This window comes from Enhydrobacter sp. (genome assembly GCF_030246845.1).
Classification (GTDB): domain Bacteria; phylum Pseudomonadota; class Alphaproteobacteria; order Reyranellales; family Reyranellaceae; genus Reyranella.
In genome coordinates, this window is the sequence record NZ_CP126889.1 from 2559848 (window position 1) to 2614361 (window position 54514).

The 54514-nt window shown below is 66.9% G+C and carries 58 protein-coding genes and 1 other RNA gene (2 of these 59 cut by a window edge); 37 read left to right on the plus strand and 22 right to left on the minus strand.

Annotated features, from left to right (window positions below):
* Both OJF58_RS12835 and OJF58_RS12840 read right to left on the minus strand, forming a co-directional pair.
* Window positions 1-310, minus strand: partial view of a transporter substrate-binding domain-containing protein gene (locus OJF58_RS12835; RefSeq protein ID WP_300784832.1) — the beginning only. The gene continues 1256 nt to the left of window position 1, outside the view; the window shows 310 of its 1566 coding nt (coding positions 1-310); its start codon is at window positions 308-310; its stop codon lies beyond the left edge, outside the window.
* Between the two features lie 101 nt (window positions 311-411).
* Complete coding sequence (locus OJF58_RS12840) at window positions 412-1539, minus strand: LLM class flavin-dependent oxidoreductase (RefSeq protein ID WP_300784833.1); 1128 nt, start codon at window positions 1537-1539, stop codon at window positions 412-414.
* Window positions 1540-1645: 106 nt separating this feature from the next.
* Here OJF58_RS12840 and OJF58_RS12845 point away from each other — a divergent pair, with 106 nt between their 5' ends.
* The 4 genes from OJF58_RS12845 to OJF58_RS12860 are packed head-to-tail and all read left to right on the plus strand — an operon-like array spanning window position 1646 to window position 5316.
* Window positions 1646-2263 carry an outer-membrane lipoprotein carrier protein LolA gene (locus OJF58_RS12845; protein WP_300784835.1) on the plus strand — a complete coding sequence of 206 codons (618 nt, stop codon included), beginning with the start codon at window positions 1646-1648 and terminating at the stop codon, window positions 2261-2263.
* Between the two features lie 43 nt (window positions 2264-2306).
* Window positions 2307-2840: a GNAT family N-acetyltransferase gene (locus tag OJF58_RS12850; protein ID WP_300784837.1), complete on the plus strand. Its 534-nt coding sequence runs from the start codon at window positions 2307-2309 to the stop codon at window positions 2838-2840.
* Window position 2841: 1 nt separating this feature from the next.
* A complete protein-coding gene (locus tag OJF58_RS12855; RefSeq protein WP_300784838.1) occupies window positions 2842-4377 on the plus strand; it encodes an AMP-binding protein in 1536 nt (511 codons plus the stop codon).
* Between the two features lie 3 nt (window positions 4378-4380).
* Window positions 4381-5316 (plus strand): DMT family transporter, encoded by a 936-nt coding sequence (locus OJF58_RS12860; protein WP_300784840.1) that lies wholly within the window; start codon window positions 4381-4383, stop codon window positions 5314-5316.
* Here the strand turns inward: OJF58_RS12860 and OJF58_RS12865 are convergent.
* Window positions 5288-5689, minus strand: coding sequence for a YkvA family protein (locus OJF58_RS12865; RefSeq protein WP_300784841.1), 402 nt, complete (start codon window positions 5687-5689; stop codon window positions 5288-5290). The two genes, OJF58_RS12860 and OJF58_RS12865, sit on opposite strands and share 29 nt — an antisense overlap.
* Window positions 5690-5719: 30 nt before the next feature.
* On the opposite strand from OJF58_RS12865, the gene OJF58_RS12870 reads away from it, so the two are divergent.
* From OJF58_RS12870 to OJF58_RS12910, 9 genes are all read left to right on the plus strand, one after another.
* Window positions 5720-6481 carry an SDR family NAD(P)-dependent oxidoreductase gene (locus OJF58_RS12870; RefSeq protein ID WP_300784844.1) on the plus strand — a complete coding sequence of 254 codons (762 nt, stop codon included), beginning with the start codon at window positions 5720-5722 and terminating at the stop codon, window positions 6479-6481.
* Between the two features lie 269 nt (window positions 6482-6750).
* Window positions 6751-7905 (plus strand): alpha/beta fold hydrolase, encoded by a 1155-nt coding sequence (locus OJF58_RS12875; RefSeq protein ID WP_300784846.1) that lies wholly within the window; start codon window positions 6751-6753, stop codon window positions 7903-7905.
* A 129-nt stretch (window positions 7906-8034) separates the two neighbouring features.
* Window positions 8035-8868: a sulfurtransferase/chromate resistance protein gene (locus OJF58_RS12880; RefSeq protein ID WP_300784848.1), complete on the plus strand. Its 834-nt coding sequence runs from the start codon at window positions 8035-8037 to the stop codon at window positions 8866-8868.
* 203 nt (window positions 8869-9071) lie between these two features.
* Complete coding sequence (locus tag OJF58_RS12885) at window positions 9072-9668, plus strand: Fe-Mn family superoxide dismutase (protein WP_300785260.1); 597 nt, start codon at window positions 9072-9074, stop codon at window positions 9666-9668.
* Window positions 9668-10855 (plus strand): chromate efflux transporter, encoded by a 1188-nt coding sequence (chrA, locus tag OJF58_RS12890; RefSeq protein ID WP_300784849.1) that lies wholly within the window; start codon window positions 9668-9670, stop codon window positions 10853-10855. The genes OJF58_RS12885 and chrA overlap by 1 nt, the downstream gene beginning before the upstream one ends.
* Window positions 10856-10866: 11 nt before the next feature.
* A complete protein-coding gene (locus OJF58_RS12895; protein WP_300784851.1) occupies window positions 10867-11844 on the plus strand; it encodes a hypothetical protein in 978 nt (325 codons plus the stop codon).
* A gap of 29 nt (window positions 11845-11873) precedes the next feature.
* Window positions 11874-12116, plus strand: a complete 243-nt coding sequence (locus tag OJF58_RS12900) for a DUF3297 family protein (RefSeq protein ID WP_300784853.1) — start codon at window positions 11874-11876, stop codon at window positions 12114-12116.
* Between the two features lie 10 nt (window positions 12117-12126).
* On the plus strand, window positions 12127-13134 hold the full coding sequence (dmeF, locus tag OJF58_RS12905) for a CDF family Co(II)/Ni(II) efflux transporter DmeF (RefSeq protein ID WP_300784854.1): 1008 nt from the start codon (window positions 12127-12129) through the stop codon (window positions 13132-13134).
* Between the two features lie 16 nt (window positions 13135-13150).
* Window positions 13151-13438, plus strand: coding sequence for a hypothetical protein (locus OJF58_RS12910; protein WP_300784856.1), 288 nt, complete (start codon window positions 13151-13153; stop codon window positions 13436-13438).
* A 65-nt stretch (window positions 13439-13503) separates the two neighbouring features.
* On the opposite strand, the gene OJF58_RS12915 is transcribed toward OJF58_RS12910, so the two are convergent.
* Complete coding sequence (locus tag OJF58_RS12915) at window positions 13504-13896, minus strand: hypothetical protein (protein WP_300784858.1); 393 nt, start codon at window positions 13894-13896, stop codon at window positions 13504-13506.
* 136 nt (window positions 13897-14032) lie between these two features.
* On the minus strand, window positions 14033-14368 hold the full coding sequence (locus OJF58_RS12920) for a 4a-hydroxytetrahydrobiopterin dehydratase (RefSeq protein ID WP_300784859.1): 336 nt from the start codon (window positions 14366-14368) through the stop codon (window positions 14033-14035).
* A gap of 48 nt (window positions 14369-14416) precedes the next feature.
* Between OJF58_RS12920 and OJF58_RS12925 the strand changes: the two genes are divergently transcribed.
* A complete protein-coding gene (locus tag OJF58_RS12925) occupies window positions 14417-15946 on the plus strand; it encodes an ABC transporter substrate-binding protein (RefSeq protein ID WP_300784861.1) in 1530 nt (509 codons plus the stop codon).
* A gap of 120 nt (window positions 15947-16066) precedes the next feature.
* Here OJF58_RS12925 and OJF58_RS12930 read toward each other — a convergent pair whose 3' ends face one another.
* Genes OJF58_RS12930 through OJF58_RS12945 form a run of 4 tightly spaced genes read right to left on the minus strand, consistent with a single transcriptional unit; the run spans window position 16067 to window position 19735 of the window.
* Complete coding sequence (locus OJF58_RS12930) at window positions 16067-16999, minus strand: oligopeptide/dipeptide ABC transporter ATP-binding protein (protein ID WP_300784862.1); 933 nt, start codon at window positions 16997-16999, stop codon at window positions 16067-16069.
* Window positions 16996-17949: an ABC transporter ATP-binding protein gene (locus OJF58_RS12935; protein ID WP_300784864.1), complete on the minus strand. Its 954-nt coding sequence runs from the start codon at window positions 17947-17949 to the stop codon at window positions 16996-16998. The genes OJF58_RS12930 and OJF58_RS12935 overlap by 4 nt, the downstream gene beginning before the upstream one ends.
* Window positions 17946-18791, minus strand: coding sequence for an ABC transporter permease (locus OJF58_RS12940; protein WP_300784865.1), 846 nt, complete (start codon window positions 18789-18791; stop codon window positions 17946-17948). The genes OJF58_RS12935 and OJF58_RS12940 overlap by 4 nt, the downstream gene beginning before the upstream one ends.
* Before the next feature lie 26 nt (window positions 18792-18817).
* Complete coding sequence (locus OJF58_RS12945) at window positions 18818-19735, minus strand: ABC transporter permease (protein ID WP_300784866.1); 918 nt, start codon at window positions 19733-19735, stop codon at window positions 18818-18820.
* Between the two features lie 134 nt (window positions 19736-19869).
* Here OJF58_RS12945 and OJF58_RS12950 point away from each other — a divergent pair, with 134 nt between their 5' ends.
* The 6 genes from OJF58_RS12950 to OJF58_RS12975 all read left to right on the plus strand — a co-directional run bounded on the left by OJF58_RS12950 (window position 19870) and on the right by OJF58_RS12975 (window position 25688).
* Window positions 19870-20325 carry a metallopeptidase family protein gene (locus OJF58_RS12950; protein ID WP_300784867.1) on the plus strand — a complete coding sequence of 152 codons (456 nt, stop codon included), beginning with the start codon at window positions 19870-19872 and terminating at the stop codon, window positions 20323-20325.
* A gap of 113 nt (window positions 20326-20438) precedes the next feature.
* Complete coding sequence (locus OJF58_RS12955) at window positions 20439-21197, plus strand: Crp/Fnr family transcriptional regulator (protein ID WP_300784869.1); 759 nt, start codon at window positions 20439-20441, stop codon at window positions 21195-21197.
* Window positions 21198-21392: 195 nt separating this feature from the next.
* Entirely contained in the window at window positions 21393-22748 is a 1356-nt protein-coding gene (locus OJF58_RS12960) for an extracellular solute-binding protein (protein WP_300784870.1), read from the plus strand.
* A gap of 126 nt (window positions 22749-22874) precedes the next feature.
* A complete protein-coding gene (locus OJF58_RS12965; protein ID WP_300784872.1) occupies window positions 22875-23912 on the plus strand; it encodes an ABC transporter ATP-binding protein in 1038 nt (345 codons plus the stop codon).
* Entirely contained in the window at window positions 23909-24841 is a 933-nt protein-coding gene (locus OJF58_RS12970) for a sugar ABC transporter permease (RefSeq protein WP_300784874.1), read from the plus strand. The genes OJF58_RS12965 and OJF58_RS12970 overlap by 4 nt, the downstream gene beginning before the upstream one ends.
* A gap of 1 nt (window position 24842) precedes the next feature.
* On the plus strand, window positions 24843-25688 hold the full coding sequence (locus tag OJF58_RS12975) for a carbohydrate ABC transporter permease (protein ID WP_300784875.1): 846 nt from the start codon (window positions 24843-24845) through the stop codon (window positions 25686-25688).
* Here the strand turns inward: OJF58_RS12975 and OJF58_RS12980 are convergent.
* Genes OJF58_RS12980 through OJF58_RS12995 form a run of 4 tightly spaced genes read right to left on the minus strand, consistent with a single transcriptional unit; the run spans window position 25681 to window position 27959 of the window.
* Entirely contained in the window at window positions 25681-26835 is a 1155-nt protein-coding gene (locus OJF58_RS12980; protein WP_300784876.1) for a DUF1254 domain-containing protein, read from the minus strand. The two genes, OJF58_RS12975 and OJF58_RS12980, sit on opposite strands and share 8 nt — an antisense overlap.
* Window positions 26832-27374 (minus strand): mismatch-specific DNA-glycosylase, encoded by a 543-nt coding sequence (locus OJF58_RS12985; RefSeq protein ID WP_300784878.1) that lies wholly within the window; start codon window positions 27372-27374, stop codon window positions 26832-26834. The genes OJF58_RS12980 and OJF58_RS12985 overlap by 4 nt, the downstream gene beginning before the upstream one ends.
* Before the next feature lie 7 nt (window positions 27375-27381).
* Complete coding sequence (locus OJF58_RS12990) at window positions 27382-27714, minus strand: type II toxin-antitoxin system PemK/MazF family toxin (RefSeq protein ID WP_300784880.1); 333 nt, start codon at window positions 27712-27714, stop codon at window positions 27382-27384.
* Window positions 27714-27959, minus strand: a complete 246-nt coding sequence (locus OJF58_RS12995; RefSeq protein WP_300784882.1) for an AbrB/MazE/SpoVT family DNA-binding domain-containing protein — start codon at window positions 27957-27959, stop codon at window positions 27714-27716. The genes OJF58_RS12990 and OJF58_RS12995 overlap by 1 nt, the downstream gene beginning before the upstream one ends.
* Before the next feature lie 163 nt (window positions 27960-28122).
* On the opposite strand from OJF58_RS12995, the gene OJF58_RS13000 reads away from it, so the two are divergent.
* Genes OJF58_RS13000 through OJF58_RS13015 form a run of 4 tightly spaced genes read left to right on the plus strand, consistent with a single transcriptional unit; the run spans window position 28123 to window position 32010 of the window.
* Window positions 28123-29280, plus strand: coding sequence for an acyl-CoA dehydrogenase family protein (locus OJF58_RS13000; RefSeq protein WP_300784884.1), 1158 nt, complete (start codon window positions 28123-28125; stop codon window positions 29278-29280).
* Window positions 29277-30416, plus strand: coding sequence for a CoA transferase (locus tag OJF58_RS13005; protein ID WP_300784886.1), 1140 nt, complete (start codon window positions 29277-29279; stop codon window positions 30414-30416). Before OJF58_RS13000 ends, OJF58_RS13005 begins: the two co-directional genes overlap by 4 nt.
* Entirely contained in the window at window positions 30413-31528 is a 1116-nt protein-coding gene (locus tag OJF58_RS13010) for a CoA transferase (RefSeq protein WP_300784888.1), read from the plus strand. Before OJF58_RS13005 ends, OJF58_RS13010 begins: the two co-directional genes overlap by 4 nt.
* Window positions 31525-32010: a low molecular weight protein-tyrosine-phosphatase gene (locus OJF58_RS13015; RefSeq protein ID WP_300784891.1), complete on the plus strand. Its 486-nt coding sequence runs from the start codon at window positions 31525-31527 to the stop codon at window positions 32008-32010. Before OJF58_RS13010 ends, OJF58_RS13015 begins: the two co-directional genes overlap by 4 nt.
* Here the strand turns inward: OJF58_RS13015 and OJF58_RS13020 are convergent.
* Entirely contained in the window at window positions 31982-34147 is a 2166-nt protein-coding gene (locus tag OJF58_RS13020; RefSeq protein WP_300784893.1) for a N,N-dimethylformamidase beta subunit family domain-containing protein, read from the minus strand. The two genes, OJF58_RS13015 and OJF58_RS13020, sit on opposite strands and share 29 nt — an antisense overlap.
* Window positions 34148-34201: 54 nt before the next feature.
* Between OJF58_RS13020 and OJF58_RS13025 the strand changes: the two genes are divergently transcribed.
* Genes OJF58_RS13025 through OJF58_RS13035 form a run of 3 tightly spaced genes read left to right on the plus strand, consistent with a single transcriptional unit; the run spans window position 34202 to window position 36404 of the window.
* Entirely contained in the window at window positions 34202-35191 is a 990-nt protein-coding gene (locus tag OJF58_RS13025) for a tripartite tricarboxylate transporter substrate binding protein (protein WP_300784894.1), read from the plus strand.
* Window positions 35188-36231, plus strand: coding sequence for a hypothetical protein (locus tag OJF58_RS13030; RefSeq protein ID WP_300784895.1), 1044 nt, complete (start codon window positions 35188-35190; stop codon window positions 36229-36231). The genes OJF58_RS13025 and OJF58_RS13030 overlap by 4 nt, the downstream gene beginning before the upstream one ends.
* A gap of 23 nt (window positions 36232-36254) precedes the next feature.
* Complete coding sequence (locus tag OJF58_RS13035) at window positions 36255-36404, plus strand: hypothetical protein (RefSeq protein WP_300784897.1); 150 nt, start codon at window positions 36255-36257, stop codon at window positions 36402-36404.
* A 177-nt stretch (window positions 36405-36581) separates the two neighbouring features.
* Here the strand turns inward: OJF58_RS13035 and thpR are convergent, their stop codons facing one another.
* Window positions 36582-37127 carry an RNA 2',3'-cyclic phosphodiesterase gene (thpR, locus tag OJF58_RS13040; protein ID WP_300784899.1) on the minus strand — a complete coding sequence of 182 codons (546 nt, stop codon included), beginning with the start codon at window positions 37125-37127 and terminating at the stop codon, window positions 36582-36584.
* A complete protein-coding gene (locus OJF58_RS13045; protein ID WP_300784901.1) occupies window positions 37093-37770 on the minus strand; it encodes an arylesterase in 678 nt (225 codons plus the stop codon). Before OJF58_RS13045 ends, thpR begins: the two co-directional genes overlap by 35 nt.
* A 66-nt stretch (window positions 37771-37836) precedes the next feature.
* Between OJF58_RS13045 and OJF58_RS13050 the strand changes: the two genes are divergently transcribed.
* The 5 genes from OJF58_RS13050 to OJF58_RS13070 all read left to right on the plus strand — a co-directional run bounded on the left by OJF58_RS13050 (window position 37837) and on the right by OJF58_RS13070 (window position 43740).
* Window positions 37837-38505 carry an ABC transporter ATP-binding protein gene (locus tag OJF58_RS13050; protein WP_300785262.1) on the plus strand — a complete coding sequence of 223 codons (669 nt, stop codon included), beginning with the start codon at window positions 37837-37839 and terminating at the stop codon, window positions 38503-38505.
* 10 nt (window positions 38506-38515) lie between these two features.
* The gene (locus OJF58_RS13055) at window positions 38516-41032 is read left to right on the plus strand and encodes an FtsX-like permease family protein (RefSeq protein WP_300784903.1); all 2517 of its coding nucleotides are present in this window, start codon (window positions 38516-38518) and stop codon (window positions 41030-41032) included.
* Window positions 41033-41163: 131 nt separating this feature from the next.
* A complete protein-coding gene (locus tag OJF58_RS13060) occupies window positions 41164-41928 on the plus strand; it encodes a Bax inhibitor-1/YccA family protein (RefSeq protein WP_300784905.1) in 765 nt (254 codons plus the stop codon).
* A 69-nt stretch (window positions 41929-41997) separates the two neighbouring features.
* On the plus strand, window positions 41998-43167 hold the full coding sequence (gene nhaA, locus OJF58_RS13065) for a Na+/H+ antiporter NhaA (RefSeq protein WP_300784907.1): 1170 nt from the start codon (window positions 41998-42000) through the stop codon (window positions 43165-43167).
* 87 nt (window positions 43168-43254) lie between these two features.
* On the plus strand, window positions 43255-43740 hold the full coding sequence (locus OJF58_RS13070; RefSeq protein ID WP_300784909.1) for a helix-turn-helix domain-containing protein: 486 nt from the start codon (window positions 43255-43257) through the stop codon (window positions 43738-43740).
* Here the strand turns inward: OJF58_RS13070 and OJF58_RS13075 are convergent.
* The gene (locus tag OJF58_RS13075; protein WP_300784911.1) at window positions 43737-43931 is read right to left on the minus strand and encodes a DUF4169 family protein; all 195 of its coding nucleotides are present in this window, start codon (window positions 43929-43931) and stop codon (window positions 43737-43739) included. The genes OJF58_RS13070 and OJF58_RS13075 overlap by 4 nt on opposite strands.
* Window positions 43932-44006: 75 nt before the next feature.
* Here OJF58_RS13075 and OJF58_RS13080 point away from each other — a divergent pair, with 75 nt between their 5' ends.
* Together OJF58_RS13080 and OJF58_RS13085 are read left to right on the plus strand one after the other, a co-directional pair.
* A complete protein-coding gene (locus OJF58_RS13080) occupies window positions 44007-47231 on the plus strand; it encodes an AsmA family protein (protein WP_300784913.1) in 3225 nt (1074 codons plus the stop codon).
* An 8-nt stretch (window positions 47232-47239) separates the two neighbouring features.
* Window positions 47240-48070, plus strand: coding sequence for a nitroreductase family protein (locus OJF58_RS13085; RefSeq protein WP_300784915.1), 831 nt, complete (start codon window positions 47240-47242; stop codon window positions 48068-48070).
* Here the strand turns inward: OJF58_RS13085 and OJF58_RS13090 are convergent.
* Window positions 48057-48275, minus strand: a complete 219-nt coding sequence (locus OJF58_RS13090) for a ribbon-helix-helix domain-containing protein (protein WP_300784917.1) — start codon at window positions 48273-48275, stop codon at window positions 48057-48059. The genes OJF58_RS13085 and OJF58_RS13090 overlap by 14 nt on opposite strands.
* Window positions 48276-48388: 113 nt before the next feature.
* Between OJF58_RS13090 and typA the strand changes: the two genes are divergently transcribed.
* Complete coding sequence (gene typA, locus OJF58_RS13095) at window positions 48389-50221, plus strand: translational GTPase TypA (protein WP_300784919.1); 1833 nt, start codon at window positions 48389-48391, stop codon at window positions 50219-50221.
* A gap of 134 nt (window positions 50222-50355) precedes the next feature.
* Here typA and OJF58_RS13100 read toward each other — a convergent pair whose 3' ends face one another.
* A complete protein-coding gene (locus tag OJF58_RS13100; RefSeq protein WP_300784921.1) occupies window positions 50356-51033 on the minus strand; it encodes a VOC family protein in 678 nt (225 codons plus the stop codon).
* Between the two features lie 140 nt (window positions 51034-51173).
* Between OJF58_RS13100 and OJF58_RS13105 the strand changes: the two genes are divergently transcribed.
* The gene (locus OJF58_RS13105) at window positions 51174-51719 is read left to right on the plus strand and encodes a hypothetical protein (protein WP_300784923.1); all 546 of its coding nucleotides are present in this window, start codon (window positions 51174-51176) and stop codon (window positions 51717-51719) included.
* Between the two features lie 19 nt (window positions 51720-51738).
* On the opposite strand, the gene OJF58_RS13110 is transcribed toward OJF58_RS13105, so the two are convergent.
* The 3 genes from OJF58_RS13110 to ssrA form a co-directional block, all read right to left on the minus strand.
* Window positions 51739-53355, minus strand: coding sequence for a fumarate hydratase (locus OJF58_RS13110; RefSeq protein WP_300784925.1), 1617 nt, complete (start codon window positions 53353-53355; stop codon window positions 51739-51741).
* Window positions 53356-53421: 66 nt separating this feature from the next.
* Window positions 53422-53982, minus strand: a complete 561-nt coding sequence (locus tag OJF58_RS13115; RefSeq protein ID WP_300784926.1) for a ClpXP protease specificity-enhancing factor SspB — start codon at window positions 53980-53982, stop codon at window positions 53422-53424.
* Between the two features lie 79 nt (window positions 53983-54061).
* Window positions 54062-54388: a transfer-messenger RNA gene (gene ssrA / locus OJF58_RS13120) on the minus strand.
* A 79-nt stretch (window positions 54389-54467) separates the two neighbouring features.
* Between ssrA and thyX the strand changes: the two genes are divergently transcribed.
* Window positions 54468-54514, plus strand: partial view of an FAD-dependent thymidylate synthase gene (thyX, locus tag OJF58_RS13125; RefSeq protein WP_300784927.1) — the start only. It continues 895 nt past the right edge of the window; only the first 47 of its 942 coding nucleotides appear in the window; the start codon lies at window positions 54468-54470; its stop codon lies beyond the right edge, outside the window.

Below are 54514 nucleotides of genomic sequence, written 5' to 3' on the forward strand. Positions count from 1 at the left end.
GGTCGTTCCAGCCGATCTCCGGCAAGGAGATCTCCACGCCCATGATGCGCGCGAGCGCTCGCTCGATTTCGACATCGAAGCCGGTCAGCACGGGAAGGCCGCGGCTGTAGTCCTGGTATTGATAGGGATCCCAGGGATACCAGCCGCCGCGAAGGCTATCCTTCTCGAGATACGCCGGGAGAGGGGCCTGCGCGGCGGCGCCGACCGCCATCGACAGCAGGGCGAGGAGGATCAGCGACGGCAACCGGGCCCGTCCCGCGACGCGCTCGCCGCGAGGCTCCGCCTTCCTCCGCAACCGCCGCTGGCTCACGACGCGTTCTTTCCCCGACCGGAACGGCAAATCCTGTCCGGGAACGGCGGTCGGAGCAAGTCGCGCTCAACCGGCCGCGGTGGCCATGGCGCATGCCGACGTCATTCAGCCGCGATGGCCAGTCGATGGTCGGGAAGCAGCTCCGACCGGTCGATCGGTGCGCCGGCATCGAACCTCTTGAGTTCGGGCATGACCGTGCGCGCGAACAGGCGCACGTTGCGGGCCGCCTCCTCATGCGGCATGCCGGCGTAGGAGAAGACCCCGACATAGCCCGAGTTCCTGGTCTGGCGATGGATCGCCATGATCTTGTCGTACGCCTGCTCGGGGGTGCCGTAGACCTGCAGGTCGGCGAAGAACTCGATCACCTTCCGGTCGCCGTAGACGGCGAGCTTCTCGTTCATCTTGGCGTAGTATTCGTAGCCGCGCTGGCTCTTCATGTGCTCGCCGGCGAACTGGTAGTGGTCGAGCACGCTGCGGTAGTAGCCGCCGATATATTTCATCGCCATCTCGCGCGCCCGCTCGGCGCTCTCGTCGACGAAAGTCCAGCCGGCCGAGATCGGCTGCGGCGCGCCGCAGCCGTTGATCTCGCGATAGAGCGTGCCGTACTCGACGAGCTCCTTCTCGACCTCGCGCCACGGCTTTTGCGGAATGATCAGGAGCCCCACGCCGAGCCGAGCCATGATGCGCGCGCTCTCCGGGCTCACGGCGGCAGCGTAGGTCCGGCCGCGGAATGACTTGAACGGCGCAGGGCGAATGGCCGCCGGCGGCTGCCGGTAGTGCCTGCCCTGGTATTCCATCACGCCGGTCTCGAGGCCCTTCAGGAGTGCCTCGCCATGCTCGACGAACATCTCCCGGCTGTCGCCCATGTCGAGGCGGAAGCCGTCGAACTCGACCTTGCCCGCGCCGCGACCCAGCCCCAGGATCATGCGGCCGCCCGACAGATGGTCGAGCATGGAGATCTGCTCGGCCACCCGCATCGGATCGTGCCAGGGCAGCACCACCACCATCGAGCCGAGCCGGATATCCTTCGTGCGGCCGGCCATGTACGACAGGAACTGCACCACGTCGGGGCACATCGTGTAGTCGGTGAAATGATGCTCCACCGACCAGATCGACTCGAAGCCCAGCGGCTCGGCCAGATCGGCGAGCGCAAGCTCGTTGAGATAGACCTGTCGATCCGAGATCGTGCGACCGGTGTTCTGGAAGACGGCGGCCATTCCGACGTGCATGGGCGTTCCTCGCGATTGCGGCGGCTATGGTAAACAGTGGTTCATGAACGTGGGAAGAGGGTGGCTCGTGCTTGAATCCGCCCCAATCGGCCGTCATATCCGGCCGATGCGTTCCGTCCTCGCGGGCCTGCTGGCCCTTCTCGCCTTGGTTCCCGTCGTCTCCAGCGCCCAGGCGCAGGTGGGCGTTCCGGAAATCGAGAACTACATCAACTCGATCCGCACGCTGGAGGCGCGCTTCGTGCAGAGCAACCCCAACGGCTCGATCCTGCAGGGCACGCTCTATGTCCGCCGCCCCGGCCGCATGCGCTTCCAGTACGATCCGCCGTCGCAGCTCAAGATCGTGGCCGACGGGACGCAGGTGACGATGTGGGACCCGGCCACGCACGACTTCGGCCAGTGGCCGATCGGCTGGACCGCGGCCTCGTTCCTGGTGAAGGAGCCGCTGAAGCTTTCCGGCGATCTCACCGTGCAGGCGCTGAACCGCAACGCCGACGGCCTGATCGAGGCCACGATCGTGCAGACGCGCAAGCCGCAGGAAGGCAAGGTGGTGGTCCGCTTTGCGGAAAATCCCATGACGTTGCGCGGCTGGTCGATCATCGACAATCGCGGCAACAAGGTCGACGTGGCGCTGACGCAGGTGCGGACCGGCGTGCAGCTCGCCGATTCGCTTTTCAGGTACGACGGCCCGGACGCCGGGCAGATTCTCAACGGCAATCGCCACTGACGCGCTATAACTCCGGCATGGACCGGCGTTGGGAAAGAGCGACGTGGGCAGTCTGATTGTGCGAGCCTCGACCGAGGCGGATGTGGCGCGTTGCGCGGAGATCTACCGTCATCACGTCTTGCATGGCACCGCCTCGTTCGAGGTCGAGCCGCCGGACCTCGCCGAGATGAAGCGCCGGCGGGCAGCCGTGCTCGACCTCGGCCTGCCTTATCTCGTGGCCGAACGCGCGGGCCGGGTCCTGGGCTATGCCTATGCAGGCAACTGGCGGCCGCGGCCCGCCTACAAGTTCTCGGTCGAGGACTCGATCTACATCGACAAGGATGCGGTGGGCCAAGGCGTCGGCCGGGCGCTCCTGCCGGTGCTGATCGAGCAATGCACCGCGCTCGGCAAGCGCCAGATGGTGGCGGTGATCGGCGATTCGGCCCAGACGCCGTCGATCCGTCTCCACGAGGCGTGCGGCTTCGAGATGGTCGGCACCCTGAAGAATATCGGCTTCAAGTTCGGCCGCTGGCTGGACAGCGTTCTGATGCAGCGGGCTCTGGGATCGGGCGACACGCCCGCGCCGGAAGGGAACTGACATGCGCCTGATCGACTATTTCGACCGCGGCGCCGACCTCTTCCCCCAGCGCCATTGCCTTCATGACGGCACGCGCGGCTGGACCTATGCCGAGGTGCGCGAGACGACGCATCGCATCGCCAACGCACTCCTGAAGGCGGGTCTTGCGCCCGGCGCCAAGGCTGCCGTGTACAGCCCCAATCACGCCATGGCCTATGCCGCCCTGATGGGTATCGTGCGCGCCGGCCTCATCTGGGCGCCGGTCAATGCGCGCAATGCAATCGAGGAGAACCTCTTCATCCTCGACAATAGCGACGTCGAGTTCCTGTTCTATCACTCGAGCTTCGCGGACTACGTGGCGCGCATCCGCGAGGCCTGCCCCGGCATCAGGACGTTCGTCTGCATCGACGATCCGGCATTCGCGGCATGGCTCGCCCGCTTCGAGCCGGCGGCGCCGGATCTCCCCGATGCGCCCGATGACGTCGCGATCCTGATCAGCTCGGGCGGCACGACCGGCAGGCCCAAGGGGGTGCAGATCACCAACCGGGCCATCGAGACGCTGAACGCGATCTTCTGGGCCTGCATGCCGGTGGAGGCGCCACCGGTTCACCTGATGGTGGCGCCGATGACCCATGCGGCGGGCGTCTGCTCCTTTCCGCTGCTGCCCTACGGCGGCACCAACATCTTCATGGGAACGTCCGATCCCGGGGCGATCCTCGCCGCGATCGAGAGGCACAAGGTCACGCATATCTATTTGCCGCCGACCCTGATCTACATTCTTCTCGCCCATCCCGACATCGGCAAATACGACTACAGCTCGCTGCGGAACCTCGTCTACGCTTCCGCGCCCATGTCGGTCGACAAGCTCGTCGAGGCGATGCGCGTGTTCGGGCCGGTGATGACCCAGACCTACGGTCAGGCCGAGGCGGCGATGATCTGCACCTTCCTCTCGCCAGGAGATCACGCCGAGGCGCTCGAGGGCAACAAGCGGCATCGGCTCGCAAGCTGCGGCAAGGCCACGCCCCTGATGCGTGTGGAGGTGATGGACGACGAGGGCCGCCTGCTGCCGCGCGGCGAGCGCGGCGAGATCGTGGTGCGCGGCGGCCTGGTGATGAAGGGCTACTACAAGAACCCGCAGGCGACGGCCGAGGTCTCGGCCTTCGGCTGGCACCATACGGGCGACATCGGCACGATCGACGAGGACGGCTTCGTCTACATTGTCGATCGCAAGAAGGACATGATCATCACGGGCGGCTTCAACGTCTTCCCGAGCGAGGTCGAGCAGGTGCTGTGGGGCCATCCCGCCGTGCAGGACTGCGCCGTGATCGGCGTGCCCGACGACAAGTGGGGCGAGGCGGTGAAGGCGGTGGTCGAGCTGAAACCCGGCGCGACGGTCGAGGCGGCGGAGCTGGTCGCTCTCGCCCGCGAGAAGCTGGGCGGCGTGAAGGCGCCCAAATCGGTCGACTTCGTCGCCGCCCTGCCGCGCAGTCCGGTCGGCAAGGTGCTGAAGAAGGATCTGCGCGCGACCTACTGGGCCGGCCGCGAACGGAAGATCTGAGACGTGAAGCTCGGGGCCGCCACCTTCAGACGCCTGCCGCCGAACGTGCAGGGGGCTCTGTGGCTGGTGAGCGGCGGATTCATCTTCACCACCAACGGCGCGATGATCCGCCTGCTCTCGGCCGAGATCGAGGGCGTGCAGACCGCCTTCTTCCGTGCCTTCTTCTCGGTCCTGCTGCTCGCGCCGATGATGCTGACCGGCCGCGTGCAGCCGTGGCGCAGCGAGCGCATCCAGGGCCATTTCTGGCGCACGTTCATGGGCACCGTCTCGATGGTGCTGGGCTTCTATGCCGTGTCGATGCTGCCGCTTGCCGACGCGACGGCGCTCGCCTTCTCGCAGCCGCTTTTCTCCGTCGTGCTCGCCGCCGCCGTGCTGCGCGAGAAGGTGCGCTGGCGACGCTGGAGCGCGACGATCATCGGCTTCGCGGGCGTGCTGGTGATGGCGCGGCCGGGCAGCGGCAGCCTGCAGCCGGGTGCGATCGTGGCGATCCTGAACGCGCTGGCGGTCGGCGTCTCGATCCTGCTGGTGCGGCGGCTCTCCGACACCGAGCCGCCGATCATGATCCTGACGCAGTTCGCCATCTTCTCGACGCTGCTGCTGGCGCTGCCCGCGATCTGGTTCTGGCGCTGGCCGTCGGCCTATGGCTGGGCCCTGGCGGTCGGGGTCTCGGTCACGGCCACGCTGGGCCAGTATTTCTGGGTGCAGGCCTTCGCCGTCGGCGAGATGTCGGCCGTGGCGCCCTTCGACTATCTCCGCCTGCCCTTCGCCGTGTTCGTCGGCTGGCTGGTCTGGGGCGAGATGCCGGTGATCTGGACCTATGTCGGCGCCTCGATCGTGATCGGCTCGGCGCTCTACATCGCCTACCGCGAGAGCCAGCTCGTGCGCGAGCGGCGCGCGACCGCGCGCGGGGCTATACCGGCGCCACGCTCTGCTCCTTGAGGAGCCAGGCCCGCGCCTTCTGCCGGTGCGTGTCGGTCATGTGCGCGGCGGCGGCCGTGACGGCCGCCAGCAGGACCGCCGCATCGTCGGAATAGCCGAGGCCGGCGATGAAGTCGGGAATGATGTCGAACGGCAGCACGAAATAGGCCAGCGCGCCGAACAGCGTGGCGCGGATCGGGAGCGGCGTCGCCGAATCGGTGGCGCAATAGAAGGCCGCGACCGCATCCTCCGTGAAGGGCACCTTGCCGAGCGTGCGGCGCGCCTTTCGCCAGAAGCTTTCGCGAACCCGCTTCTCGTCCCTTTCGAGTCGGATGAGGTCGGTCATGGAGCCAAGGTTGGCTTTCGCCGCCCGCTTGGCAAGGGGCGCGGCCATGCTAAAAGCGGCGAAACCAAGGAGGGCAGAATGAACGTGAAGGGGCAAGCCGCGATCGTCACCGGCGGCGCATCGGGCCTGGGCGGCGCCACGGCGTCGGCGCTGGCGGCGGCGGGCGCCAAGGTCGCGATCTTCGACGTGCAGGACGAGCTCGGCGAGAAGAAGGCCAAGGAGATCGGCGGTCTCTACGTCAAGACCAACGTGGCCGATGCGGCCAACACGGAGGCGTCGGTCAAGACGGTGGTCGAGAAGCTCGGTGCGCCGCGCGTCGTCGTGAACTGCGCCGGCATCGGCCGCGCCGCCCGCACCATCTCCAAGAGTGGTCCGCACGACCTCGGTATGTTCAGCCAGGTGATCCAGGTCAACCTGATCGGCACCTTCAACGTCATCCGCCTCGCCTCGTGGGCGATGAGCCAGGCCGAGCCGATGGAGGACGGCGAGCGGGGCGTCATCGTCAACACGGCGTCGGTGGCGGCCTTCGACGGCCAGATCGGCCAGGCGGCCTACTCGGCATCGAAGGGCGGCGTGGTCGGCATGACCCTGCCGATCGCGCGCGATCTTTCGAGCCTGGGCATCCGGGTCTGCACCATCGCGCCCGGCCTCTTCCTGACACCGATGATGATGGGGCTTTCGGCCGAGGCGCAGAAGAGTCTCGGCGCGCAGGTGCCGTTCCCGCCGCGGCTGGGCGATCCCAAGGAGTACGCGCAGCTCGCGATGCAGATCGTCGAGAATCGCATGCTGAACGGGGAGACCATTCGTCTCGACGGCGCGATCCGCATGGCGCCGAAGTGACCGCGTAGCACGCTCTGAGGGAGAGCGACTTCCCGCAAACAGGAGCTGCGACGCTCTCTCTCCTTGCCGGTCCCCCCTCCACGGAGTATCGAAGGTGAGTGCTGTGCGCCAGGCGCGCGGTGCGATCTGCCCCCTCACCAAGCCTCTCCCTTGCGCACGGGGCGAGGACCTTAAATTGCGCGACACGTCGTCAGCCATCTGGCCTGCCATTGGGCGGCGCTGCCCGCGCGGCCATCACATGGCGCGCCGCGTAGCAGAAGGGGGCCGACATGAACGAGCGCACCGATGGTCGTCATGAGACGACGTCCGGACCTTTCTTCGCGACCAATTTCTTCGTCTGGCCCTTCATCGCCGCGGCCGCGGCCGGCGATACGCTGGCAGCGCAGGCCGGCGAGATGGCTCGTGCCCTGAGCTGGTCGCCGCCGGCATCGCCTCGACCGGCGCGGCTCGATTGGTGTTCGCCGAACCGGGTGCGGCTCGAGCTGTCGACCATGGACCTGCGCGACTTCTCGACGGCCGAGGCGACACGGGAGGTCCCCGTCCTGGTCTGCGCGCCGTTCGCCCTGCACTGCGCCACCATCGCCGATCTGGCGCCGGGTCACAGCCTCGTCGAGACGCTGGCCCGCCATGGCTGCCGCCGCCTCTTCCTCACCGACTGGCGTTCGGCGACGGCGGAGATGCGGTTCCTGACCATCGACAGCTATCTGGCAGAGCTCAATGTCGCGATCGACGAGGTCGGGGCGCCGGTCGATCTGGTCGGCCTCTGCCAGGGCGGATGGATGGCGCTCGTCTATGCCGCGCGTTTTCCGAACAAGGTGCGCAAGCTGGTGCTGGCGGGCGCGCCCATCGACATCGCAGCCGCCGCATCGCGCCTCTCGGTGGCTGCCCAAAACCTGCCGTTGAGCGTGTTCGACCAACTCACGCGGCTGGGTGACGGCCGCCTGCAGGGCCGACATGCGCTCGAACTGTGGGAGCCGGCCCTGCAAAGCGACGAGGTGGCCGCAGCGTTGCAGGTTGCCCCCGGCGAACTGAGCCGCCGGCCGATGCTGCGGGATCGGTTCGCCCTCTGGTCGGCCTCGACTCTCGATCTGCCCGGCGCCTTCTATCATCAGTCGGTGCTGTGGCTGTTCAAGGAGAATCGCCTGGCTCAGGGCCGGTTCGTCGCCCTCGGACGCCAGATCGATCTGGGCGCGGTCCGCCATCCGCTCTTCCTGCTGGCCGCGCAGGGCGATCGGGTCGCGCCCACGGAACAGCTCATGGCGGTGCGACGGCTGGTCGGCACGAGGCCGCACGATATCGAAAGCGTGGTCGAGCCCGGCAATCACCTGAGCCTGTTCGTCGGTGCCATAACCCTGCGCGGCGCATGGAGCCGCGCCGCCCGTTGGCTTGCCGCGTCGTCGGCGGCGACCAGCCTCGCCGCCTGAGACGATCCCGCGACTGCTTGACTCCGATCCCCGTCGGTCCATTAATACGCACCGATGGGGATCGCGATCTCCCCATGAGGCGGCAGCCGAAGCATCGCGTCCTGTTTCTCTTTGAAAGGACGCTGCTCCATGCCTTCGACGAACGCGATTTCCGTTGACAAGCTTTCCCGTCTGATCGGCCGTCCCGACACGCCGGCCCTGATCGACGTGTGCACCGAAAAGGATTTCACCGCCAATCCGCATCTCGTCCCCGGCGCGGTGCGTCGGCCGTGGGACGCCGTGGCGGCCTGGGGGCCGGAATTTGTCGCCGCCGGCAAGCCAGCCGTGGTGATCTGCACCAGGGGACTGAAGCTCAGCCACGGCGTCGCCGCCTGGCTGCGCCACGAAGGCATTGCCGCCGATATTCTCGAAGGCGGCATCGTAAGCTGGCAGGCAGCGAAGCTGCCGGTGGTACGTGCCGACAAGCTGCCCAAGCGCGACGCGCGCGGCCGCACCGTCTGGGTGACGCGCTCGCGGCCCAAGGTCGACCGCATCGCCTGTCCGTGGCTGATCCGGCGCTTCGTCGATCCAGGTGCCGTGTTCCTGTTCGTGACCCCGTCGGAAGTGATGGATGTCGCCGATCGCTTCGGCGCCACGCCGTTCGATATCGACCGGCCCGACGTCTACTGGAGCCATCGCGGCCCCAGATGCACTTTCGACGTCATGCTCGAGGAGTTCGGGCTGGAGACCGAGCCGTTGAAGCATTTGGCCCTCATCGTGCGCGGCGCCGACACCGGCCGGCCCGAGCTGGCGCCCGAGTCGGCCGGTCTGCTGGCGGCCTCGCTCGGCCTGTCGCGCATGTTTCCGGACGACCTCGCCCAGCTCGAGGCCGGCATGACGCTCTACGATTCCTTCTACCGATGGTGCCGAGACGCCGTCGACGAAGGCCACGACTGGCCGCCGACCGCGCGCAAGAAGGCATAGGCGCGACTGCGTCTGGCCGCGCGCCCCGGCTTCCCCGGCTCGACCGCTCGACCGCTCGAATTCGATCATCTGGACAGGAGGAGTGCATGACATCGCAGGAAACGCGACGCGACCTGATCGGCACCGCCACCGTCGCCGCTGCAGCAGCGGCGCTGGCGTTGTCGTCGGCCGCAAGTGCGCAAACCGCGTCGGGAGCATCCAGGATGGAATACACGCCGAAGAAGCTGCCGTTCGATCCGGCGAAGGTGAATGGCTTCTCCGAAAAGCTTCTGGTGAGCCATTACGAGAACAACTACGGCGGTGCGGTGAAGCGGCTGAACGCCATCACCGCGCAGCTCGCCGGTCTCGACATGGCGACGGCACCCGTTTTCGTCGTGAACGGGTTGAAGCGCGAGGAGCTGATCGCGGCCAACTCCATGATCCTCCACGAGCTCTACTTCGACAGCCTGAATGGCGGAGGCGAGCCGGCAGGAACCCTCGCCGAAACGATCGACCGCGACTTCGGCTCGCTCGCGCGTTGGAAGGTCGAGTTCGCGGCGATGGGCAGGGCCTTGGGAGGCGGCTCGGGCTGGGTGCTGCTCTGCTATTCGCCGCGCGACCGGCGCCTGATCAACACCTGGGCCGCCGACCACACGATGACGCTCGCCGGCGGACGGCCGGTCCTGGCGCTCGATATGTACGAGCATGCCTATCACATGGATCACGGCGCCAAGGCCGCGGCGTATGTCGAGCTCTTCATGAAGGGTATCCGCTGGAGCAATGCCGCGACATTGTTCGAGCGCTACTCGAAGGAAGCGTGATGGGCGCGGCGACCAAAGCGCGGCGTGCCCGTCTGAGCGAGCTCGTGCGCTACTTCCTGCGTCTGGGCGTGCTGGGATTCGGCGGCCCCGTGGCCCTGGTCGGGCAGATGGAACGCGAGCTGGTTGCCGACCGCGGCTGGCTCGCGAAGGAGCAGATGCGCGAGGCGATCGCGATCTGCCAGTCGCTGCCGGGCCCGCTGGCGATCCAGGTCGGCATCTACATCTCCTACCTGCGCGGCGGCTTCTGGGGCGCGTGGGCCGGCGGCTGGGCCTTCATCCTGCCCAACTTCCTGATCGTGGCGGCGCTCGGCGCCCTCTACGTCCAGCTCGGCGATCTGCAGCCGGTGACCGCGATCTTCTATGGCGTAAGCCCCGCGGTCATTGCCCTGATCCTGCACTCCTGCTGGCGCCTGACGAGACTTGGCATGGAGGACTGGCTGCAATGGGCGATCGCCGCGGTCTGCCTTGTCGTCACCATCCTCCTGAAATCGGAGGTGGCGCTGCTGTTCATTGGCGCCGGCATCGTGGGCATCCTCTGGTATGGCAGCCTGTTCAGGCGCCCGCCCGCCGCGACGCTGATGGGCCTTGCGCCGTTGGGCGTGCCCGCCGTGGTGACGCTTGCGCCGGCGGCCAGCCCTTCCGCTCTCGTCAAGCTTCTTCTGTTCTTCCTCAAGGCCGGCGCGCTCACCTTCGGCAGCGGCCTGGTGATCGTGCCCTTCCTCGAGCAGGGGCTGGTCCAGCAATATGGCTGGCTCGACGAGCGGCAGTTCCTGATCGCCGTGGCCATCGGCATGATCAGCCCCGGTCCGGTCGTGATCACGGCGACCTTCGTCGGCTATCTCGTCGGCGGCTTCTGGGGCTCGCTCGTGTCGACGGTCGGCATTTTCCTGCCGTCCTTCCTGCTTGTGCTGATCGCGGCGCCGATGCTCGCCCGTCATCGCGGCAACGTCAATGTCCAGGGCTTCGTGAAGGGCGCCTATGCGGCCGCCATCGGCACCATCCTCGGCGCCTGCGTGCTGTTGGGGCAGATCGCCATCGGCGATTGGCTCACGGCCGTGGTCGGGCTTCTGTCCCTGGCCGCGCTGTTCCGCTGGAAGGTCAACAACCCGCTGCTGATCGCCGTGACGGCGGTGGTGGGGCTCGTGGCCTTTCCGCTGCTCCATCCCTCGTGGGTCATGGTGAAATGAGGCGGATCGGAGTGCTGATCGTCGCTGCAGCCGCCGCCATCGCCTCGGGCGGTTCGGCGCGCGAACCGGCACACTTTCTGGTGCTCGAGGCGAAGATCCCGTTGGGCCGGGTGAGCGGCCGGATCGATCATCTCGCCATCGACCCCGGGCGGGGTCGGCTGTTCGTGGCCGAGCTCGGCAATGACAGCGTCGGCGTCGTCGATCTCGAGACCGGGAAGACCGAGCGGACGCTCACTGGCCTGCACGAGCCGCAGGGCATCGGCTATGTGGCGGCAACGGACACGCTCTACGTCGCCAATGGAGGGGACGGATCGGTGCGTCTCTTCCAGGGCCCCGGCCTCGATGCGGCAGGACGGATCGACTTGGGCGACGATGCGGACAACGTCCGCGTCGATCCGCGGAGCAACAGGGTGCTGGTCGGATATGGCCGCGGCGCACTGGCTGTCCTCGACCCGCAGAGTCGAACGAAGATCGGAGATATCGCGCTCGCCGCCCATCCTGAGTCGTTCCAGCTCGACCTCGACAACGGGCGGGCATTCGTGAACGTGCCCGATGCACATCAAGTCGCAGTGGTCGATCTTTCCTCGGGGCATCAGACCGCGACCTGGCGCTTTGCCGACGCGCGCGCCAACTTCCCGATGGCCCTCGACTTCGAGGCGCGACAGGTGCTCGTCGCCTATCGACGACCAGCGAGGCTGGTCGCCTTCGGGATGGCCGACGGCAGCGTCGCGGACCGCCTCGATCTCTGCGACGACGCCGACGATCTGTTCGTCGATGCCAGGCGTCGTCGCGTCTATGCGAGCTGCGGCGAGGGCGTGGTCGATATCTTCGAGCGCCGGTCAGACCGGTACGTGCGCCTCGGCCACGTTCCGACGGCGTCGGGTGCCCGCACCTCGCTGTTCGTGCCCGAGCTCGATCGGCTGTTCGTCGCCGTGCGGGCAACATTCCGGGACCCTGCAGCAATCTGGGTGTTTCGCCCGGCGCCTTGAGGGCCGCATCGTCGTGTTATAGTCGCGGCATGACCGAGACCAGTACGCTGCCCGACCGCTTGTCCACCAATCCCCGAAGTCCGTTCTACGACGAGGCGCTGCTGCAAAAGGGCGTCGGCATCCGGTTCGACGGCCAGGAGAAGACCAACGTCGAGGAATACTGCGTGAGCGAGGGCTGGATCCGCGTTGCGGTCGGCAAGACCGTCGATCGCAAGGGCAACCCGCTCACCGTCAAGCTGACCGGCAAGGTCGAGCCCTATCTCCAGAAGTAACGGGACGCCGATGCACAGCCATACGCTCGCCGACTGGCGCCACGACCATGTCTTCCTGGGCGCCGCGCACGATCGCAACGAGCGCCGCACCTGGCTGGTGGTGGGGCTCACTGCCGCCATGATGGTGGCCGAGATCGTGGGCGGCACGCTGTTCGGCTCGATGGCCCTGCTGGCCGACGGCTGGCACATGTCGACCCATGCCGGCGCGCTCGGCATCGCGGCGCTCGCCTATCGCTACGCCCGCAATCACGCGCGCGATCCACGCTTCGCCTTCGGCACCGGCAAGCTCGGCGATCTGGCGGGCTTCACCAGCGCGATCGTGCTCGCCATGATCTCGCTCCTGATCGGCTACGAGTCGGTGGGCCGTCTGTTCCAGCCCGTGGCCATCCGCTACGACGAGGCGATCGCGATCGCAGGCGTCGGTCTCGCCGTCAATCTGGCGAGCGCCTGGCTTCTGGGGGCAGGGCACCAGCACGATCATGACCATGGGCACGATCATGACCATGGGCACGATCATGACCATGGGCACGATCATGACCATGGGCACGACCGCGATCGGCACGACGATCATGGCCATCACCACCCTCATCATGACCACAACCTGCGCGCCGCCTACTGGCATGTGATGGCCGATGCGCTCACGTCCGTGCTGGCGATCGCGGGCCTGCTGGCGGCCCGCTTCTATGGCTGGAGCTGGCTCGATCCGGCGATCGGCGTCGTCGGTGCCTGCGTGATTGCGCACTGGTCGTGGGGACTGATCCGCGATGCGGGGGCGGTCCTCATCGATGCCGCGCCGGATCGCGAGCTGGGCGAGGCGATCCGCCAGCGCCTCGAGGTCGGCGACGATCGCATTGCCGATCTCCATGTCTGGCGTCTCGGCCCCGGCCATCATGGCGCCATCGTGTCGCTGGTCTCGCATGCGCCCGAACCGGTGGCGCACTACAAGGCGCGGCTCGACGACCTGGCGCATCTCAGCCATGTCACGGTCGAGGTCCATCGTTGCGCCGGCGCGCATTGAGCCGACAGGCGTAACCTTGACGCTCACCTTGCGTTCTATCGAGGAACGAAAGGAGCGAGCCATGCAGGACAAGGCGCAGGACAAGGCGAAATCCAGGGGTGGCATCGAGGGCGAGGGCAGCTACAGCGGCACTCGGGCCTATGACGAGGCGACCGCCAAATTCATCAAGGACGGCAAGGTCGACAAGGCTGCGAAGCAGGCCGAGCAGGCCATGGAGTCGGACGAGGCCGCCGAATTGAAGGCTGCGGAAGCCAAGGGCAAGGCCGGCGATCCGCGCGGCCAGAACCGGAAGAAGCCGGCCTGACATTCCGGCAAGAGCGTCCGGCAGGAACGGAAAGGGCGCCTCCGAGGCCGGAGGCGCCCTTTCTGTCAGCAGGTGCTTGCCGCGGGAGCCGACATCAGCATCGCGCGGGTGAGCTGGCAGGCGACTTCCGGGCACATTCGGATGCCGATCACCTCGCCGGCATCGCCCAGCAACGCACCTTCGATGTAGCCCGCGTCCTGGTTCAACTGGAACGCGGCGGAGGCGATATTCATCGTGTCGGAGCGGGGGCTCGCCTCGCCATCGCCGAGCGCACTGCGCCGGCGCGCCATCTCGTTCGCGGCGTGGTTGAGGCTGGAGATGAACGCATTGAACTCTGTGTAGTTCGCAACGCAGTTTATGCTGCGCTGCGCTTCGTCGATGAACACCATCACGCAGCTCTCGCCATCGGCGCTCACGCCGAGGTGAAACTTGTCGAGTGTGCCGATCGCATTGTCCATGGCGGCCTCCATCGTGAGGATTAGAACGGGGCGGCCCTCGGGTTGTTCCGCCGCCATTCTTCAGCCGCGTCTACTTCCTGCGCTTCGTCTCGACGTCGCCTTGCCATCATTTGGCCATGGCGATCCTCGTCACAGGTCAGCCCGCCGCCTGGTCGATGAACCTGGCGAGCGCCACGTCCTTGTCGGTGACGCCGCCGGCATCGTGGGTGGAAAGGACGATCTCGACCCGATTGTAGACATTCGACCACTCGGGATGATGGTCGGCCTTGTCGGCCGCCAGGGCGACGCGGCTCATGAAGCCCCACGCCTGGTTGAAGTCGGCGAACTTGAAGCTCTTCCGGATGGCGTCGCGGCCGGCGACCTCCGTCCATCCCGTGAGCGCGGCCAGCGCATCGCTGCGTGCCTTTCCGGTCAACCTGGCGGTCATGCGGGTCCTCCTCTTTCTGTGCCTGTGGCGCAAAGCTTGCCTCATCGGGCCTGCCGAGCCTAGGTTCGGCGACCAACAGGAGGTCTGAGACTAGTGAAGATTACCCGCCGCTCGGCAATATTCGCCGCCACGTCGCTCGCCGTCGCTCCTTCCGTCGCCCGTGCGCAGAAGGCGGCTGACACGCTGCGCATCCAGTTCGTCGACGCCGTCCCCAATGTCGACATGTATTTCAACAGTCAGCGCACCGGACTCATTCTGGCGCACCAGGCCTGGGACATGCTGGTGCATCGCGATCCGGCCACCTTCGAGATCAAGCCGTCGCTCGCCACCGAGTGGAAGTTCGCCGACGCCAGCACCCTCGATCTTACGATCCGGCAGGGCGTCAAGTTCCATGACGGCAGCCCGCTCTCGGCCGACGACGTGGTCTACACCATCAACATGGCGGCGGATCCGGCGAGCAAGGTGGCGACGCCCAGCAACTACTCCTGGATCAAGAAGGCGGAGAAGACCGGCGACTCCGCCGTGCGCATCCACATGAGCCGGCCGACGCCGGCCGCGCTCGAATATCTCGCCATGGTGACGCCGATCCATCCCAAGGCCTATCGCGAGAAGGTGGGCCCCGAAGGCTTCGCCGCCAAGCCGGTCGGGGCCGGTCCTTACAAGATCGTCAAGAACGAGCAGGGCAAGGAGGTCGTCTTCGAGCGCTTCGCGGACTATTGGTCGGGCTCGCCCAAGGGCAAGCCGGCGATCAAGACCCTGCATGTGCGCTTCGTGCCCGATCTTGCCACCGAAGTGACGGAACTGCTCGCCCGGCGCGCCGACTGGATCTGGAACATCAATCCCGACCAGCTCGCCAGCATCAACAAGGTGCCGTACCTGCAGGCGGTGCGGCAGGAATCGATGCGCGTCGGCTACCTCCAGATCGACGCCGCTGGCCGCACCGGCGCCGGCAATCCGCTGACCAAGCTCAAGGTGCGCCAGGCGATCTTCCACGCCATCAACCGCCAGGAATTCGCCGACAAGCTGGTGACCGGCGGCAGCCGCGTACCGCCCGCACCCTGCTTCCCCAGCCAGTTCGGCTGCGACGCCAACGCCGCGGTGAAGTACGACTACGATCCCAAGAAGGCCAAGGCGCTGCTCGCCGAGGCGGGCTATCCCAACGGCTTCGATACCGAGATGGTGACCTACGTGCAGCCGACCTCGTGGCCAGCCGCCATCCAGAGCTATCTCCAGGCGGTCGGCATCCGGGCCAAGATCAACCAGCTCCAGGTGGCGCCCGCCATCGACAAGTCGCATCGCGGCGAGGCGCCGCTCTACATGGGAAGCTGGGGCAGCTACTCGATCAACGACGTGTCGGCGATCCTGCCGGTGATGTTCGGCGAGGGCGCGGGCGACAACTATTCCAAGGATCCCGAGCTCGAGAAGCTCGTGGCGGCCGGCGGTGCCACCGCCGACAAGGAGGACCGCCTCGAGGCCTACTCGAAGGCGATCAAGCTCGAGACGGAGAAGGCCTACTGGCTGCCGATCAACACCTACGTCAACACCTACGCCTTCTCGAAGGAGCTCGACTTCCCGACCTTCCCGGACGAGCTGCCGCGGTTCTACCTTGCGAAGTGGAAGTGATACGCACTTCCGAGCAGCCATTGCTGTCATCCCGAACGAAGGGATCTTTGATCGGCTTCGCCAAAGATCCCCCTGAGTTCACGCTCGGGATGACACCATCTCCTGCAACCGAAGACTTCTTCACGGCACCAACAGACACTCCACCCCGCCGCCCGGCCGCGGCTTGAAGGGCGGCGTCTCGCTGGCGCAGCGCGGCTGGGCGACCGGACAGCGCGGATGGAAGCGGCAGCCGGGTGGAATGTTGGCCGGGTCGGGCAGCGTGTCGCCCAGCCCGACGTCGGGCACGCCGAGTCCCGGCTCCGGCGTCAGCACCGAGGCGAGCAACGCCTTCGTGTAGGGATGTTCCGGCCGGGCGAACAGCTGTTCGGTCGGTGCGCGCTCGACCAGCCGGCCGAGATACATCACGGCCACTTCGCTCGCGACATGCTCGACGACGGCGAGATTGTGGCTGATGAAGAGATAGGTGAGACCGAGATCGCGCCGGAGCTCGGCCAGCAGGTTGAGGATCTGCGCCTGCACCGAGACGTCGAGCGCCGAGGTCGGCTCGTCGCACACCACGATGCGCGGCCGCAGGACCAGGGCGCGGGCGATGGCGACGCGCTGGCGCTGGCCGCCGGAAAGCTCGGCGGGCAGGCGGCGGCCCATCTCGGCGCTGAGGCCGACCCGTCTCAGCATCTCGTCGACCTTGTAGGCGATCTCGGTGCGGCCCAGCGCACCTTGCGCCACCAGCGGCAGGGCGACGATGTCGCGGATGCGCGCCAGGGGGTTGAGCGAGGAGAAGGGATCCTGGAACACGGGCTGGATCAGGCGCGCCCGCGCCTTGCGATCGAGGCCTGCCAGCTTGCGGCCTTCGATCTCCACCTCGCCCCGGTCTGGCGCGAGCAGGCCCAGGATCACGCGCGCGAGTGTGCTCTTGCCGCAGCCCGATTCGCCCACCACGCCCAGCACGCCGCCGGGCGGGATCGAGAAGGAGACCTCGTCGACCGCCACGACGCGGCCCTTGCCCGCCGCGAAGGTCTTGGCGACGCCGCGGACATCGATCGCGGCGGTCATGCCGGCAGCCGGCAGAGATAGTCGTGCGCCGCACTCGCGCTGTGTCGCGGGATCGCGTTCCGGCACGTCTCGTCGGCGAGGTCGCAGCGCTCGCGGAAGGCGCAGCCCGCGAAGCCTGCGCCGATGCGCGGCACCGTGCCGCGAATGGCGCCGAGCGGCTGGTCGCGCCGGATCTTGCCCGGCACCGGCACGCAGCGCAGCAGGCCTTGCGTGTAGGGATGGCGCGGATTGGCGAACAGCTCCGCCGTGGGCGCGCTCTCCACGACCTCGCCCGCGTACATGACCGACACCCGGGTGGCCACGCGGGCCACGATGCCGAGATCGTGGGTGATCAGCAGCAGTCCGAGGCCGAGATCGCGCTGCAGCCCGGCGAGCAGCCGCAGGATCTGCGCTTGCACCGTGACATCGAGCGCGGTCGTCGGCTCGTCGGCGATCAGAAGTCTCGGCTCGCACATCAGCGCCATGGCGATCATCACGCGCTGACGCAGGCCGCCCGAGAGCTGGTGCGGAAACTGGCCCAGTCTCATGCCCGGTGCCGTGATGCCGACACGCGCCAGCAGATCGGCCGCGCGGTCGGTGGCGGCGCGCTGGCTCGCGCCCTTGTGCCGGCGCAGCACCTCGGTCATCTGCGAGCCGATCGTGTAGGCGGGATTGAGGCTGGTCATCGGCTCCTGAAAGATCATGGCCATGGCGTTGCCGCGCAGCCGCGCCATGCCGCGCTCCGGCAGCTTCAGGAGATCCTGGCCCTCGAATGCCAGCCGCTCGGCGTGCCGCTCGCCGCCGCGCGCCAGGAGGTTCATCACCGCCAGCGCCGTCACCGACTTGCCGCAGCCCGATTCACCCACCAGGCAATGGGTCTCGCCGCGCGCCACCGCGAGCGAGGCGCCGCGCACCGCGGCCGTGGCGCGGAAATTCACCCGCAGGCGCTCGACCTCCAGCAGCGCCGTCACGGCTCGGACCTCGCGCCGAACTGGTCGCGCAGGCCATCGCCCAGCAGGTTGATGCCAAGGACCAGCACGAACAGAGCGGCGCCCGGGATCATGATCACCCAGGGGCTGAAGAACATGTAGTCCTTGGCCTCGGCGATCATCAGGCCCCACGACGGCAGCGGCGGCGGGACGCCGAGGCCGAGAAAGGAGAGCGCCGCCTCCAGGAGGATGGCGAGGGCGGCCTCGAGCGTGGCCACCACGACGAGGTGGCTCGCGATGTTGGGCAGCACCTCGCGCGCGAGGATGCGGAAGCGCGAGCAGCCGGCGCACCAGGCGGCGGCGACATAGTCGAGGTTGCGCACCTGCATCGTCGTGGCGCGCGACACGACGGCGAAGCGGTCCCATTGCAGCAGGCCGAGCGTGATCACCAGCAGCGTCATCGAGCTGCCGAGAAGGCCCACGACCGCCAGCGCCACCAGCACCACGGGAAGCGAGAGGCGCGTGGCGATCGCGAACATCACGACATCGTCGGCTCGGCCGCCCAGGAAGCCGCCCAGCACGCCGAGCGTGATGCCGATCAGGCCCGAGACGACGCTCACGGTGACGCCGATCAGCATCGAGATGCGGCAACCCCAGATTAGCCGCGAAAGATAATCCCGGCCGAGCTGGTCGGTGCCCAGGAGATGGTGGGGATCCGATCCTTCCATCCAGAACGGCACCAGCAGGCGCTTGCCGAGATCCTGCGCGAACGGATCGTGCGGCACGAGGAGCGGGGCGAAGACCGCGCAGAAGGCCGCGAGGCCGACGATGACGGCGCCGAACCAGGTGCCGGCGCTGCGCCAGCCGCGCCTCGGACCCCGCAAGGATTTTACTGCAGGTGCGGTAATGCTCATGCGCGGCGCAGCCGCGGATCGAGGACGGCGTTCATCAGGTCTGCGAACATGGTGAGCGCGACATAGATCACGGCGAGCACGAGCACAACGGATTGCACGACGGGAAAGTCGTTCTTGGCGATGCTCTCCCAGGCGAGGAAGCCCACGCCGTGCAGGGCGAAGACCTGCTCGATCACGATGGAGCCGCCCAGCATGAAGCCGAGCTGCACGGCGGCGATGGCCACCACCGGGATGGCCGCGTTGCGCAGCGCATGCTTCAGGAGGATCGAGGCGCGCGACAGCCCCTTGGCGCGGGCCGTACGGATATAGTCCGAGCCCATCGCCTGGATCATGCCGGCGCGCGTGAGCCGGGTGAGGGCAGGGATCGCAGAGAAGGCCAGCACGACGCCGGGCATGATGTAGCTCTGCCAGGAGTCGGTGCCCGAGATCGGCAGCCAGCCGAGCTTCAGGCCGAACAGGATCATCAGCAGCAGGCTGAGCCAGAAGGAGGGCATCGCCTGGCCGAGCAGCGCCACGAGCTGCACGACCCGGTCGAGCGCCGTGTTCTCGCGCACCGCCGCCAGGATGCCGAGCGGCAGCGAGATCAGGAGCGCGATCACAAGCCCGGTCAGGCCGAGCGTCAGGGTCACCGGCATCCGCTCGCCGATCAGCGCCGACACCCGCGTCTTGAAAAAGTAGCTGTCCCCCAGGTCCCCGGTGGCCGCGCGGGCGGCCCAATCGAAGAACTGGGTGATCAGGGGCCGATCGAGACCATAGGCCTTGCGGACCGCGTCCACGTCGGCCTGGGTCGCGTTCGGCCCGGCAATGGAAACGGCGAGATCACCCGAGAGTCGGGTGAGGACGAAGGCGAGGATCATCACCGTCGCCGCGACGAGCACGGCCACGATCAGCCGGCGAACAAGAAAACGAAGCATGCGCGGCTCAAGCTTAAAGCGATTCGGACGGGAAGGCGACCCATCGAATTGCGTGCCGGCAGGCGGCGCAGACGGTGAATAATCGGTCATGCCGGGACCTTGGCGAGCGTCCCGGGCTGCGATATGGGGGAGGGATGCCGGTCTTCACCAATCCGCGGCGCACGCCCAGTTTCGGTGTTGCGCCATCGCTGGAGGATATCGAAGCCATCGCCGCCGAGGCGCTGGCGACGATTCCGGAAGAGTTTCGTCGGCATGTCGGCAACGTCCGCATACAGGTCGACGACTTCCCATCGGACGAGGTCGAGAAGGCGATGGAGCTCGACACGCCCTTCGACGTGCTCGGCCTCTACCAGGGCGTGTCGATGGTCGAGCGCGGCGCAGGCCATGTCGCCAACGACATCGACCGCATCTTCCTCTATCGCCGTCCGATCCTCGACTACTGGTGCGAGTCGCAGGAGGACCTGTCGCACATCGTGCGCCATGTGCTGATCCACGAGATCGGCCATCACTTCGGCCTGAGCGATGACGACATGGAAGCGATCGAGGCCAAGGCCGAGGAAGAGTCCAGGCGCGCCCGACCGAGCGCCTAGCCGGCTGCTGGACGAGCGCGGCAGCCGAGGGCCGCTCGCCAGCAGACCTTTGCAAGCATCATTGATCTAGATTAGCCTTGGAAGACCCGGGGAGGACGTCGGCGGGAGAAGCCATGACGATCCCGAGTCCGTCCGATTTGAGTATTCTGAAGGGGCCCTTGATCGCCAAGCTGTCGCGGTTCGTCGATCTGACCGCGCGCGAGCGCGAGCACCTGGAGGACATCCAGGCCGACTTCGTCAAGGTCCGGGCTGGCATCGATATCATGACCGCCGGTCATGCCTATCGGCATGTCTGCGTCCTGAATCGCGGCATGGCGATCCGCTACAAGGTGCTTCACGACGGACGACGGCAGATCCTCAGCCTCGTCCTGCCCGGCGACTTCGTCGGCCTGCCGGGCAGCCTGTTCGACAATTGCCTGTACTCGATCGCGAGTCTGACCGAGGCTGTCGCCTGCTCCATTCCCTTCACCACGTTGTTCGACCTCTTCCAGCGCTATCCACGGCTGGGCACGGCCATGTTCTGGCTGGCCGGCCACGAGGCGGCGCTCTACGCCGAGCATTTGATCCGGGTCGGCCGCCAATCGGCCTATGAGCGCGTCGCACATCTTCTGCTGGAGCTGCTGTTTCGTTTGCAGATCGTCGGATTTGCCGCCGACGATCACTCCTACGCCCTGCCGATGACGCAGGAACTCATGGCCGATGCACTGGGGCTCAGCGTGCCGCACGTCAACCGCACGTTGCGCCGGCTGCGCGAAGACGGCCTGATCGCGATCGAAGGAACGCGGCTTATCTGCCTCGATGTTTCGGCGCTCGCCCGGGTCTCGGACTTCGACCGCGCAAATCTCGGCCGGCTGCGTATTCCAGGGCTATAGCCCCCTATTAGTAGTTCTGCGGTCTTAATTTAGATCAACGATTTAGGCTAAGGCGGCCGCTTCCGCGTTGCGGCAGCGTGTTTCGGCCAACTGGGGAGGCGCTTGCCGATTCGAGCCGATCGGCGTGGTCAAACTCGATCTCCGCGACATCAAGGGAAGCGCACGGCGACAACGAAAACCATTAGGAGGCGACGCATGCGCATGGGAAAGAAGACGGGTCTTCGCACCGTCTCACGGCGAATGTTCCTGCAGAAGACCGGCGCCGTGGCCGGTACCTTGGGCCTTGCGCCGGCGATTGGCGCGCCGTTCGTGTCGAGGGCGCTGGCCGACACCAAGACCCTCAAGATCATCCAGTGGAGCCACTTCGTCCCTGCATACGACACGTGGATCGACGGCTTCGTCCACGAATGGGGGAAGAAGAACGGTATCGACGCCACCATCGACCACATCCCACATCTCGAGCTGCCGGCGCGCGCGGCGGCCGAGGTCAGCGCCCGGGCGGGCCACGACATCTTCGGCTTCAACGGATCGGGCGGCCCGCACCTCTTCGAGAAGAGCACCATGGACATGACGCCCCTGGTGGAGGAGCTGGAGAAGAAGTACGGCAAGGTCAGCAAGATCGGCCAGCAGGTCGCCTACGACACCACGACGAAAAAGTGGGTCGCGTTCCCCGACTACTATATCGACTTCCCGGTCCTGTACCGCAAGGATCTGTGGGACGAGATCGGCATGAAGCCCGACACTTGGGACGATGTGCGCAAGGGAGGTGCCAAGCTGAAGGCCAAGGGCCATCCAGTCGGCATCGGCCTTGGCCATTCGGTCGATCCGAACAACTCCTACAACAGCATGCTGTGGAGCTACGGCGCCTCCTACTGCGACGATACCGGCAAGAAGGTCACCCTCGACTCGAAGGAGACCCTCGAGGTCGTGAAGTTCGTCAAGGCGCTCTACACGGAGGCCGAGACGCCCGAGGTGCTGTCGTGGGACGACTCCAGCAACAACCGCTTCCTCGCGTCAGGCCGCGGCTCGATGATCCACAATCCGATTTCGGCCTACCGCACCATCCAGAAATCGAACCCGGCGCTCGCCGACAAGATCTTCGTGCTGAAGACCCCCGCCGGGCCGGTGCGTCGTCTCGCCGCCGGCGCTCCGAACTCCTACATCATCTGGGATTTCGCGAAGAACAAGGAGGCGGCGACCGCCTTCCTCAAGGACTATTGCGCCCACTGGAAGGACGCCTTCATCGCCGCCACGGGGTACAACCATCCCCTGTTCCCGAACCTGGTGCCGAAGCCGATGCCGATCTTCTCGGACGATCCCACGTCGCATCCGTCCGACAAGCTGAAGGTGCTGGAGACGGCCGACGACTGGTGCGTCGTCTTCGGCTATCCGGGACCGGCGAGCCCGGCGGCCGACGAGGTCGCCAACAACTTCATCATTCCTGACATGATGGCCAAGGCCGCGACCGGCAAGATGACGCCGGAGGAAGCGGTGAAGTGGGCGACCCAGGAGGTCGAGGGCATCTACAAGAAGTGGGCTGGCCGTACCTAAAGGCCGGATTCCCATCGGATCGTCCGTCTCTCTCCGCGGTGGCGCCCCGACGGCGCCGCCGCGGCACGGCGAGCGTTACCCGGGCGCCCTTCACGCGCAAATCGACCTATATTGAGGAAACGCAAGATGGCAATAGTCGCGGCCAGCCACATAAAGAAGCAATTCGGCGACGTCTTTGCCGTGAACGACATCAGCCTGTCGGTGCACGATGGTGAGTTTCTCGTCCTGCTGGGCCCTTCGGGTTGCGGCAAGACCACTTTCCTGCGCATCCTTGCGGGCCTCGAGCACCAGACCTCGGGCGATGTCCTGATCGGCGGCGAGGTCGTGAACGAGATGCCGCCGCGCGCGCGGGGCATCGCCATGGTGTTCCAGAGCTACGGCCTCTATCCGCACCTCACCGTGGCGAACAACATTGCCTTTCCGTTGCGCACCCAGAAGACACCGCGCGCCGAGATCGCGCGCAAGGTCGAATGGGCGACCAAGCTGCTGAGTATCGATCACCTGCGCAACCGCAAGCCGCGGCAGCTTTCGGGTGGCGAGCGCCAGCGCGTCGCCCTGGCGCGCGCGCTCGTGCGCGAGCCGACCGTGTTCCTGCTCGACGAGCCCCTCAGCAACCTCGACGCCAAGCTGAGAACGAGTGCGCGCAGCGAGCTGAAGCAGTTCCAGCAGATGGTGCAGACGAGCACGGTGTATGTCACGCACGATCAGGTCGAAGCCATGGGCATGGGCGATCGTATCGCCGTGATCGACCATGGCACGCTGCGCCAGCTCGGCACGCCGACGGAGATCTATGACAGGCCGGCCGACGAGTTCGTGGCCACCTTCCTCGGCACGCCGCCGATGAATCTCATCGAACGCGACGGCGGGTCGCTGGGCTTCCGGCCGGAACACTTCCTGCCGCGCGAGATGCTGAACGGATCGGCGCTCGCCGAGTTTCCGTTCGTCGTCGAGCGCATGGAGTATCTCGGGTCCGAGCGGGTTCTTTATGGCACGATCGTGGGCCGCACGGCGAAGCGTGTGATTACCGCCAAGCTGCCTGCTCATGCCGCCAGCGACGGCATCCATGCCGGCAACAAGCATGCCTTCGCCGTGCGTCGAAGCGAATTGCACTTCTTCGGTCCCGACGGACGCCGCGTCGAAGGCGGCCAGGGAGCACTCCAATGACCGCAATCGCCGAGCCCCGCCGCCGCGCCGTAGCACGCCGGCCGCGCTTCCTGCTCGACCGCACCGAGTTCATGGGGCCGATGTTCATCGCCCCGGCAGTCCTTTACGTTTTCGCGCTCGTCGGGCTGCCCTTCCTGCTCGCGCTCTATTACAGCGTGAGCGCCTATTCGATCTTCGATCCCAGCTACCGGTTCGTGGGGCTCAAGAACCTGTACGACGTGTTCGAGAGCGACATCTTCCGGCACGCTCTCTGGAACACACTGATGTTCACGATCGGCTCGCAGGCCATCGGCCTGCTGCTGGGCAAGATCGGTGCCATGCTGCTGATGAAGGAGTTCCCCGGGCGCGGCCTCGCACGCGCGCTGGTCATCCTGCCCTGGGCGGTCCCGATATCGCTCGCGACCCTCGCCTGGAAGTGGATGTTCGATTCCCTCTACAGCGTCATCAACTGGACCCTGGTCGCCGCCGGCCTGGTCGACGTCGCCAACCAGCCGCAGTGGCTGGGCCAGCAGGACCTGGCATTCGCTGCAGTCATGACGGTTCAGGCCTGGCGGCTGTTTCCGTTCGGCGTGATCATCTTCCTCGCCGGCTACGCATCGGTGCCGAAGGATGTGCTCGATGCGGCGACTGTCGACGGAGCCGGCTTCTGGCGGCGGAACTACCAGATCATCATGCCGATCATCGCGCCGATCGTGGTGATCGCCCTGATCTTCGGCACCGTCTTCACCTTCACGGACCTGAGCGTCGTCTATCTCCTGACCATGGGGGGGCCGATGAACAGCACCCAGGTGCTGGGCTCGCTCGCCTTCCAGGTCGGCATCCTGTCGGGCGACGTCGCGCACGGGGCAATGATCTGCCTGTTCATGTTCCCGTTCCTGCTGGTGGCGGTGATCGTGATGCTGCGCGCACTGCGCCGCCGGGAGATCTGACATGAACGCGGTTGCACGCCGGATCGGCCTGACGGGCTCCTTCTACAGCGCGGTCGTGGTGCTGGTGCTGTTTGCCGCCTTCCCGTTCTACTGGATGCTGATCACGAGCTTCAAGGCGGACGGCGACCTCTACAATCTCCAGTCCATTCCCTACTGGTTCAACGCGCCGCCGACGCTCGAGCATATCGAGTATCTCTTGCAGAAGACGCTGTTCCTGCGTTGGGTCCTGAACACCGCGATCATCGGGGTGTGCGTGGTCGCCATCACCCTGGTCGTCTCGTTGCCGGCCGGCTACAGCCTCGCCCGGCTGCCGGGCCGCGGCGCCGAGAATCTCGGCATCGGCATCTTCCTCACCTATCTGGTGCCGTCGACCCTGCTTTTCCTGCCGCTGGCCCGGATCGTTTCGTGGCTCGGCCTCCAGGACTCGATCTGGTCGCTGGTGGTCGTCTATCCGACCTTCACGATTCCGTTCTGCACCTGGCTGCTCATGGGCTTCTTCAAGTCGATCCCGCGCGAGATCGACGAGGCTGCCATCGTCGACGGCTGCACGATGCCGGGTGCGTTCGTGAAGACCATCCTGCCGCTGTCCCTGCCGGCGATCCTGACCGTGGTGATCTTCGCCTTCACGCTCACCATGCAAGAGTTCGTCTACGCCCTGACCTTCATCTCCTCCTCCGACCAGAAGCCCGTCACGCTGGGCGTGGCGACCGATCTCGTTCGCGGCGATGTCTACTACTGGGGCGAGCTGATGGCGGCCGCCCTGATCACCAGCATTCCAGTCGCCATCGCCTACAACCTCTTCCTCGACCGCTTCATCAGCGGCATCACCGGCGGCGCGGTCAAGTAGGCGCGCCGACAGGCCGCGGTGGCGCGAGCCGATAACGCCCCTCGATCAGCGTGGTCTCTGGCTGGAAGAAGCGCGCGGTGCGCCGCTCGGCCAGCCAGCGCACGCTGCGCGCCGGCAAGGGCGTGGGCGGGTCGAACCGGCCCTCGGTTTCCGCCACGAGGTCGAGGATCTCGGCCGGGACCGGCGCCCCGAGCGCGGTGGTGGCGATGAAGGCGCGATAGAGATAGTCGGTGCCGAACCGGCCGAGATTGCGGCCCGGGTAGCGCCATCCGTCCAGCAGCTGCCCGAACGACGGTCCAGCGGCGGCGATCTCGGCCGCGGCGTCGGCGAGGCCTGCGGCGATCGCGTCGCGCTCCGCATCGCTGAAGGCGCGGGCATCGAAGCGGCGACCGGAGTGGAGCCGCAGCGGCGCGAGCTCGTCGAGCACCTCGCGATCGCTCTCGGAGAGCTCGCACTCGGCCAGAAAGGCGAGGCCGGTGTCCAGGAGATCGAAGCGCCGGTCCGGCCGCGGCGGATCCCAATCGACGACAGGCTCTGGGGGAAGCTCGGTGCGCGAGCGCATCAGCTCGCGCATCTCGAGGATGCGCCGCTCGTTGCGCTTGTCGGGCGTCTCCAGGAGGCTGCGGGCTTGCAGGTTCTGCGCCGTCTCGAGATCCTGCCGGGAGTCCGCCACGGCGATGCGAAGCTGCAGCCACACCGTACGCGCCGGCGCCTGCAGGAGGGTCACGCCTTTCTCGACGTCGCCATGCCACGACGGGCCGGCGACCAGGCACGGCGGCGGCATCTCCCCCGACACGCGGCTGCTGACATGGGCAAAGGCGTCGGTGAAGGGATTGATGAAGGCCGCGCTGTAGAAGCGCGTTCCCATCGGCGGCAGGGTGAGGAACAGGGGGCCGGCCGACAGATCGAGCCAGGCGGAACCGGCCAGCACGCCGTCCACGGGACCTGCGCCCCAGTGCAGGCTGTTGAGCCTGCGGCCCAGTTCGACCGTGTCGCGGTGACGGCGCGCGAACATCCGTGCCAGCGGCGTGAGATAGAGGGCGGCGTGCCGGGCCAGCGGACGCAGTGTGTCCTTGCTGGCGGCACGCTGGACGCAGGCGGCGAAAGAGGCCACGCCGGCGAGCAGGACGCGCCGGCCGAGGGTCATGCCGATCGCTCGCGGAGCTGACGTCGTTCCATGACGAAGTCAGCCACGGCACGCCAGGGCTCGATGGTCCAGAAGGAGCGCGCCCGGCCGGACGGCGAGGCCAGCACGAAGACGGCGGCGCCTTCGAGCGTCTCGGCCTGTCGGCCATAGGCGGGAGCCTTTCTGCCGAGGCCGATCGAGGCGGCGTTCTTGCTGGTGAAGGCGACCGCGGCCGGACGGAACTTGCGCAGCTTCACATGCAGTGCCTTGGCGTCCATGGCGTGGACGCTCAGCTCGTGATCGGAACCGTACTCGGTCTTGTTGAGGTCGGTGAGGCCGATCCGCCAGGACAGGAGTTCGGGATAGCGCTGGGGCGTGAGCCGCTCGGGTGTGAGGCCGACAGCATGCAATGTCGCCCAGAAGGCATTGCCGGGATTGGCGTAGTAGGCGCGGGCGGCGTAGGAGGCCGGGCTGGGGGCGGTGCCGCAGAACACGAGATCGAGCCCCGGCGCCAGCAGGTCTGGTACGAGATGCCCTTCATCGTTCGCTGCTTGTCTCATCTTGAGGTCAAAGGTTGAGCAACGGAGCAAGACGCGCATCGATTTCGTCGAGCACGCCTTGTGGCGCCTGTCCGACGACTTCCATCTTTCGCGCCTCTCGATCGATGCTTCGAACATGATCGACAAGAACAACGCCGCCAATCGCCAGGCCCGGCGGCAGCTTGACCTCCATTGGCCAGCCCCGTTCGCGGCTGGTGATTGGACAGACAATCGCCAGCCGGGAGCGCTGATGATAGCGCAGCGGCGTCAATACGATACCAGGACGTCGGCCGGCTTGTTCGCTTCCGGCTTGCGGCGAGAACTCGAGCCAAATGAGGCTGCCGCGATCGGGCAGTGCCATCAAAGGAGTTCCGAACCCGCAGGTCGGTCGTCTTCCAACGGATGCTCGCGACCGGGCGTCATGTCAGCCAGCAGTTCGTCCAGCGTGAAACGGCGCCGCGAGCGCGTCACGATGATACGTCCATCGTCGGACGCTTCTATGTCGACGCGCGCACCTTCGGAGAGACCCAGCCGGGCGGCGAGATCGCGTGGCACCCGCAGCCCGAGGCTGTTGCCCCATTTTGTCAGCGTCACTTGAACCGGCACGGTTGCCTCGGTCAGCTGGTTTGTATATCCAAAAGATAGCCGCTTTGCAGAGATATCTCAATAACACCCCCTCGCCGGGCAGAGCGGAACTTGAGGCACGTCAGAGGAGGCCCCGATCTTGTTCGCCCGATGTCGCCGGGCAAGATGGCCGCCGGAGGAACACATGGACAAGATCGACTCCGCGGACGAGGCGCAGCTTCTGGCCACCATCGACCGCTGGATCGCGCGCGAGGTGGCGCCGCGCGTCAAGGAATTCGACCATGCCGACAAATGGCCGGCCGAGATCGTCGAGCAGATGAAGGAGCTCGGCCTGTTCGGCGCCACCGTCTCGCCGGACTATGGCGGGCTCGGCCTGCCGGCCACGACCTATGCCGAGATCGTGATGCGCATCTCCGCGGTCTGGATGGCGATCACCGGCATCTTCAACTCGCATCTGATGCTGGCGCTGGCCGTGGAGAAGTTCGGCACCGAGCCGCAGAAGCGGCATTGGCTGCCCAGATTCGCGTCGGGCGAGGTCCGCGGCGGGCTGGCGCTCACCGAGCCCGATGCGGGCACCGACCTCCAGGCGATCCGCATGACGGCGCGGCGCGAGGGCGATCACTATGTGATCAACGGCACCAAGACCTGGATCAGCAACGGCATCGAGGGCTCCTGCTTCGCCCTCCTGGTGAAGACCAATCCGGAGGCCCAGCCGCGCTATTCCGGCATGAGTCTTTTCATCGCGCCCAAAGGACCGGGCTTCAAGGTCGGCCGCAAGCTCGAGAAGCTCGGCTACAAGTCGATCGATTCCGGCGAGCTCGTCTTCCAGGATTATCGCGTCCCGGCCGATCACCTGATCGGCGAGGTCGAGGGCCGCGGCTTCACCCAGGTGGCGGGCGGGCTGGAGCTCGGCCGCATCAACGTGGCCGCGCGCGGCGTCGGCATTGCCGAGGGCGCGCTCGGGCTGGCGACGAGCTACGCGCAGATCCGCAAGACCTTCGGCAAGCCGATCGCCGAGCACCAGGCGATCGCGCTCAAGCTCGGCGAGATGGCGACGCGCGCGCGGGCGGCGCGGCTGCTCACCCTCGATGCCGCGCGAGCCTTCGACCGCGGCGAGCGCTGCGACATGGAGGCGGGCATGGCGAAATACTTCGCCTCGGAGGCGGCGCTGGAGAACAGCACCGAATCGATGCGCATCCACGGCGCCTATGGCTATTCCAAGGAGTACGACATCGAGCGGCTCTATCGCGATGCGCCGCTCACCTGCATCGGCGAGGGCACCAACGAGATGCAGCGCCTGATCATCGCCCGCCAGTGGCTGAAGCGGAACGCCGTCGCATGAACAAGCCGCTCGAAGGCATCCGCATTCTCACGCTGGAGCAGTTCGGCGCCGGACCTTACGGCACCATGTTCCTGGCCGAACTCGGCGCCGAGGTCATCAAGATCGAGCCGCCCGAAGGCGATCCCAGCCGTCAGGTCGGCCCGCACCGTCTGGGGGCCGACGACAGCCAATATTTCCAGGCCTGGAATCTCGGCAAGAAGAGCGTCGCGCTCGACATCAAGTCGTCCGAGGGCCGGCGGCAGTTCGAGGCGCTGGTCAAGACCGCCGATTGCGTGGTGAACAACCTGCGCGGCACGCAGCCCGCCAAGCTGGGGATCGACTACGCGAGCCTCGCGCCGCTCAAGCCCTCGATCGTCTGCCTGCACATCTCGGCCTACGGCCGCACCGGCGAGCGCAAGGACTGGCCGGGCTACGATTTCCTGATGCAGGCCGAGGCCGGCCTGATGGAGTTGACCGGCGAGCCCGACGCGCCGCCGGCCCGCGTCGGTGTGTCGTTGATCGACAGCATGAGCGGCCTCACCGGCATCGTCGGCCTGCTGAGCTGCCTGCTGCGTGCACGCGCCACCGGCCAGGGCTGCGACGTCGATACCTGTCTCTACGACGTCGCCATGCATCAGCTCACCTATCCTGGCCTGTGGTATCTCAACGAGGGCGATGTCTCGCCACGCCTGCCGCGCAGCGCGCATCTCTCGCTCGCGCCGGTCCAGACCTTTCCGACCAAGGACGGCTGGATCTACATCATGTGCATGACCCAGAAATTCTGGCTGGCGCTCTGCCAGGCGATCGGCCGGCCCGATCTTCCGGATGATCCGCGTTTCCCGGACCCCAATGCTCGCGCGCGCAGCCGCGCGGCGCTCACCGAGGCGCTCGATCCAACTTTCCGCACGCGCACGACGGACGAATGGCTGGCAAAACTCACCGGCCTCCTGCCGGCCGCCCCCGTCTATCGCCTCGACCGCGCACTCGACAGCGCCTTCGCCCGCGCCTCGGGCATGGTCTCGTCGGTGCCGCATCCGCAAAAAGGGCGACTGCGCGTGCTCGCCAACCCCATCCGCATCGACGGCGAGCGACTGGAGCAGACGGCCTGCGCGCCGCTCGGCGCCGACAACGAGTCGCTGCTGGAAAGGTCGTCATGAAGCTCGAAGGCATCAAGGTCGTCGATCTCTCCTGGTTCCTGCCCGGACCCTATCTCACCACCGCGCTGGCCGACCACGGCGCCGAGGTGGTCAAGATCGAGCCGCCGGGCGAGGGCGATCCCGGCCGGCATATCCGGCCCATGGACGAGCGCAGCTCGGTCTTCTTCCGCAACATGGCGCGCGGCAAGAAGAGCGTCGTGCTCGACCTCAAGAGCGAGCAGGGACGAGTCGATCTGTTCCGGCTCTGCTGCGAGGCCGACGTGATCGTGGAGTCCTTCCGCCCGGGCGTCGCCGCCCGTTTCGGCATCGGCTACGATGCGGTGAAGACGAAGAATCCCGGCATCGTCTATTGCTCGATCTCGGCGTTCGGCCAGCACGGCGCCTATCCCGGTCGCGCGGCCCACGATCTCGCGCTGGAGGCGATGACCGGCGTTCTGAGCCTGACGCTGGGCGATGACGGCCGGCCGGCCATTCCCGGCATACCCATCGCCGACGTGGTGAGCGGACTGCATGGCCTGAGCGGCGTGCTGATGGCGCTGCTGCGGCGCCAGACCACCGGCAAGGGCGACTATATCGATATCTCGATGCACGAGGCGCTGATGGCCTCCTGCGCCAATGTCGTCGGCACGGCCTTCACCGAGGACAGGCAGCCCGACGTCAAACGGCAGCGCACGACCGGCGGTTCGGCCTTCTACCGCATCTACGACACTTCCGACGGCCGCCAATTGGTGCTGGCCGGCCAGGAGATGAAGTTCGTGAAGAACCTGCTGAATGCCCTCGGCAGGCCGGAGCTGGCGCCACTGTGCGAATGGCCGGGCGCGCATCAGAAGCCGGCGATGGACTTTCTCGAAACGACCTTCCGCCAGAAGCCGCTGGCGCACTGGATGGATTGGCTCGCCGGGCTCGACATCTGCTATGGCCCGGTGAACACGCTCCCCGAAGCGATCGCCGATCCGAACCTCCTGAAGCGTGGAGCCGTGCTGACGGTGGATGACGGCCGCAAGCATTTCGCACCCGTCGTCCGCTTCAGGGACGAGCCGTCACGGCCACTCTATCGCGAGCCGTTACTGGGCGAGCATACGGAGGAGATCGTAGGCCTCCGTCGGCCATGACGATCGGCATCCTGTTCGTCTGCACCGGCAATATCTGCCGCTCGCCCATGGCGGCGGGCGTGTTCCGGGCGATGACTCGACGTGCAGGGTTGGCGGACGCCTTCCGGATCGACTCGGCTGGGACATCCATCGGCCATGTCGGGCAATCAGCATCGCGACTGGCGGTGGAGGCGGCGAAGCGGCGCGGCTACGATCTTTCGGACCATCGCGCCCGGTCGCTCCTCAGCGAGGATATCGCTCGATTCGACTATCCCCTGGCGATGGACCGCAGCCATCTCGCGGCGTTGCGCTGGATGGCGCCGCGCGAGCTGGTCGATCGGCCGCAGATGTTCCTGGCATATGCGCCCGATGCGCGCTCGCTCGACGTTCCCGACCCCTTCGGCGGTCGGGCGCGCGACTACGAGCAGGCGCTCGATTTGATCGAAAAGGGCTGTGCCAGTCTGCTTACCCGCTTCAGGCCTTTGGTCGAAACGGCCAGGTGAGGCCGAGCTCGCCCAGGCGATCGAGGACATTGAAGGTGAGGCGCGAGATGTCGTTGTCGAAGTCATCGACCGGCAGGCAACCGCAGTAGGTGATCGAGCCCACGGAAAAGATCGCGCCACCGTTGGGCTTCTCGACATAGACCATGTCGGCGCGGACGAGTTGGTCCAGCGCCTCGCCGGAAAGGGTCGTCGCGAAGGCCAGCCGCTCCTCGTGCACGACGACATAATTCCTGGGATCATGGCCCTCCGAAGAGGCGAGCACGACAGTGTTGGGCGGGCTGCCCAGCCCGCGATCGCAACGGTCGATCTCGAAGCCGGCCGCGCCGCCGCCGGAGAAGCCGCGCTGGCCGAACAGATCGCCCTGCACGCCCTCGAAGATCCAGGCATAACGGGCGTCATGGGAAGCGGGCGCACGGCGATAGGCTTCGCCCGTGAAGGTGCCCTGGCTCGAGAAGCCGACGCCGCACAGGAGATTGGGCGGTCGGTCCGACCGTCGCCACAGCCCGCCATAGGCGCCGTCGAGGGCGTGGTAGTACTCGCCGGGCTCGGCGGCCCAGCTCCGAATGCCGCCTTCGCCGCGCCGCACTTCGAGCGCGCCCGGCATCTTGTCCGATACGGCGACGCGCCAGTAGAAGCCGTTGCCGCCGAGATACATCAGCCGGCCGCCCGTCTCGGCGTAACGCTGCAGGGCATCGAGCGTGTGCTCCGTGTGGTACTCGGGATGCGAGCCGGTGAGCACCACCTTGTAGGGGGCGAGGAGGGCTGCGCCCTCGCAGTCGAGATCGTGGTCGGTGACGACGTCGAAGGCGATGCCCATGCGGTCGAGCCAGCCGGTGAGATGGGTGTCGGCAGGCAGGTGACGCAGGCCCGAGCCGATGTCGTCGTTGAAATAGAGATAGTCGGGCCGCCAGGTGAGAAGGGGCCTGAGCAGCGAGGCATAGGCGTTGCCCGAGCCGTCGCGATGGAGATTGTAGGTCGAGAGGCCGTAGTCGTCGTGGTCGTCGGGATTGTGCGGGAAGGCCTTGCAATCGGCGACGCGCTTGCGGAACGCGGCATCGAACAGGTGCCGCTGGTGGTTGCCGTAGGCCTGATAGGTGAAGGTGGCGGCGAGGTAGCAGACCTTGGCTTGCGGCCTGCCGCGCCGGGGCAGGACGAAGAAGGGAATGAGGTCGCGGTGCGGTCCGCAGGAAAGCGCCATGCCGTAGACGCCGCTCCCGAGATCGTCCGGGATCGTGAAGACGAAATCATCCTGCCAGCCGCAGTCATGCAGGTCGTCGTCGTGGAAATGGATCGCGGCGTAATGGTGAGGCGCGTGCTTCCAGTCGCGCTCCGCGCCGGTCCAGTTGGCGCCCTTCATCGCGCGTGCCGGCAGGTTCACCAGGCGGCCGTGCAGGCCGTTCGGACCGGCATCCTCGATCTCGAGCGTGTCGATGCGGCGCGAAAAATCCCAGGCGGCAACCCCCGCGATCGACGGCGCCTCGATCTTGCCGTTGAAGCAGCGGCGCGCGGGCCGATCGGTCGCCTGCTCGGCCGCAATCAGGAGCGGCCGCGCCGCGTCGAGAGCAAGAGGCAGGCGCGCCGCCATCGTCGCTTCGCCCTCGTCGTCCACGGCGTGCGCACGCTTCAGCGGTTGCTGGCCCACGCGCAGCACGCCCGTGGTCGGATCGGCGCTGGCCCATACGCGATACCAGGCTCGGCTTCGCAAGGGCTTGCCGACGACGACCCTCGCATCGCCGACCTCCAGCGCGATGCCGTCGGCTGTCAGCAGGAGGGAGAAGCCTGCGCCGGTCGCGGGGTCGCGGCGCGACATGACGGCCTGTGGCTGGTCGGCGGGCAAGGTCGGCCAGATCAGCGCCTCGAGCGACAGCGATGGCAGCGGGTCGAGCGAGCAGGCACCGCCGACGATGCCGTAGGAGCCAGGCCAGGCGCGCTGCTCGCGCGAGGGGAACACGTCGTCGAAGACGGCGTGGAGATTTTCGATCTTGGGGGCCGGCCCGCTCGGGTTCGGATCTCCGCGCACAATACGCACCAGGGTTGCACGATAGGGCTCCGGTCCGACGCTCGAAATCCTGAAGGCGATCTTTTCGCCGGCGCGTGCCGAGATGCGGTCGCTGTAGCCGATCAACGGAGCTGTCACGTTTGTCTCCCCCTCACCGAACGATATAGTCGCCCCAATGTTGAGAGAAATGCCATGACCAAGATCGTTCGCCGCCGTGCGGTTCTCGCCGGCGCCCTCGCTGCACCCATGCTCGCCCGCCGCGGCTGGGCGAAAGCCTATCCCGACAAGCCGATCCGCATGGTCGTTCCCTTCGCGCCCGGTGGAACGACCGACATCCTGGGCCGGATCGTCGCCCAGCATCTGACGGACGCCTGGGGCGCCACCGTCGTCGTCGACAACAAGAGCGGCGCGGGCGGCAATCTCGGCGCGGACATCGTCGCCAAGGCGGCGCCTGACGGCTACACCTTGCTGCTGGGCACGGTCGGGACCGCGGTGACCAACCAGTTCCTCTACAAGAAGATGCCTTACGATACGGCGACGGCCTTCGCGCCGGTGGCGCTGTTCGGCGAGGTCGCCAACGTTCTGGCCGTCCACAAGGACTTCGCACCCCAGATCAAGAGCGCCAAGGACTATGTCGACTATTGCAAGGCCGAGGGGCCGGGCAAGGTGACCTTCGGCTCGCCAGCGGTGGGCGGCACCGGCCATCTCGCCATGGAATATTTCCAGGCGCTGGCGGGCTTCAAGGTCGAGCACGTCGTCTACCGCGGCAGCTCGCTGGTGTTGCAGGATCTGCTTGCCGCCGTCATCCCGAGCACCATGGACAACCTGCCGCCCTACCTGCCGCACATCCAGGCCGGCGCGCTCAGAGCCCTGGGAGTCAGCTCGCGCAAGCGCTGGTTTGCCCTGCCGGACGTGCCGACCATCGCGGAACAGGGCTTCCCCGGCTTCGATGCTGCGCCCTGGTGGTATGTGGCGGCACCGGCCAGCACGCCGAAAGAGATCGTCCGCAAGCTCTCCGACGAGATCGTCAAGGGCGGCAAGTCGGAAGCGGTGATCAAGAAGATCCGCGATGCCGGCGCTTCCGAGCTGATCGGCACCGACGAGGAGCTCGCGCAGCACATCGGGCGGGAGACCGCCAAGTGGAAGAAGGTCGTCGAGGCCGCCGGGCTGCAGCCGCAATGACCCGTGAGGACCTGCGCGGGAGGGTCCAGACGGTGCTCGGGCCGATCGAGCCCGCCGCGCTCGGCCGCACGCTGATGCACGAGCATGTGCTGTGCGACATCCGTCCACCCGGCACGCGCGCCGACAACGATCTCGGGCCCGAGATCACCCTCGAGAATGTCTGGCAGCTCAACTACGGGCACGGCGTCAAGCGGGCCGGCCGCAAGTACATGCTCGACCTCGAGGATATCGCCACGCGCGAGGTCCGCATGATGAAGCACGAGGGCGGCGAGGCCATCGTCGAGCTGACCTGCGGCGGCCTTTCGCCCGACCCCACGGGCCTGCAGCGCATCGCCGCCGGCACCGGGGTCCATCTCGTCATGGGCTGCGGCCACTACGTCAACGAGTATCAGGATCCCAGGAATCACGGCCGCACGGTGGAGGACTTCGCCGACGAGATGATCGGCCAGATCCTGGAGGGTGCCTGGGGTACCGACGTGCGCGCCGGCATGATCGGCGAGATCGGCTGCACCGCGCCCTGGACCGACACCGAGAAGCGGGTGATGCGGGCGGCCCTGATCGCCGCGGCCGAGACCGGCGCGGCGGTCAACGTCCATCCCGGCCGCGATCCCGACCAGCCGCAGGAGGTGGCCGACTTCATCGAGGCGGCCGGCCATCCGACCGAGCGTATCGTCATCAGCCACATCGACCGCACGATCTTCGACGAGCCGCGCCTGCTGAAACTCGCCGACTTGGGCGTGACGGTGGAATTCGACCTGTTTGGCCAGGAGTCGAGCTACTACGGCCTTTCCGACATCGACATGCCCAACGATGCGACCCGGCTCCGCCTGATCCGCGCGCTGATCGCGCACGGCCATCTCGATCGCGTCGTCATCAGCCACGACATCTGCTACCGCACCCGGCTCGCGAGCTTCGGCGGTCACGGCTATGGCCACATCTTCCGCAACGTCGTGCCGATGATGCAGCGGCGCGGCTACAGCGAGGACGAGATCGACGCCATCCTCGTGCGCAACCCCAGGCGGCTGCTGACGTTCGTCTGACGCACGTCAGACGGAGGACCGCCATGATCCGCAAGCTCGCCTCGGGCGAATACCGGCTCTATTCGCGCAAGGTCGATCCCAAGACCGGCAAGCGCCGCAATCTCGGCACCTTCAAGACCCGTGCCGCCGCCGAGAAGCACGAACGCGAAGTCCAGTATTTCAAGCGCCACTGATATCGCATGAGCGCCACTGGAGTGACGCGCTGCCTTGAGCACTCATCGGAGCGCGCCACCGACAAGAAACAAAAGCAGGCGCCAGCCCGGGCCCGTGTCATCCCGAGCGTACGCGAGGAATCCTTGATCGACGCCGATCAAAGATCCCTCGCTGCGCTCGGGATGACACCGGCCTTGTCAGAAGGCGAGGCTGTACGCCGCCTCCTCGGTATAGATCGAGCCATTGCGGCCCTGGCGGCTGGAATAGAGCGAGAAGTGCTGGGCGATCCAGGGACCGGCGCGGAACCGGGAGTGGCTCGCCATGAACTGGGCGATGTGGTGACCGGCCTCGGCCCCGTTGCGAAAGCGCGCGAGCGTGACATGCGGGCGGAACTTGCGGCGCTCGACGCCGATGCCGCAATTGCGCGCCACAGTCGAAACCTTCTGTTGCAACCAGTCGAGCGATTCGGATTTCTCGACCAGCGCGACCAGCGCCCTGGGCTGCTTGCCGCTGCTGAACTGATCGACGCCGGCGACCGTCATGGCGAAAGGGGGCCCTGCGATGTCGGACAGCTCCTCTTCCAGATCGCGGCCGACGGCGCCCTGCACCTGGCCCGCGAAGCAGAGCGTTACGTGGAAATTCTCGGCCGGCACCCAGCGCGCGTCGGGCACGCCCGACTGCAACGCCGTGAGCGAGTCGGCGACGTCCTCAGGGACGGGAAGGGCGATGAACAGACGCGGCATAGAGATCGAGGTTCCTGGTGATGAAGGGCAGCAGGCGCTCGGCGATCACCTGCGCGCCCTTCGCATTGGGATGAAGCCCGTCGGCCTGGTTGAGCGTCGGGTCCTGGGCGACGCCGTCGAGCACGAAGGGATAGAGCGGCACCTGATACTTGTCGGCAAGGCGCCTGTAGATGCCGTCGAACGCCGCGACGTAGTCCGGCCCGAGATTGCGCGGCGCCATCATGCCGGCCAGCCAAACCGTGACACCGGCCGCTCTCAGTTTCTCGATGATGGCGGCGAGATTGTGCTCGGTGGTGGCCGGATCGACGCCGCGCAGCGCGTCGTTGGCGCCGAGCTCGATCAGCACGATGTCGGGTTTGTCGCCCAGGATCCAGTCGAGCCGGTCGAGGCCGCCGGCCGACGTATCGCCTGAAACGCCGTCGTTCACGAGGACGACGTTGCGTCCCTCGGCCTTCAAGGCGGCCTGAAGAAGAGCGGGAAAGGCCTGCTCGGGCTCGAGGCCGAAACCCGCGGCCAGGCTGTCGCCCAGCACGGCGAGCTTGATCGGGTCGGTCCGCGCCTGCACCGGGCTCGCACAAAAAAGAAGCACCAGCAGCGAATTGACCAGTGCCGCAAAAGGGCCATATCCCTTGCCGAGCTTCATCGCCTCTCTTCCGGAGTCTTGGTGACCGCCCCGCCGATCGTCCGCTTCACCGACGTGCATCTCGACATGGCAAGCGATGCCGGCCCGGTCAATATCCTGCGCGGCATCACGCTCGCGATCGCCGCCGGCGAGATCGCCGCGGTGGTCGGGCCGTCGGGCGCCGGCAAGTCTAGCCTGATGATGGTGGCGGGTGGGCTCGAGCGCGCGACTTCCGGTCGCGTCGAGCTGGCCGGTCGCGATCTGGGGCCGCTCGACGACGATGCCCGCGCGCGTCTCAGACGCGATCATGTCGGCATCGTGTTCCAGGGCTTTCATCTCATCCCGACCATGACGGCGCTCGAGAATGTCGCCCTGCCGCTCGAGTTCGCCGGTCGCACCAATGCCTTCGAGACTGCGCAGGCGGCCCTGGAACGCGTCGGTCTGGCGCCGCGCGTCGGCCACTATCCCGCCCAGCTTTCCGGCGGCGAGCAGCAGCGCGTCGCCGTGGCGCGTGCCTTCGTCGGCGGGCCGAGGCTCCTGCTGGCCGACGAGCCCACGGGCAACCTCGATGGTGCCACCGGCAAGCAGGTGATGGACCTGCTGTTCGACATGGCGCGTGGCAATGGCGCCACGCTGATCCTGGTGACACACGACATGACACTGGCCGAGCGCTGCGATCGCATCGTGCACATTGCCGACGGTCTCGTGGTCGACGATCGGCGCACGGCCGCGGGCCTGGCGCTTGCCGCGCAATGAGCGCCGACGGATGAGCCTCGCCGCCAAGCTCGCGCGCCGCGAGATGCGCAGCGGCCTCGGCGGCTTTCGCCTGTTCCTTGCCTGCCTGGCGCTGGGTGTCGGCGCGATCGCGGCAATTCTCTCGTTCAGCCGCGCCATCGAGGAGGGGCTGCGCGCCGACGCGCGGGAGCTCTTGGGCGGCGACGTCGCGATCTCGCTGCTCTACCGCCAGGCGACGCCCGACCAGCTGGCTTTTTTGCGCGAGCAAGGCGAGGTCGTGCGCTGGGTCGACAGCCGCTCGATGGCGCGGCCGGCCAGACCCGGCGGCAGCGCGGCGCTGGTCCAGTTGAAGGCGGTGGAGCCCGGCTATCCGCTCTATGGCCGTGTGGAACTGCGGGGCAGCGGATCGTTGTCGGAGACGCTCGCCAGGCGCGACGGCGTGTGGGGGGCCGCTGTCGAGGAAGCGGCCCTCAAGCGCATGAACATCGCTCTGGGCGATCTCGTGAAAGTGGGCGAGACGACTCTGCAGGTGCGTGCCGTCATCGAGCGCGAGCCCGACAGCGGTCTCAGCGCTTTCGCGAGTCTGGGGCCGCGCCTGATGATGCCCTGGGCGGCGCTCGGCGAATCGGGCCTTGTGCAGCCGGGCAGCCTGCTCACCTGGCAGTATCGCCTCAAGCTGCCACCCGGCCGTTCGGATCGGGAAGTCGCCGCGGCGATCAAGGCGCGTTTCCCCGAGGCCGGCTGGCGGGTGCGGGACCTCGGCGATGCCGGTGGTGGTCTGCGCTTCTGGCTCGATCGACTGACCGAGTTCATCAGCCTCGTAGGCCTCGCCGCCCTGCTGGTGGGCGGCGTGGGCGTCGGCAATGCCGTCTCGAGTTTCCTCGCCGGCCGCATGCGCACCATCGCCATCATGAAGTGCCTCGGCGCGCCGCAGCGCCTGGTCTTCGCGACCTATTTCCTGCAGCTCGGCGCCCTGGCTCTTGCCGGCGTATTCGCCGGCGTCGCGCTCGGTGCGGCATTGCCTTTCCTCGCCCAACCGCTGATCGCCGACCTGCTGCCGGTGAAAGCGCGCATTGCGTTCTACCTGCGGCCGCTGGCCACGGCGGCCGCCTTTGGACTCCTGGTATCGGCGCTTTTCGCGCTCCTGCCGCTGATCCACGCCCGGGCGATCCCGGCTGCGGCGCTCATGCGCGGCATCGGGATCGAGCGGCGCCGGCTCGTCTGGCACGAGCTTGCGCTGGTGGGGGCGGTGACACTTCTGCTCGCGGGCTTCACGATCCTGACCTCGGATAGCGGGCGCATCGCAGGCTATTTCGTGCTGGGCGCCATCGGCGCTTTCATCGCCTTTCCGGCGCTGGCGCGCGGTGTGATGGCCGTGGCGGCGCGGGTCGGCAAGCCGCGGCTCGCCGGCCTCCGTCTGGCGCTCGCCAACCTCCATCGGCCCGGGTCGGCGACCCCGATCGTGATGCTGTCGCTCGGCCTCGGCCTCACCGTGCTGGTGGCCACCGCGCTGATCGAAGGCAATCTGCGCGACCAGATCACGCAGCGTATCCCCAAAGACGCGCCGGCCTTCTTCTTCGTCGACATCCAGTCGAGCCAGATGCCTGACTTCGAGCGCGCCGTCGCCGCCATCCCCGGAGCCGGTGCGCTGGAGAAGGTGCCGTCGCTGCGCGGCCGCATCGTCAAGCTCGCCGGCAAGCCGGTGAGCGCGGTCAAGATCCCGTCCGGGGCCCGCTGGGCGGTCGACGGCGACCGCGGCATCACCTATGCCGCCAGGCCGCCGGAAGGCGCGCATATCGTCGCCGGATCGTGGTGGGCGCCCGACTATCGCGGGCCGCAGCTCGTCTCGTTCGACGAAACCCTGGCGCACGACTTCGGCCTTGCGATCGGCGACACGGTCACGGTGAACGTGCTCGGCCGCGAGATCGAGGCCCGCATCGCCTCGCTGAGACACATCGACTGGCAGACGCTGGCGATCAATTTCGTGATGGTCTTCTCGCCGGGTGTGCTCGACCGCGCGCCGCACACTTTCCTGGCCACCGTGAAGGCGACGCCCGAAGCAGAGGATGCGATCTTCAAGACGGTCACGGACAAGTTTCCCAACGTCACGGTCGTGAGCGTGCGGGACGCCGTGCAGACCGCGTCTGAAGTGCTGGGCAACATCGGCCTCGCGACGCAGCTCATCGGCCTGCTGAGCATCCTCGCCGGCATCCTGGTGCTCGCGGGCGCCATGCTGGCCACGCAGCGGCGGCGCATCCACGAAGCGGTGGTGATGAAGGTGCTCGGCGCGACACGGGCGCGCATCGCCGCCATCTTCGCCTGGGAGTTCCTGGCGCTGGGGCTGGCAACGGCGCTGGCGGCGCTGGGCGTCGGGACGCTGGCGGCCTATCTCGTGGTCCGCCAGCTCATGAGCCTCCAATGGTCGTTCCAACCCGTCGTGGCGGTTGCCGTCGCCCTCGGAGCCATGGCCCTCACCCTGGCGTTCGGGCTGGCCGGGACACTGGCGGCCCTTCGCCAGCGCCCGCTGGCTCTCCTGCGCAACGAGTGATTTGGATTGCCCGACTTCATGATTTTGGCACAATTGTCGGGTTACCGTTTGACGCTTGATTCAGTCGAGCTGTATCCCCACATTGGCGCTCAAAGGGGCTCGGCAATGAGGTCCCTGTCGGAGGCGTGAGAATGGCAAACGAGAACTTCAACACCTTTGGCCGTGCGGGCGGGGTTGCCGACCAAGCGACATTCGATGTCGGCCTGCGCGCCCATATGATCCGTGTCTACAACTACATGGCATCGGGTTTGGCGCTGTCGGGCATCGTCGCATTCGCCCTCTTCGCCTCACCGGCGCTTCAGAACATCTTCTTCCAGATGGGGATGACGCCCGGCGGCGCCGTCGTGCCCGTCGGCATGAACATCCTGGGCTGGATCGCCATCCTGGCGCCGCTCGGCCTATTGATGGTCGCTTCCTTCCGCGCGGCGCAGATCAGTCTGGGCGGGCTGCAGGCGATCTACTGGGGCGTGACCGCCTTGATGGGCGTGAGCCTGTCGTTGCTGCTGTTCCGCTATACGGGAGCTTCGGTCGCACGCACCTTCTTCGTGACGGCCGCCGCGTTCGGCGCTCTCAGCCTTTACGGCTACACGACCAAGCGCGACCTGAGCGCGTTCGGCAAGTTCCTGTTCATGGGCCTGATCGGCATCATTCTCGCGAGCCTGGTGAATCTCTTCGTTCACTCGAACGGCGTGGCGTTCATCGTCTCGATCCTTGGCGTGCTGATCTTCTCGGGCCTGATCGCGTACGACACGCAGAAGATCAAGGAGCAGTACAGCGATGCCTGGGGCACGCAGATGGCCGACAAGGTGGCCGTCTTCGGCGCGCTGAGCCTCTACCTGGACTTCGTCAACCTGTTCCAGTTCCTGATGAGCTTCATGGGACAGAGCCGCGACTGATCGGCATCCGTCAGCCGATGCAAGGCGCCCGGGCCGCAAGGCCCGGGCGTTCTGCTGTGAGGGGTCGCGATGAAACGACTGAAGGCATTGCTGCAAAGCGAGGCGGGCAGCGCCGTGCCGCTGCTGGCCGCGACCGTTCTGGCGCTGCTGTTCGCCAACTCGCCGTTCGGGTGGGTGCCCGATCGGCTGTTCGCCACCAGGCTGACCGTCGAATTCGGTGGCGTCGGCGTCAGCAAGCCGCTCCTTCTCTGGATCAACGACGGGCTGATGGCGGTGTTCTTCCTGCTGGTCGGCCTCGAGATCAAGCGCGAGGTCGCGGAAGGCGAGCTTTCGCGGCCGGCCCACGTGGTGTTGCCGATCGCGGGAGCCGCCGGTGGCATGGTGGTTCCGGCTGCAATCTACGCCGTCTTCAACTGGAAGGACCCGGTTGCCCTGCATGGCTGGGCGATCCCTTCGGCGACAGATATCGCCTTCGCCGTTGCGGTGCTGGCGGCGCTGGGGGAGCGCGTGCCGCGCGCGGCCAAGCTTTTCCTCCTGACGCTGGCGATCGTCGACGACCTGGCATCGATCCTGATCATTGCGATCTTCTACACATCGGACCTTTCGACGCTCTCGCTTGTTCTCGCAGCTCTCTGCATCGCGGTTCTCCTTGCCCTCAACTTCAGCGGGATCCGGCGGACGGGGCCGTATCTGCTGGTCGGCATCGTGCTCTGGGTCTGCGTGTTGGAATCGGGCGTCCATGCGACACTGGCCGGCGTCGTCCTCGCCTTCTGCCTGCCGCTTGCCTGCGAGAGCGGGATGCCCGACGAGCGGCCCTATCTCCGGCTCGAGCATGCGCTCACCCCATGGGTGTCGTTCCTGGTGCTGCCGGCCTTTGCCTTTGCCAATGCCGGTCTCAGCTTCGTCGGCATGACCGCGGACATGGTGCGCGATCCGGTGACGCTCGGCATCGCGCTCGGCCTCTTCGTCGGCAAGCAAATCGGCATATTCGGCGGCGCCGCGCTGTCGATCGGCCTCAGCCTCGCGCAGCGGCCAAGGCGGACGAGCTGGCCGCAGCTTTACGGCGCCGCTGTCTGCGGCGGCATCGGCTTCACCATGAGCCTGTTCATCGGCACGCTTGCCTTCGGAGATGACGAGCATGCGCCGCTGGTGCGCCTCGGCGTGCTGGCGGGCTCGCTTTTGTCGGTGGTGACCGGATGGACGATCCTGCGCCTTTCGCGCAGCGCGCCGGCGGTCTGACCGTGCGCCCGGATGGGCAGTGCAAGATTGCACGGCGATGGCACCGGCCTATACTTTTGCACCATGCGGCGAACATCCTACGAGCAGATGAATTGTTCGATCGCCTCGGCGCTCGACGTCGTGGGCGAGCCCTGGACGCTCCTGATCGTGCGCGACGCCTTCTACGGCGTGCGTCGCTTCGACGACTTCCAGGAGAATCTCGGCATTGCCCGCAACGTGCTGACGGCGCGGCTGAAGAAGCTCGTGGAGGCGGGCGTGTTCCGCAAGACGGCCTACCGCCAGCGGCCGCTTCGCCACGAGTACCGCTTGACCGAGAAAGGGGCGGCCCTGTTCACCGTGATCGTCGGCCTCAAGCAATGGGGCGACCGCTACGGCGCCGCGTCGCGCACCGGCAAGCCGATGGATCTCGTGGATCGCGACGACGGCCATCCGCTCGAGCCTGTGCTGATCGACGCCGTGAGCGGCCGCAAGCTCGAGCTCACCAACGTGCGCGCCGTCGCCGGACCTGGCGCGCAGCAGGCGACCCGGGATTTCTTCGACCGCCTGGCGCTCAATCGACCGGCGGCGCGCTAGTCTTCTTCCCGGTCGTTGGGTCGTAGCTGCTTGCCGTCCAGCGCCTCGCGCTGACGCTCGGCGCGGTCCTTGTCGACTGCCTTCTCGGCCTTGGTGCGACCGAAGCGCAAGCGATTGGTCTGCGCCCTGCTGTCTCGTTCGCGTCGCGCCCTTTCCTTGCGGGCCCGCCGCAGGTTGACGATGTCGGCCATTGGATGATCCTCGATTTCTCTATGCCGCAGCGACCGTCGATGCGCTAGTCTCGTCGAGCGAGCACGAGGAGGAAGATGAGCCCTTCCAAGCGCAACAAGCTCCTGGTCGGCGGGGGTGGCGCCCTCCTGCTGATCGTCGTGGCCTTGCTGGTCGCGCCTTCTTTCATCGATCTCGACGGCTACAAGGCGCAGATCGCGGCCGAAGTGAAGAAGGCGACGGGACGCGACCTCGTGATCGATGGTCCCATGAGCCTGTCCCTGCTGCCGACGCCCAGCGTCAGCGTCACCGGCGTTCGCTTCTTCAACATGCCGGGCGCCAGGAATCCGACCATGGTCGAGGTCAAGTCCGTGACCGTCCGGCCCTCGCTGCTCGCGCTGGTGACAGGCGGTCTCGAAGTGAGCGAGGTGGTTCTCGACAAACCAAAGATCGTGCTCGAGATCAATGCCGAGGGAAAGCCGAACTGGGAATTCACGCCGTCGGTCGGCGAGGCCAGACCGGCGGCGCCCAAGCCCACCTCGCCCAAGCCGCTGTCGCTGGGGGCGCTCACTTTCAAGGACGGGACGCTGATTTTCAGCGATTCGAAGGCGGGCATCTCGGTCGTCGCCGAACACGCCAATCTCACGGCCTCGGTCGGCTCGGTAGACGGGCCTTACGGGCTGGTCGGCAGCGCCACCCTCAACGGCTCGCCGCTCACCTTCGATCTCGAGGTCGGCGCCAAGGGCAACAACGGTCACGCGGCCAACGTGAACCTGTCGGGCGGCGGCGGCCGGCTCGCCTTCAAGGGCAACCTCAGCGCCCTCGGGCCCGACGCACATCTTTCCGGGACGGCCAATGTCTCGGCCGATTCGCTCACGACGTTCGTCACGACATTGCTCGGCATGGCGGGCCAGCCGGCGCCTGAGCTGCCGCCGCTGCTCGCCGGCAAGTTCAGCTTCGAAGGTGGAATCGCTGCTTCGCAAAGCACCTTCGCCGCCAGGGACTTCAAGGTCATGCTGGGACAGGACGGCGGCTCGGGTTCGCTGGCGGTCACCCTCGAGCCCGCGCTTGCCATCGACGGCAAGCTTTCGGCGCCCAAGCTCGATCTCGATGCCTGGCTCGCCGCTCTGTCTCGTCCCGCCGCCCAGGCGACAACGAAAAACGCCCCGGCTTCGCCGGCACCGGCAGCGGCAAAGCCCGGGACGGGCGGCAGCCTGTTGGCCGCGTTGAATGCCAAGCTTGCGATCGATGTCGGCGAGATCGTCTATCACAAGCAAGCGGTGCGCGACGTGGCGCTCGACCTCGAGGCCCGAGGCGGTGCCGTGGCGGTGCCCAAGCTCAGCGCCACCCTGCCGGGCGACATGCGGGTAACTGCCCATTCGGTTCTCTCGGGCGATGCAGCGCGTCCGACCGCGGCCGGGGAGTTCAGCCTCGTCGCGCCGAGGCTGCGCGAGACGCTGAACTGGCTCGCGGTCGACGTCTCGTCCCTGCCACCCGACAGGCTGACGCGACTGAGCGTCAAAGGGCGAATGGCGTCGACCAACGGCGAGGTGCAGGTTCCCGAGGCCGCGATCGAGCTCGACAATCTCAAGGCTACGGGCGGTCTGACGGTAACCTTCAGCGTGCCCCTCTCGGTGGTCACCCACGTCCAGCTCGACACCTTCGATCTCGATGCCTTCCTCGCCGTGCCTGCCACCGGCGAGAAGGCGCCTGCCCGGGCGGCATCGAGCCCGTCGACCTCGACGACGCCGGAAAGGAAGGCGCCGGCGGGACCCAGCCTCGGCATGAAGGCCAGGATCGGCAAGCTGATCTATAAGAAGCAGCCGATCAGCGACGTCGCGCTCGATGTCGCCTTGCAGGGCGACACGCTGCGGCTGAACGAGATCAAGGTCTCCAATTTCGCTACCGCCCGCTTCGCCGTGCGTGGCATCGTCTCCGATTTCGACACGCCGGATCCGCGGCCCGACATCGCCTTCAACTTCGAAGCGACCCAGATGACCGAGGCGCTGAAGGCAGCCGGCGTTCCGGCGCCGGCCAATCTCGGTCGCGTGAGCGCGAGCGGCAGCCTTTCGGGTAGCCTGGAGCGACTCGCGCTCAAGGACCTCGCCGTCACGGCCATGGGGGAGAGCGTGAAGGCCGACGGCACGCTCGCGATGCCGGGCGCGGCGAAAGGCATGCCTCAGTCGGTCGGCTACAGGGGCAACATCGTCCTGAACGGCCAGGCGATCGAGGCGACGGTCGATGCCCGGCTCGCCGGACGTCCCAATGTCACCACCACCCTCAAGACGGCGCTGCTCGATCTCGACAAGCTTCGCGGCGCCTCCGGCGGCAAGCCCGCGCCGGCGCCCGGCCGACCGACGGCCAAAGCCGCCGACGAGCCGATCGACACGGCGGCTCTGCGCAGCATCGACGGCACGCTGACGCTCGAGGCCGCGGCGTTGGTGAGCGCGCCGCTGCGTCTCACCAATGCGAATCTCGGGGCGACGCTCAAGGACGGCGTGCTGACGCTCAGCCACTTCAAGGGTGGGCTGTTCGGCGGGACGCTCGATCTCTCGGGTGTCGTCAATGCCAGCCAGCCGGCGCTCACTTTCGACATCAAGGGCGGCGCCCAGAACATCTACGTCGGTGAGATGCTGCGCAGCATGTCCGGCAAGAACGTCTTCGGCGGCACCGTGAAAATCACCGTCGACGGCAAGCTGAATGCCGACAGCCTTGCCCTGAAGGGGGCCGGCGCGACCGCCGGGCAGATCAAGAAGTCCCTCTCCGGCGGAGCGCAGCTTGGCGGCCACATCTATGCCGGCGCGGACAAGGCGCTCACGACGCTCGGCACGGCGGCGACCGGCATCGTGGGCGGCGTGATCGACAATACCCTCGGCTCCGCGCTCGGCATCGTCGGGCAGACCGCGGGCGCCGGTGTCAGCAACATGCTGAATGCCGCCTCGCTGATCCTCAATCGCTTCGTCAATCGCGACAATCCGGTCTCCGGCCGGATCGACATCTCGGGTGGCGTGCTCACCGACAAGGGGCTGGTCGTCCAGGGCGACCGGGCGACCGCCAACGTCGCGACCCGCACTGATCTCGCGAGCGCCACCACCGACACGCGGGTGAACTTCGTGATCGCGGAGGATACATCTGCCCCCTACATCGTCGCGACGGTGCGCGGCCCGCTCGCCTCGCCGTCGTATGGCGTGTCGCGCGGCAGCGCCAAGGACCCGCCGGGTTTCGTCAATACCCTGGAGAAAGGCGTGACAGCGCCGGCCCGCACGATCCTGCCCAACGTGCCGGTCCCCAGTCTTCCCATCCCCAACATTTTCGGTCGCTGAGGGATACCTTGATCGAACGACTGCTCACGGCGCTCAAGGCGCGATTCGGCTCCGCGCCGCCCCTTGCCGAGGCGCCACACGGCGTCGACGTCCTGGCCGACATGGCCGACCGGCGCGTGATGCGCCGCTACCTCGACAAGCCGGTCGATCCGGCGCTGGTCGAGACTCTCTGCGCGGTGGCGCTGTCGGCACCGTCCAAGAGCGACCTGCAGCAGGCAGATATCGTCATCGTCGGCGATCGGGCGCAGCGGGAGAAACTCGAGGCGCTGCTGCCCGACAATCCCTGGGTGAAGGCGGCGCCGGTCTTCCTGGTGTTCTGCGCCAACAACCGGCGCCATCGCCTGCTCTACGCCTGGCGGGACCAGCCGTTCGTGAACGATCATCTCGATCCGTTCTTCAACGCCTCGGTCGATGCGGGCATCGTGCTGGCGACCTTCGTTGCCGCGGCGGATCGGGTGGGGCTCGGCACCTGCCCGATCAGCGCCATCCGCAACCATCCCGAGGCGGTTTCGGACATACTGGGCCTGCCCGACCATGTGTTGCCGGTCGCGGCGCTGGGGGCTGGCTGGCCATCCTTTGCGGGCGTCATGAGCCCGCGGCTCGGCCTCGATGTCACGATTCATCATGACCGGTATGACGAGAGCGGCCTGCGCGCGAAGATCGCCGCCTACGACCGGCGCCGGATGGCCGTGCAGCCCTACAAGACGCAGCGCTTTCCGGAAAAGTTCGGACAGAGCGACAGTTATGGCTGGTCCGAGGACAAGGTCCGGCAATATTCGGTGCCCGAGCGGGCGGGATTCGGCGCTTTCGTGCGCCGCAAGGGATTCAGGCTCGATTGAGGCGGCGGCGCAACGTCTCCAGCACATGCAGGCGCAGCGCGCTCGAGAGATTGCCCGAACGGCCGCGCGCCCGATCGATTTCGGCCACCAGTGCGTTGAGGGACAGGCTGCGCGCCCCGGCAATTGCCGAGAGCTCCTCCCAGAAGCCGTCTTCCAGCGAGATGCTGGTGCGGTGGCCATCGATCGTGATCGAGCGTTTGCGCATCCTCTGTCCCATCGGGCGACTGTGACAGCGGCAGGAAGACGGCTCAACCCGCCTTGCGGGAGACACAGCCCCTGCGTATATACCGCCGCTCGCAAACCCCTCCGGAAGACAAGATGGACATCCGCAACGTCGCGATCATCGCGCACGTCGATCATGGCAAGACGACGCTGGTGGACTGCCTGCTGAAGCAGAGCGGCACGTTCCGCGAGAACCAGCAGGTGGCCGAACGCGCCATGGACTCCAACGACCTCGAGCGCGAGCGCGGCATCACCATCCTCGCCAAGGCGACATCGGTCGTCTGGAAGGGCACGCGCATCAACATCGTCGATACCCCCGGTCACGCCGATTTCGGCGGCGAGGTCGAGCGCATCCTGTCGATGGTCGATGGCGTGGTGCTGCTGGTCGATGCCGCCGAAGGCCCCTTGCCGCAGACCAAGTTCGTGCTGGGCAAGGCGCTCCGGCTCGGCCTCAGGCCGATCGTGCTGATCAACAAGGTCGACCGCTCCGACGCCCGTCCGCACCAGGTGCACGACGAGGTGTTCGACCTCTTCGCCGCGCTCGACGCCAGCGACGAGCAGCTCGACTTCCCGACGCTCTTCGCTTCGGCCCGACAAGGCTGGGCTGCCAGGTCGCTCGAGGCCGAGCACAAGGACATGGAGCCGCTGTTCGACCTCATCCTGCGCCATGTGCCGGCGCCCGAGGTCGATGCAGAGCCGGCGTTCCGTATGCTGGTGACGACGCTCGAGTCCGATCCCTTCCTGGGGCGCATCCTGACCGGGCGCATCCAGTCGGGCACCGTCCGGCCCAACACCACGCTGAAGGCGCTGAACGGCAAGGGCGAGAAGATCGAGGAGGCGCGCGTCACCAAGCTTCTGGCGTTCCGCGGCCTGGAGCGCCAGCCGATCGAGCAGGCGGAGGCCGGCGACATCGTGGCGGTCGCGGGCTTCAAGACCGCGACCGTGGCCGACACGCTGGGCGACCTCGAGGTCGAGACGGCCCTGCCGGCCCAGCCGGTCGATCCGCCGACGCTCGCGATGAATTTCATGGTGAACGACTCGCCGCTCGCCGGCCGCGAGGGCGACAAGGTCACCACCCGTATGATCCGGGCCCGCCTGATGCGCGAGGCCGAGGGCAATGTCGCGATCCGCGTGCGCGACACCGAGAATGCCGATACCTACGAGGTCGCCGGCCGCGGCGAGCTGCAGCTCGGCGTGCTCATCGAGACCATGCGCCGCGAGGGCTTCGAGCTCGCGGTCGGCCGGCCGCGCGTCCTCTTCCAGGCCGATCCGGCAACCGGCCAGCGGCTGGAGCCAATCGAGGAAGTCGTGATCGATGTCGACGATGCCTATACCGGCGTCGTGGTGGAGCAGATCTCGCTGCGCAAGGGCGAGCTGCAGGAGATGCGGCCGTCGGGCGCCGGCAAGACGCGGCTCGTCTTCCATGCGCCTTCCCGCGGGCTGATCGGCTATCACGGCGAGTTCCTGACCGACACGCGCGGCACCGGGGTGATGAACCGGCTCTTCCACGAATACGGCCCCTATCGCGGTTCGATCGCCGGCCGGCGCAACGGGGCGCTGATCGCCAATGCCGAGGGCGTGTCGGTCGCCTATGCGATGTGGAATCTCGAGGAGCGCGGGCCGATGTTCATCGATCCGGGCGTGTCGGTCTACGGGGGGATGATCGTGGGCGAGCACAGCCGCGGCAACGACCTCGAGGTCAATGTGCTCAAGGGCAAGCAGCTTACGAACATCCGGGCGGCCGGCAAGGACGAGGCCGTCCGCCTCACGCCGCCGCGCAAGATGTCGCTCGAGCAGGCGATCGCCTATATCGAGGAAGACGAGCTGGTCGAGATCACGCCCAGGTCGATTCGCCTGCGCAAGCGCTTCCTCAATCCCGAGGACCGCAAGCGGGCGAAGAAGCAGGCACAGGCGGCCGCTGCGGAGTAATCGTCGCAGCGCCCTTCGGCTTCGCTCAGGACAGATGCCACTTGCTCATTCCCGAAGGTCTGCGCTTGGCTGATGACGAACTCCAGTGGCGCAATCATGCGCGCCACTGGACGGGCGCGCTCCCTTGAGGAAGATTACAGCTTTCCGCCCGTCAAGCTCGCGCGCTGGCTGATCTCGATGTGGTTGCCGTCGGGATCGTAGACGAAGGCGAAGCGCACCGTGTCGCCCAGGATCCGCGGCGCGCCGCCCGACGTGCCGCCGCGCGCCAGGATGCCCTCGTATTCGGCGATGCAGTCCCACACCTGGACCGTCGTGTAGCGGTAGCCGGGCCCACGCCATTCGGCGCTGCGTTCGACCGGTCCCTGCTCGGCGATCACGATCAGGGAATCGCCGCAACGATAGCGGCCGTCGCCGACGCGCTCGTATTGCATGGCCTGCGTCCAGAAGCGGTCGTGGGCCGTGGGGTCGTTCGAGCGCAGCAGAATGGCGATGCCCTGGACGCCGTCATACCCCTTCGGCACCAGCATGACCTTGTTGCCGTCGGGATCGGTGAGGGCGCGCGGCGCGGCCAGTCCGTCGCGCGCGATCTGCAGGCCGACGATGCCGGACGGCGCCAGCGCGGGCAGGGGACTGCGCGCGTGGTTCATCTTCAGGATCGAGCCGTTCATGTGGTGGCGGTGCTGCTGCACGCCGCCGCCCAGCTTGCCCATGTGGTCATAGGGAAGCCCGACCGTCTGCTGCCAGAAGGTGAGCTGCTCGTCGCGCTTGTTGGAGAACAGGCCGACATCGAGATGCGGTTTGGCAAGCTGCATGATCACGACTTTGATTTGGCGTTGATACAAACCATACAAAGGCCGGTCGGACTTGCCCATATGCCGGTTGCTAGAACGACCCCCGGGCGCAGGGGCCGGCGGATGGGGATCCGCCGCGTCGATAGTGGGAAGGGTCTGTCATGGTTCGCGCCATCATCGGCACGATCGCCGTGCTCGCCGGCTTCGCCGTGGTCGAGACGGCGACCGATGCCGGCACCGGTCCGGCCGGTTCATGCAATACGACCGAGGTCTATGCCCTGCTGCGACCCGGCGAACCGGTGCCGGTGCGCGCGTCGCCGACGCCGGAGGGGGCGGTGCTGGGCACGCTCGCGGTCCGGGAAACGTCGGGCGATGTGGTGCAGTCGATCGTGACGCTGACCGGCAGCAAGAAGGGGTGGGCGCGGATCGCCTTGGACTCCCGGGACTACACTGCCGCCGAAGGCAAGCGGCACGCCTATGGCTGGGTGCCTGCCGATCTCTTGACGGTGGACACGCCGCTCGACGGCACGGTGGTCGTCTACAGCCATCCCGGCCTGCTGGGCGAGCCGATCGGCCGCATCGAGAGCGAGGACCAGACGTTCCGCGTGCTCGGCTGCCGGGGCGCTCTTCTGCGGGTCATCAACGCGCAGCAAGGCAATGTCTGGATCGACCGCTGGTGCGTCCGGGGCACCGGCTGCGGCCGCTGAACGGCGGTCCTTCGCCCGATCAGATCTTCAGTTCGCTGAAAAAGTCGTTGCCCTTGTCGTCGGTGACGATGAAGGCGGGGAAGTTCTCGACCTGGATGCGCCAGATCGCTTCCATGCCGAGCTCGGGATATTCCAGCACCTCGACTTTCCGGATGCAGTTCTTGGCCAGGATCGCGGCCGGCCCGCCGATCGAGCCGAGATAGAAACCTTTGTGCTTCCTGCAGGCGTCGACGACCTGTCGGCTGCGGTTGCCCTTGGCCAGCATCACCATCGAGCCGCCGTTGGCCTGGAACAGGTCGACGTAGGAGTCCATGCGGCCGGCCGTGGTCGGGCCGAACGAGCCCGACGGCATGCCCTCCGGCGTCTTGGCCGGGCCGGCATAGTAGACCGGGAACTGCTTGAAATAGTCCGGCAGGCCTTCGCCGCGGTCGAGCCGCTCCTTGAGCTTGGCATGCGCGGCATCGCGGGCGACGATCAGCGTGCCGCTAAGGTTCACGCGCGTCTTCACCGGATGCCTGATCAGCACCGAGAGAGTGTGGGCCATGCCCTTGTCGAGGTCGACCGAGACCACGCTGCCGGAAAGCTGCTGCGGCTCGACTTCGGGCAGATAGTGCGCCGGATTGGTCTCGAGCTGCTCGAGGAAGATGCCGTCCCGGGTGATCTTGCCCAGCGCCTGGCGGTCGGCGGAGCAGGAGACGCCGAGCCCGATCGGCACCGAGGCGCCATGCCGCGCGATGCGGATGACACGGACATCGTGGCAGAAATACTTGCCGCCGAACTGCGCCCCGATTCCCATCTGGCGCGTGAGCTCGAGCACCTTGCGCTCCATGTCGCGATCGCGGATCGCGACGCCCCTGTCGTTGCCCTCGCCCGGCAGGTCGTCAAGATAGCGCGTCGAGGCGAGTTTCACCGTCTTGAGGTTCATTTCCGCCGACGTGCCGCCGATCACGATGGCGAGGTGATAGGGCGGACAGGCCGCCGTGCCGAGCGTCCTGATCTGGGTGTCGAGGAACTTGAGCAGCGCCGCCTCGTTCAGCACTGCCGGCGTCTGCTGGTAGAGATAGCTCTTGTTGGCCGAGCCGCCGCCCTTGGCGACGAACAGGAACTTGTAGGCGTCGCCGTCGGTTGCGTAGATATCGATCTGCGCCGGGAGGTTGGTGCCGGTCTGCACCTCCTTGAACATCGAGATCGGCGAGACCTGGCTGTAGCGCAGGTTGGTCTCGGTGTAGGTCTTGAACACGCCCCTGGCGATCGCCGCTTCGTCACCGCCGCCGGTCCAGACGGCCTGTCCTTTCTTGCCCATCACGATCGCGGTGCCGGTGTCCTGGCACATCGGCAGCACGCCGCCGGCGGCGATGTTGGCGTTCTTCAGCAGCTCGAGCGCCACGTACCTGTCGTTCGGGGACGCTTCCGGATCGTCGAGGATCGCGCGGAGCTGGGCGAGATGGCCCGGTCGCAGAAGATGGGAAATGTCGTGAAAGGCGGCGGCGGTGAGAAGCGTCAGGGCCTCGGGCTCGACCGTCAGCACCTCGCGGCCGTTGAATTTCGCCGTGCCGACGAAGTCGGACGAGAGCTTGCGGTAGGGTGTGGCGTCCCTGCCGCTCGGGAACATCTCCTGGAACTGGAACTCGGGCATGCGACTCTCCTGGCGCGCCTGCTTGGAAGGCGCGCATCCCTGCCGCAAGCTGCGCGCGGCGTCCAGCTACTTCTTTCGGAAGGTGTCGAGCTTGACGACCTTGGAGGCCGGATCCTCCGGCTTACCCTCGGGCTTGCCCTGATCGCCCGCATCCGGCTTGGTTTCGCCGGCTGCACTTTCGCTCCCCGGATTGCCAGGCGAAGGCCGCTTGTCGGGCGCCGGCAGCGGTGTCGGCGGCGCGGGTTCGGCCTTCTCGGCAGGCGCGCCGGCCTTGTCCTTGCGGTCGAATTGCAGGCCGAAGCGCACCGACGGATCGACGAAGGCCGAGAGCGCCGCGAACGGCACTTTGATGCGTTCCTGCTGCTTGTTGAAGCTCACGGTCACTTCGAAGGACTCGTTCTGGACGATGAGGTCCCAGTACTGGTGCTGCAGGACGATCGTCATCTCCTCCGGGTACTTGGCGCGCAGATAGTCGGGAAGCTGCACGCCCGGATCGGCGCTGCGGAAGGAGATGTAGAAGTGATGGGAGCCCGGCAGCCCCTTGTCGGCCACTTGCGTGAGCACGCGGCGCACGACGCTGCGCAGCGCATCGTCGACGAGAGCGTCGTAGTGGAAGCGATCGTTCATGGCTTGCCGGAACTTTCGCGGAGCATCGGCCCGCGTCCCCCGAGAGTCAACGCCGCCGGAATGCGGCGCGTGGGTGCAAAGTGGGAGGGCTTCTGTTGCCCGGTGCCCTCCCGAAACCGCGCTTACGTCCGCTGTTTAGGCGGCAGCAGCGAGTGCAACGTCGTTATCGTTGGCACTTGTGAATGGCCCGTTGCGGCGGAACCATACCGGGCAAAAACCGCGCCTTTACCACGCTCGTCGATCCTGTTTCGCCCCCGTCGAACCCCGTTGGCCGAACGGGGAAGGAATGGTGGAGGCGCCGGGTACCGCCCCCGGGTCCGATACGCTTATTCCACGCGGCGTTTATCGCCATAGTCGGTCTCCCGACAGGCCCAATATAGGCAGACGGACCGGCTTTTTGAAGACGACGCAGCCCCCGCCGATTTCCCCATGGCAGGGCCTGTGCCGGGCCCATAGAGTCCGCGACCAACAAAGGACAACGAACGATGCCCCTCTCCACCGATCAGCAGGCCGAAATCGACCAGGTGCGCGC

Coding starts and splice junctions, on each gene's coding strand:
- OJF58_RS13050 (WP_300785262.1), top strand. CDS start 37,837: ATGGCAAGCGATGCCGGCCCGGTCAATATCCTGCGCGGCATCACGCTC.
- OJF58_RS13015 (WP_300784891.1), top strand. CDS start 31,525: ATGACGATCGGCATCCTGTTCGTCTGCACCGGCAATATCTGCCGCTCG.
- chrA (WP_300784849.1), top strand. CDS start 9,668: ATGGGCGCGGCGACCAAAGCGCGGCGTGCCCGTCTGAGCGAGCTCGTG.
- thpR (WP_300784899.1), bottom strand. CDS start 37,127: ATGCCGCGTCTGTTCATCGCCCTTCCCGTCCCTGAGGACGTCGCCGAC.
- OJF58_RS13075 (WP_300784911.1), bottom strand. CDS start 43,931: ATGGCCGACATCGTCAACCTGCGGCGGGCCCGCAAGGAAAGGGCGCGA.
- OJF58_RS13025 (WP_300784894.1), top strand. CDS start 34,202: ATGACCAAGATCGTTCGCCGCCGTGCGGTTCTCGCCGGCGCCCTCGCT.
- nhaA (WP_300784907.1), top strand. CDS start 41,998: ATGAAACGACTGAAGGCATTGCTGCAAAGCGAGGCGGGCAGCGCCGTG.
- OJF58_RS12920 (WP_300784859.1), bottom strand. CDS start 14,368: ATGAGGCAAGCTTTGCGCCACAGGCACAGAAAGAGGAGGACCCGCATG.
- OJF58_RS12865 (WP_300784841.1), bottom strand. CDS start 5,689: ATGGCCGCGCCCCTTGCCAAGCGGGCGGCGAAAGCCAACCTTGGCTCC.
- OJF58_RS13080 (WP_300784913.1), top strand. CDS start 44,007: ATGAGCCCTTCCAAGCGCAACAAGCTCCTGGTCGGCGGGGGTGGCGCC.
- OJF58_RS12950 (WP_300784867.1), top strand. CDS start 19,870: ATGCCGGTCTTCACCAATCCGCGGCGCACGCCCAGTTTCGGTGTTGCG.
- OJF58_RS12845 (WP_300784835.1), top strand. CDS start 1,646: ATGCGTTCCGTCCTCGCGGGCCTGCTGGCCCTTCTCGCCTTGGTTCCC.
- OJF58_RS12990 (WP_300784880.1), bottom strand. CDS start 27,714: ATGGCACTGCCCGATCGCGGCAGCCTCATTTGGCTCGAGTTCTCGCCG.
- OJF58_RS13055 (WP_300784903.1), top strand. CDS start 38,516: ATGAGCCTCGCCGCCAAGCTCGCGCGCCGCGAGATGCGCAGCGGCCTC.
- OJF58_RS13045 (WP_300784901.1), bottom strand. CDS start 37,770: ATGAAGCTCGGCAAGGGATATGGCCCTTTTGCGGCACTGGTCAATTCG.
- OJF58_RS13000 (WP_300784884.1), top strand. CDS start 28,123: ATGGACAAGATCGACTCCGCGGACGAGGCGCAGCTTCTGGCCACCATC.
- OJF58_RS13030 (WP_300784895.1), top strand. CDS start 35,188: ATGACCCGTGAGGACCTGCGCGGGAGGGTCCAGACGGTGCTCGGGCCG.
- OJF58_RS13010 (WP_300784888.1), top strand. CDS start 30,413: ATGAAGCTCGAAGGCATCAAGGTCGTCGATCTCTCCTGGTTCCTGCCC.
- OJF58_RS12965 (WP_300784872.1), top strand. CDS start 22,875: ATGGCAATAGTCGCGGCCAGCCACATAAAGAAGCAATTCGGCGACGTC.
- OJF58_RS12980 (WP_300784876.1), bottom strand. CDS start 26,835: ATGACCCTCGGCCGGCGCGTCCTGCTCGCCGGCGTGGCCTCTTTCGCC.
- OJF58_RS12975 (WP_300784875.1), top strand. CDS start 24,843: ATGAACGCGGTTGCACGCCGGATCGGCCTGACGGGCTCCTTCTACAGC.
- OJF58_RS12870 (WP_300784844.1), top strand. CDS start 5,720: ATGAACGTGAAGGGGCAAGCCGCGATCGTCACCGGCGGCGCATCGGGC.
- OJF58_RS13100 (WP_300784921.1), bottom strand. CDS start 51,033: ATGCAGCTTGCCAAACCGCATCTCGATGTCGGCCTGTTCTCCAACAAG.
- OJF58_RS12915 (WP_300784858.1), bottom strand. CDS start 13,896: ATGGACAATGCGATCGGCACACTCGACAAGTTTCACCTCGGCGTGAGC.
- OJF58_RS12930 (WP_300784862.1), bottom strand. CDS start 16,999: ATGACCGCCGCGATCGATGTCCGCGGCGTCGCCAAGACCTTCGCGGCG.
- OJF58_RS12875 (WP_300784846.1), top strand. CDS start 6,751: ATGAACGAGCGCACCGATGGTCGTCATGAGACGACGTCCGGACCTTTC.
- OJF58_RS12970 (WP_300784874.1), top strand. CDS start 23,909: ATGACCGCAATCGCCGAGCCCCGCCGCCGCGCCGTAGCACGCCGGCCG.
- typA (WP_300784919.1), top strand. CDS start 48,389: ATGGACATCCGCAACGTCGCGATCATCGCGCACGTCGATCATGGCAAG.
- OJF58_RS12985 (WP_300784878.1), bottom strand. CDS start 27,374: ATGAGACAAGCAGCGAACGATGAAGGGCATCTCGTACCAGACCTGCTG.
- OJF58_RS13110 (WP_300784925.1), bottom strand. CDS start 53,355: ATGCCCGAGTTCCAGTTCCAGGAGATGTTCCCGAGCGGCAGGGACGCC.
- OJF58_RS12885 (WP_300785260.1), top strand. CDS start 9,072: ATGGAATACACGCCGAAGAAGCTGCCGTTCGATCCGGCGAAGGTGAAT.
- OJF58_RS13115 (WP_300784926.1), bottom strand. CDS start 53,982: ATGAACGATCGCTTCCACTACGACGCTCTCGTCGACGATGCGCTGCGC.
- OJF58_RS13090 (WP_300784917.1), bottom strand. CDS start 48,275: ATGCGCAAACGCTCGATCACGATCGATGGCCACCGCACCAGCATCTCG.
- OJF58_RS12955 (WP_300784869.1), top strand. CDS start 20,439: ATGACGATCCCGAGTCCGTCCGATTTGAGTATTCTGAAGGGGCCCTTG.
- OJF58_RS13035 (WP_300784897.1), top strand. CDS start 36,255: ATGATCCGCAAGCTCGCCTCGGGCGAATACCGGCTCTATTCGCGCAAG.
- OJF58_RS12840 (WP_300784833.1), bottom strand. CDS start 1,539: ATGCACGTCGGAATGGCCGCCGTCTTCCAGAACACCGGTCGCACGATC.
- dmeF (WP_300784854.1), top strand. CDS start 12,127: ATGCACAGCCATACGCTCGCCGACTGGCGCCACGACCATGTCTTCCTG.
- OJF58_RS12880 (WP_300784848.1), top strand. CDS start 8,035: ATGCCTTCGACGAACGCGATTTCCGTTGACAAGCTTTCCCGTCTGATC.
- OJF58_RS13060 (WP_300784905.1), top strand. CDS start 41,164: ATGGCAAACGAGAACTTCAACACCTTTGGCCGTGCGGGCGGGGTTGCC.
- OJF58_RS13070 (WP_300784909.1), top strand. CDS start 43,255: ATGAATTGTTCGATCGCCTCGGCGCTCGACGTCGTGGGCGAGCCCTGG.
- OJF58_RS12960 (WP_300784870.1), top strand. CDS start 21,393: ATGCGCATGGGAAAGAAGACGGGTCTTCGCACCGTCTCACGGCGAATG.
- OJF58_RS13105 (WP_300784923.1), top strand. CDS start 51,174: ATGGTTCGCGCCATCATCGGCACGATCGCCGTGCTCGCCGGCTTCGCC.
- OJF58_RS12855 (WP_300784838.1), top strand. CDS start 2,842: ATGCGCCTGATCGACTATTTCGACCGCGGCGCCGACCTCTTCCCCCAG.
- OJF58_RS13005 (WP_300784886.1), top strand. CDS start 29,277: ATGAACAAGCCGCTCGAAGGCATCCGCATTCTCACGCTGGAGCAGTTC.
- OJF58_RS12900 (WP_300784853.1), top strand. CDS start 11,874: ATGACCGAGACCAGTACGCTGCCCGACCGCTTGTCCACCAATCCCCGA.
- OJF58_RS12945 (WP_300784866.1), bottom strand. CDS start 19,735: ATGCTTCGTTTTCTTGTTCGCCGGCTGATCGTGGCCGTGCTCGTCGCG.